At 46.4% G+C, this 57,671-nt stretch carries 57 protein-coding genes (1 of these 57 only partly in view); 4 read left to right on the top strand and 53 right to left on the bottom strand.

The window, feature by feature from the left end; genetic code table 11:
• Positions 1–99 precede the first annotated feature (99 nt).
• Both HMPREF9441_RS18495 and HMPREF9441_RS16430 read left to right on the top strand, forming a co-directional pair.
• Entirely contained in the window at positions 100–252 is a 153-nt protein-coding gene (locus HMPREF9441_RS18495; RefSeq protein WP_157244592.1) for a hypothetical protein, read from the top strand.
• Positions 253–380: 128 nt separating this feature from the next.
• Positions 381–1,499, top strand: coding sequence for a 6-bladed beta-propeller (locus tag HMPREF9441_RS16430; RefSeq protein WP_244949820.1), 1,119 nt, complete (start codon positions 381–383; stop codon positions 1,497–1,499).
• Here the strand turns inward: HMPREF9441_RS16430 and HMPREF9441_RS16435 are convergent.
• The 11 genes from HMPREF9441_RS16435 to HMPREF9441_RS16485 all read right to left on the bottom strand — a co-directional run bounded on the left by HMPREF9441_RS16435 (position 1,481) and on the right by HMPREF9441_RS16485 (position 22,045).
• Complete coding sequence (locus HMPREF9441_RS16435) at positions 1,481–2,143, bottom strand: Abi family protein (RefSeq protein ID WP_244949821.1); 663 nt, start codon at positions 2,141–2,143, stop codon at positions 1,481–1,483. The two genes, HMPREF9441_RS16430 and HMPREF9441_RS16435, sit on opposite strands and share 19 nt — an antisense overlap.
• Positions 2,144–2,308: 165 nt before the next feature.
• A complete protein-coding gene (locus HMPREF9441_RS16440; RefSeq protein ID WP_244949822.1) occupies positions 2,309–3,130 on the bottom strand; it encodes a tetratricopeptide repeat protein in 822 nt (273 codons plus the stop codon).
• A 235-nt stretch (positions 3,131–3,365) separates the two neighbouring features.
• On the bottom strand, positions 3,366–4,427 hold the full coding sequence (gene leuB, locus HMPREF9441_RS16445; RefSeq protein ID WP_008623074.1) for a 3-isopropylmalate dehydrogenase: 1,062 nt from the start codon (positions 4,425–4,427) through the stop codon (positions 3,366–3,368).
• Positions 4,428–4,458: 31 nt separating this feature from the next.
• On the bottom strand, positions 4,459–6,015 hold the full coding sequence (locus tag HMPREF9441_RS16450; protein WP_008623075.1) for an alpha-isopropylmalate synthase regulatory domain-containing protein: 1,557 nt from the start codon (positions 6,013–6,015) through the stop codon (positions 4,459–4,461).
• Between the two features lie 5 nt (positions 6,016–6,020).
• Positions 6,021–6,617 carry a 3-isopropylmalate dehydratase small subunit gene (gene leuD, locus HMPREF9441_RS16455; RefSeq protein ID WP_008623076.1) on the bottom strand — a complete coding sequence of 199 codons (597 nt, stop codon included), beginning with the start codon at positions 6,615–6,617 and terminating at the stop codon, positions 6,021–6,023.
• A gap of 7 nt (positions 6,618–6,624) precedes the next feature.
• A complete protein-coding gene (gene leuC / locus HMPREF9441_RS16460; RefSeq protein WP_008623077.1) occupies positions 6,625–8,022 on the bottom strand; it encodes a 3-isopropylmalate dehydratase large subunit in 1,398 nt (465 codons plus the stop codon).
• Positions 8,023–8,037: 15 nt separating this feature from the next.
• Positions 8,038–9,540 carry a 2-isopropylmalate synthase gene (locus HMPREF9441_RS16465; RefSeq protein WP_008623078.1) on the bottom strand — a complete coding sequence of 501 codons (1,503 nt, stop codon included), beginning with the start codon at positions 9,538–9,540 and terminating at the stop codon, positions 8,038–8,040.
• A 471-nt stretch (positions 9,541–10,011) separates the two neighbouring features.
• The gene (locus HMPREF9441_RS16470) at positions 10,012–12,588 is read right to left on the bottom strand and encodes a glycosyl hydrolase 115 family protein (RefSeq protein ID WP_410517976.1); all 2,577 of its coding nucleotides are present in this window, start codon (positions 12,586–12,588) and stop codon (positions 10,012–10,014) included.
• A gap of 806 nt (positions 12,589–13,394) precedes the next feature.
• The gene (locus tag HMPREF9441_RS16475) at positions 13,395–18,827 is read right to left on the bottom strand and encodes an alginate lyase family protein (protein ID WP_008623083.1); all 5,433 of its coding nucleotides are present in this window, start codon (positions 18,825–18,827) and stop codon (positions 13,395–13,397) included.
• Between the two features lie 93 nt (positions 18,828–18,920).
• On the bottom strand, positions 18,921–19,100 hold the full coding sequence (locus tag HMPREF9441_RS16480) for a hypothetical protein (RefSeq protein WP_008623084.1): 180 nt from the start codon (positions 19,098–19,100) through the stop codon (positions 18,921–18,923).
• A gap of 29 nt (positions 19,101–19,129) precedes the next feature.
• On the bottom strand, positions 19,130–22,045 hold the full coding sequence (locus tag HMPREF9441_RS16485) for a LamG-like jellyroll fold domain-containing protein (protein ID WP_008623085.1): 2,916 nt from the start codon (positions 22,043–22,045) through the stop codon (positions 19,130–19,132).
• Between the two features lie 288 nt (positions 22,046–22,333).
• Between HMPREF9441_RS16485 and HMPREF9441_RS16490 the strand changes: the two genes are divergently transcribed.
• Together HMPREF9441_RS16490 and HMPREF9441_RS16495 are read left to right on the top strand one after the other, a co-directional pair.
• Positions 22,334–22,858, top strand: coding sequence for a septal ring lytic transglycosylase RlpA family protein (locus tag HMPREF9441_RS16490; protein ID WP_008623086.1), 525 nt, complete (start codon positions 22,334–22,336; stop codon positions 22,856–22,858).
• Positions 22,859–22,879: 21 nt separating this feature from the next.
• A complete protein-coding gene (locus HMPREF9441_RS16495; RefSeq protein ID WP_008623087.1) occupies positions 22,880–24,166 on the top strand; it encodes an O-acetylhomoserine aminocarboxypropyltransferase/cysteine synthase family protein in 1,287 nt (428 codons plus the stop codon).
• Between the two features lie 125 nt (positions 24,167–24,291).
• Here HMPREF9441_RS16495 and HMPREF9441_RS16500 read toward each other — a convergent pair whose 3' ends face one another.
• The 42 genes from HMPREF9441_RS16500 to rpoC form a co-directional block, all read right to left on the bottom strand.
• A complete protein-coding gene (locus tag HMPREF9441_RS16500) occupies positions 24,292–25,356 on the bottom strand; it encodes a TlpA family protein disulfide reductase (RefSeq protein WP_244949823.1) in 1,065 nt (354 codons plus the stop codon).
• A gap of 47 nt (positions 25,357–25,403) precedes the next feature.
• Entirely contained in the window at positions 25,404–25,772 is a 369-nt protein-coding gene (locus HMPREF9441_RS16505) for a hypothetical protein (RefSeq protein ID WP_008623089.1), read from the bottom strand.
• The gene (locus HMPREF9441_RS16510) at positions 25,772–27,733 is read right to left on the bottom strand and encodes a TlpA family protein disulfide reductase (protein WP_244949824.1); all 1,962 of its coding nucleotides are present in this window, start codon (positions 27,731–27,733) and stop codon (positions 25,772–25,774) included. The genes HMPREF9441_RS16505 and HMPREF9441_RS16510 overlap by 1 nt, the downstream gene beginning before the upstream one ends.
• Before the next feature lie 38 nt (positions 27,734–27,771).
• Positions 27,772–31,023, bottom strand: a complete 3,252-nt coding sequence (locus tag HMPREF9441_RS16515) for a DUF6055 domain-containing protein (protein WP_008623091.1) — start codon at positions 31,021–31,023, stop codon at positions 27,772–27,774.
• Positions 31,024–31,390: 367 nt separating this feature from the next.
• Entirely contained in the window at positions 31,391–31,885 is a 495-nt protein-coding gene (rplQ, locus tag HMPREF9441_RS16520) for a 50S ribosomal protein L17 (RefSeq protein WP_009392353.1), read from the bottom strand.
• A 6-nt stretch (positions 31,886–31,891) separates the two neighbouring features.
• Complete coding sequence (locus tag HMPREF9441_RS16525) at positions 31,892–32,884, bottom strand: DNA-directed RNA polymerase subunit alpha (protein ID WP_008623093.1); 993 nt, start codon at positions 32,882–32,884, stop codon at positions 31,892–31,894.
• Between the two features lie 11 nt (positions 32,885–32,895).
• Positions 32,896–33,501, bottom strand: a complete 606-nt coding sequence (gene rpsD / locus HMPREF9441_RS16530) for a 30S ribosomal protein S4 (RefSeq protein ID WP_008623094.1) — start codon at positions 33,499–33,501, stop codon at positions 32,896–32,898.
• Between the two features lie 123 nt (positions 33,502–33,624).
• Positions 33,625–34,014 (bottom strand): 30S ribosomal protein S11, encoded by a 390-nt coding sequence (gene rpsK, locus HMPREF9441_RS16535; protein WP_008623097.1) that lies wholly within the window; start codon positions 34,012–34,014, stop codon positions 33,625–33,627.
• 9 nt (positions 34,015–34,023) lie between these two features.
• Positions 34,024–34,404, bottom strand: a complete 381-nt coding sequence (rpsM, locus tag HMPREF9441_RS16540) for a 30S ribosomal protein S13 (RefSeq protein ID WP_008623099.1) — start codon at positions 34,402–34,404, stop codon at positions 34,024–34,026.
• Between the two features lie 32 nt (positions 34,405–34,436).
• A complete protein-coding gene (gene ykgO / locus HMPREF9441_RS18140) occupies positions 34,437–34,553 on the bottom strand; it encodes a type B 50S ribosomal protein L36 (protein ID WP_008623101.1) in 117 nt (38 codons plus the stop codon).
• 12 nt (positions 34,554–34,565) lie between these two features.
• Positions 34,566–34,784: a translation initiation factor IF-1 gene (gene infA, locus HMPREF9441_RS16545; protein ID WP_008623102.1), complete on the bottom strand. Its 219-nt coding sequence runs from the start codon at positions 34,782–34,784 to the stop codon at positions 34,566–34,568.
• Positions 34,785–34,786: 2 nt separating this feature from the next.
• On the bottom strand, positions 34,787–35,581 hold the full coding sequence (gene map / locus HMPREF9441_RS16550) for a type I methionyl aminopeptidase (RefSeq protein WP_008623104.1): 795 nt from the start codon (positions 35,579–35,581) through the stop codon (positions 34,787–34,789).
• 12 nt (positions 35,582–35,593) lie between these two features.
• The gene (gene secY / locus HMPREF9441_RS16555; RefSeq protein ID WP_008623106.1) at positions 35,594–36,937 is read right to left on the bottom strand and encodes a preprotein translocase subunit SecY; all 1,344 of its coding nucleotides are present in this window, start codon (positions 36,935–36,937) and stop codon (positions 35,594–35,596) included.
• A 4-nt stretch (positions 36,938–36,941) separates the two neighbouring features.
• On the bottom strand, positions 36,942–37,388 hold the full coding sequence (rplO, locus tag HMPREF9441_RS16560) for a 50S ribosomal protein L15 (protein ID WP_008623108.1): 447 nt from the start codon (positions 37,386–37,388) through the stop codon (positions 36,942–36,944).
• Positions 37,389–37,413: 25 nt separating this feature from the next.
• Positions 37,414–37,590: a 50S ribosomal protein L30 gene (gene rpmD / locus HMPREF9441_RS16565; RefSeq protein ID WP_008623109.1), complete on the bottom strand. Its 177-nt coding sequence runs from the start codon at positions 37,588–37,590 to the stop codon at positions 37,414–37,416.
• A gap of 10 nt (positions 37,591–37,600) precedes the next feature.
• The gene (gene rpsE / locus HMPREF9441_RS16570) at positions 37,601–38,113 is read right to left on the bottom strand and encodes a 30S ribosomal protein S5 (RefSeq protein WP_008623110.1); all 513 of its coding nucleotides are present in this window, start codon (positions 38,111–38,113) and stop codon (positions 37,601–37,603) included.
• Between the two features lie 6 nt (positions 38,114–38,119).
• Entirely contained in the window at positions 38,120–38,461 is a 342-nt protein-coding gene (gene rplR / locus HMPREF9441_RS16575; protein WP_008623112.1) for a 50S ribosomal protein L18, read from the bottom strand.
• Positions 38,462–38,479: 18 nt separating this feature from the next.
• On the bottom strand, positions 38,480–39,052 hold the full coding sequence (rplF, locus tag HMPREF9441_RS16580; RefSeq protein WP_008623114.1) for a 50S ribosomal protein L6: 573 nt from the start codon (positions 39,050–39,052) through the stop codon (positions 38,480–38,482).
• A gap of 14 nt (positions 39,053–39,066) precedes the next feature.
• Positions 39,067–39,462, bottom strand: a complete 396-nt coding sequence (gene rpsH / locus HMPREF9441_RS16585; protein ID WP_008623116.1) for a 30S ribosomal protein S8 — start codon at positions 39,460–39,462, stop codon at positions 39,067–39,069.
• Positions 39,463–39,514: 52 nt separating this feature from the next.
• On the bottom strand, positions 39,515–39,814 hold the full coding sequence (gene rpsN, locus HMPREF9441_RS16590; RefSeq protein WP_008623118.1) for a 30S ribosomal protein S14: 300 nt from the start codon (positions 39,812–39,814) through the stop codon (positions 39,515–39,517).
• A gap of 6 nt (positions 39,815–39,820) precedes the next feature.
• The gene (gene rplE, locus HMPREF9441_RS16595) at positions 39,821–40,378 is read right to left on the bottom strand and encodes a 50S ribosomal protein L5 (RefSeq protein ID WP_008623120.1); all 558 of its coding nucleotides are present in this window, start codon (positions 40,376–40,378) and stop codon (positions 39,821–39,823) included.
• Complete coding sequence (gene rplX, locus HMPREF9441_RS16600; protein WP_008623121.1) at positions 40,378–40,698, bottom strand: 50S ribosomal protein L24; 321 nt, start codon at positions 40,696–40,698, stop codon at positions 40,378–40,380. The genes rplE and rplX overlap by 1 nt, the downstream gene beginning before the upstream one ends.
• A 17-nt stretch (positions 40,699–40,715) precedes the next feature.
• A complete protein-coding gene (gene rplN, locus HMPREF9441_RS16605; RefSeq protein ID WP_008623122.1) occupies positions 40,716–41,081 on the bottom strand; it encodes a 50S ribosomal protein L14 in 366 nt (121 codons plus the stop codon).
• A 2-nt stretch (positions 41,082–41,083) separates the two neighbouring features.
• The gene (gene rpsQ / locus HMPREF9441_RS16610; protein WP_008628166.1) at positions 41,084–41,341 is read right to left on the bottom strand and encodes a 30S ribosomal protein S17; all 258 of its coding nucleotides are present in this window, start codon (positions 41,339–41,341) and stop codon (positions 41,084–41,086) included.
• A gap of 11 nt (positions 41,342–41,352) precedes the next feature.
• Entirely contained in the window at positions 41,353–41,547 is a 195-nt protein-coding gene (rpmC, locus tag HMPREF9441_RS16615; RefSeq protein WP_008623124.1) for a 50S ribosomal protein L29, read from the bottom strand.
• Positions 41,548–41,549: 2 nt separating this feature from the next.
• A complete protein-coding gene (gene rplP / locus HMPREF9441_RS16620; RefSeq protein ID WP_008623125.1) occupies positions 41,550–41,975 on the bottom strand; it encodes a 50S ribosomal protein L16 in 426 nt (141 codons plus the stop codon).
• Positions 41,976–41,993: 18 nt separating this feature from the next.
• A complete protein-coding gene (gene rpsC, locus HMPREF9441_RS16625; protein ID WP_008623126.1) occupies positions 41,994–42,716 on the bottom strand; it encodes a 30S ribosomal protein S3 in 723 nt (240 codons plus the stop codon).
• An 11-nt stretch (positions 42,717–42,727) separates the two neighbouring features.
• Positions 42,728–43,126, bottom strand: a complete 399-nt coding sequence (gene rplV, locus HMPREF9441_RS16630; protein ID WP_008623129.1) for a 50S ribosomal protein L22 — start codon at positions 43,124–43,126, stop codon at positions 42,728–42,730.
• A 38-nt stretch (positions 43,127–43,164) separates the two neighbouring features.
• Positions 43,165–43,434, bottom strand: coding sequence for a 30S ribosomal protein S19 (gene rpsS, locus HMPREF9441_RS16635; RefSeq protein ID WP_008623131.1), 270 nt, complete (start codon positions 43,432–43,434; stop codon positions 43,165–43,167).
• Positions 43,435–43,454: 20 nt separating this feature from the next.
• The gene (rplB, locus tag HMPREF9441_RS16640; protein WP_008623133.1) at positions 43,455–44,282 is read right to left on the bottom strand and encodes a 50S ribosomal protein L2; all 828 of its coding nucleotides are present in this window, start codon (positions 44,280–44,282) and stop codon (positions 43,455–43,457) included.
• A 7-nt stretch (positions 44,283–44,289) separates the two neighbouring features.
• On the bottom strand, positions 44,290–44,580 hold the full coding sequence (gene rplW, locus HMPREF9441_RS16645; RefSeq protein WP_008623135.1) for a 50S ribosomal protein L23: 291 nt from the start codon (positions 44,578–44,580) through the stop codon (positions 44,290–44,292).
• A 16-nt stretch (positions 44,581–44,596) separates the two neighbouring features.
• Complete coding sequence (gene rplD, locus HMPREF9441_RS16650; RefSeq protein WP_008623141.1) at positions 44,597–45,226, bottom strand: 50S ribosomal protein L4; 630 nt, start codon at positions 45,224–45,226, stop codon at positions 44,597–44,599.
• Positions 45,226–45,843, bottom strand: coding sequence for a 50S ribosomal protein L3 (gene rplC / locus HMPREF9441_RS16655; protein ID WP_008623143.1), 618 nt, complete (start codon positions 45,841–45,843; stop codon positions 45,226–45,228). The genes rplD and rplC overlap by 1 nt, the downstream gene beginning before the upstream one ends.
• A 21-nt stretch (positions 45,844–45,864) precedes the next feature.
• Positions 45,865–46,170, bottom strand: a complete 306-nt coding sequence (gene rpsJ, locus HMPREF9441_RS16660; protein WP_008623145.1) for a 30S ribosomal protein S10 — start codon at positions 46,168–46,170, stop codon at positions 45,865–45,867.
• 94 nt (positions 46,171–46,264) lie between these two features.
• A complete protein-coding gene (gene fusA / locus HMPREF9441_RS16665) occupies positions 46,265–48,382 on the bottom strand; it encodes an elongation factor G (protein WP_008623147.1) in 2,118 nt (705 codons plus the stop codon).
• 21 nt (positions 48,383–48,403) lie between these two features.
• The gene (gene rpsG, locus HMPREF9441_RS16670) at positions 48,404–48,880 is read right to left on the bottom strand and encodes a 30S ribosomal protein S7 (protein WP_008623148.1); all 477 of its coding nucleotides are present in this window, start codon (positions 48,878–48,880) and stop codon (positions 48,404–48,406) included.
• Positions 48,881–49,005: 125 nt separating this feature from the next.
• A complete protein-coding gene (rpsL, locus tag HMPREF9441_RS16675; protein WP_008623150.1) occupies positions 49,006–49,389 on the bottom strand; it encodes a 30S ribosomal protein S12 in 384 nt (127 codons plus the stop codon).
• A 231-nt stretch (positions 49,390–49,620) separates the two neighbouring features.
• Positions 49,621–49,944 carry a DUF3467 domain-containing protein gene (locus HMPREF9441_RS16680; RefSeq protein ID WP_008623152.1) on the bottom strand — a complete coding sequence of 108 codons (324 nt, stop codon included), beginning with the start codon at positions 49,942–49,944 and terminating at the stop codon, positions 49,621–49,623.
• A gap of 1,121 nt (positions 49,945–51,065) precedes the next feature.
• Positions 51,066–53,057, bottom strand: a complete 1,992-nt coding sequence (locus HMPREF9441_RS16695) for a hypothetical protein (RefSeq protein ID WP_009392360.1) — start codon at positions 53,055–53,057, stop codon at positions 51,066–51,068.
• Positions 53,054–54,112 (bottom strand): hypothetical protein, encoded by a 1,059-nt coding sequence (locus tag HMPREF9441_RS16700; RefSeq protein WP_008623161.1) that lies wholly within the window; start codon positions 54,110–54,112, stop codon positions 53,054–53,056. Before HMPREF9441_RS16700 ends, HMPREF9441_RS16695 begins: the two co-directional genes overlap by 4 nt.
• Positions 54,109–55,851: a hypothetical protein gene (locus tag HMPREF9441_RS16705; RefSeq protein ID WP_244949825.1), complete on the bottom strand. Its 1,743-nt coding sequence runs from the start codon at positions 55,849–55,851 to the stop codon at positions 54,109–54,111. The genes HMPREF9441_RS16700 and HMPREF9441_RS16705 overlap by 4 nt, the downstream gene beginning before the upstream one ends.
• A gap of 257 nt (positions 55,852–56,108) precedes the next feature.
• On the bottom strand, positions 56,109–57,671 hold the 3' end of the coding sequence (gene rpoC, locus HMPREF9441_RS16710; protein ID WP_008623167.1) for a DNA-directed RNA polymerase subunit beta'. 2,715 nt of this gene lie beyond the right edge of the window; only the last 1,563 of its 4,278 coding nucleotides appear in the window; the start codon falls outside the window, past its right edge; its stop codon occupies positions 56,109–56,111.

Raw genomic sequence — 57,671 nt, forward strand, 5'->3', positions numbered from 1 at the left:
AACGAAATGAAAATATGCTGAAACGGGCGGTTTTTCCTCTATTTGAAGGACTGACACTGTCAAAATCCGAAAAGCCGTATGTCAGGCAAACAGCCCCTTATGCTTACACACGTTCCGGACATCTGCGCCGAACCGGCTTTCCGTCCGTTCAGAAAGGCAGCCGCATACGTGGAACAAGCGGTCAAAACGTCACGGGGTATCTTTCGCAAGATTCGCGTATTTCCATCAGTGTCCGCCCACGGGCAGAAATAACGCATTCTCGCAAGGGGTACTTTGACATTCTGACAAAAATGGGATCTTAGCCTGGATTTAAGAACCGTTTGCTTCTTGCATCGGAAAAATCCATTAAATTTGCAATATTCAAAAAATACATTCAACCCATGAAAAAACAGAACAGCATTATTTTTTGCCTGCTCATGGCCTTTCTTACGGCCTGCACCCCAAGTAAAAAAGAACCGGAATTGGACTTCGCACAGACCTTGCACTTCTCGGAAAACAAGTGCCACTTCATAGCCGAAGAGGTGGACTCAGTAAGCTACCTCCCCCTGCAATCCACCGCAAAATCGGTATTAAGCTCCATAGACAAAATGTATTTCAGGAACGGCCTGATTTATATCGCTGACATACGGAACCGTAAAATCGTGGTTTTCAAGACGGACGGAACGGTGGCTTTCGTCATCGACCGCTTCGGGCATGGCGAAGGGGAATATCAGGACTTCGGGTGTTTCACGGTGGATAAAGACTACATTTACGTGATAGACAATACCCGCCGCGCGGTTCTCCTTTACGAAAGCCGTACCGGGGCTTACAAAGACCGGAAGCCCTTGACCGTCACGGCATGGGACGTCGAGGCGACGGCCAACGGAGAGTTCCTGTTGGCATTCGTCCCGATGAAGGGAGGCCGGTTGAAAGAGGAGCAGCAGCCTTACCACATCTTTATCGCCGACAAGGATTTCCGCATCCGGAAAGGACTGTTGGAATACGACGAAACGTACAGTGCCCCACTGGGACAGCCGACATTTTTCACCACAGACGAAAACCACATTTATTTCTCTTCACTGTGGTTCGACGGCGTGACCGTTTTCGACATAGACAATCCCGAGAAATACACCCATATAGCCATAGAGTTTGAAAACAAGTTGACGGCAGAAGAACGTGCCGACCACGACCGCTTCATCCTCAGCACGGCCAATTATCTGGTAGCCACACCGGTGTTCGTCCAAGGGTACATCGCTTTCCTCATCACTGGCCCGGAATATTCCGAACCTTACTTGTACGACTGCCGGAAAAACGTATTCTGCCGCAACAACCCGGACGACTGCCACAACGCTTTCTTAGGAGCCATTGCCAGCCACGACGGGATGTTCGTAAGCTCCATTTCCGATTACGACTCTTATGCGGAATTGGTGGAATGCGGCTTCCGGAAAGCTGGACAAGCCATAGAGGAAGCCTTAAAAGAGGGCGATACGGTGCTTATCCTTTACCACATGAGACCTTGACGGGCATGGTGTGCTATGCAATTACGCAACACAGACAAGCTTTTTATCCAACTTTCAAGATATAAATGCTGGGGTAAACCAAATTCTCTTGCAATCTGCTTCTTAAGGTTGTTATCTGCCAAATTGCAATATAGCTTTGAGAGCGTTCCGAAAGATGACACTTCCAAAGTTTTCCACGCAGGTGGATAGGGTGGGTTATCGTACTTGGCAAAATGTTCAATCAAAAAATCTTCTTTTGAGCGTTGCAGTTCTTCCTCTATATTGGAGAGGCATTTAGAAAAGATTGTTGTGTTGGAGAACAATGATTTATCAGCAAACCAAAATGCACCACAGTTTGATGATACTATTTGGATAACTTTAGTGCGGAGAGCTATCTCAATGCTTTGTATCGCTGAAAAAATGAGGGTACGCAATTCTTTGTCAAAATTATACAAGGTTACTACGTTCTCAAACTTACTTTTAGGCTTAAATACATGGTTCACTTTATCGCTTTCCATAGGTTTCCAATAATTAGCCAAACGAAAATAACTAATGATTTTCAAGCATTCAACTGCCGCTTGCTCATCATCAAACAGAAGTCCCCTGTTTTTCAACATTTCCATTTGGTCGACAATACTTATGGGCTGCTTAGTATATGTTTCCATAGGTGTATAAAAAATAAGTTCCGCCCTGGTACGCATTGTAAAGAGGCGTGGCGGAAATTGTTATTGCAAAGATAATGTTTTTTCTGCCGTACTGCAAACATTTCGATGTTTTTCTATAAAAACAAAAAATTAGTACCTTTGCGATGAAACGAAATAAAGCAAAACTCATCGCAGTTCGTGCCGCATGGAAGCCACATCTTCGGGATTAGCCCCTAACTCCATGGCTTTGTCCAAATCGGCACGGGCTTCTTTCTTCCGCTTCGTCTCGATATAGAGCGCGGCACGGTTGAGCAAATAATCGATATTCTTCGGTTCCAAAGAAATCGCTTTCGTGAAATCCGCCTCGGCCGCTTCGTATTGCTTGCGCGTCTGTTCCAAACCGGCACGGACAGCATACAGGATGGCATGGTCCGGCGCGGCGGCCACCATGGCATTGATCTGCTCCATGGCCTCCCGCGGACGGTTGTCTTTCTCATTCAACAGTACCAGACCGATACGAGCCTCTTCGTGTGCCGGATTCAGTTTGAGCAAAGCCTCGTAATCCGTACGCGCTTTCTTGTAGAGCCGTTGCTCGGTATAGATATACGCACGCATGAAAAGCGCTTCCTGCTCGTCAGCCTTCCAGTCCAGCACGTCGCTATAATCCACCAAAGCCTTCTCCTTGTTGCCCAACTGCATGTAGAGCTTGGCCCGGGCCATGCGCAACGGCAGGACATGGGGAGCCACGTTCAGTCCCATGGTGTAACTCTCCAAGGCTTTTTCCAACTTGCCGCGATGCTCCTGCATACGGCCTATCTGGTAGTATATCATTGCATTGGAACGTTGGGCAGGCTCCACACGCATCGCATCACGGAAAAGCTTTTCCGCCATCTCCGTACTGTCCATGGACATCGCATCCAAGGCTTTCCGTACATATTCCTTATATGACTGCGCCTGTGCAGCTACCGCCACCAGCCATAAACTCGCTATGAATATCCATTTTTTCATCTTGCCCTCCTTTTTTGGTCCATAAAGAATCGTTACGTGCAATCAAGGTGCATTCCTTACGCAAATATAGGTATTAAAAAAGATTCCGCCTCATATTTGCCGAGAAATAGACCAAAAAACAGTCACTTCTCATAAGAAAAAGGACTGCCGACATGCCATTTTCCGGCATATCGACAGTCCTTCTTTGTTCGTAACATTCAGAGAATCCGGCCTATCGTGGCCGAAACCTCCGGTATCAGGCTTTCTTGATGTAATCCACAATCCACTGCCCGACTTCCGTCGTTCCGTAACGCTCCCCGCCTTCTACCTGAATTTCCGGCGTACGTACATTGGCATCCAAAGAAGCATTCACAGCCTTGCGTATCAATGCGCCTTCGTCCTTCAAATCAAAGTACTCGAACAGCATGGCCACGGAAAGAATCTGGGCCAAAGGATTGGCTATGTTCTGCCCCTTGGCTTGCGGCCAAGAACCATGAATAGGTTCAAACACAGGCGTATGCTCACCCGTAGAAGCCGACGGCAACAAGCCCATGGAACCGGTGATACAAGAGCCTTCGTCGGTCAGGATGTCGCCGAAAGTATTCTCCGTCACCATTACATCAAAGAAACGCGGGTCTTGAATCATACGCATGGCGGCATTGTCCACAAACATATAATCGGTCTCCACTTCAGGATACTGCGGAGCCATCTCCTTGGCTACCTGACGCCACAATCGGCTCGATGCCAACACATTGGCTTTGTCTACCACCGTCAGGTGCTTGCGGCGGCGCATCGCATATTCGTAAGCCACGCGGAGGATACGTTCGATTTCCGGACGTGTATAAGCGTTCGTATCGTATGCCTTGTCATCATCTTGGTACTTCTCTCCGAAATACATGCCGCCGGTCAGTTCGCGGATACAAATGAAGTCTGCACCGCGCACTAACTCGTCCTTCAATGGCGACTTGTGAATCAAACAATCAAAAGTCTCCACCGGACGGATATTGGCAAACAAACCTAACTTCTTGCGCATGGCCAGAAGTCCTTGTTCGGGGCGTACCTTGGCCGTGGGGTCATTGTCAAACTTAGGGTCTCCCACGGCTGAAAACAACACGGCATCGGCATCCATGCAGACTTTAAACGTTTCTTCGGGGAACGGGTCGCCCACTTTGTCGATGGCTTCCGCGCCGCAAAGTGCATATTGATAACTTGCATGATGGCCGAACTTCTCGCATACGGCATTCATCACTGCGACTCCTTGTTCCGAAATCTCGGGGCCTATGCCGTCGCCCGGCAATACGGCAATCTTTAAATCCATAATATTCAGTTTATATTCGTTATTTCAATCATCAAACATGACTCTCCAAGTCCTTATAATCTTCCTCGATGAGGTTCAGCAACTTCACCGTGGCCTTGATGGCGGCTTCCGTCTGGTCGGCATCCAAGCCGCGCGTACGATATACCTTCCCGTTCCAGTTCCACGTAATGACGGCCTGCACCAAAGCATCCGTCCGACCACCCGGCGGAATACTCACACTGTAATTGGCCAGCCACGGGAACTTCCGCGAAAGGCGGTTCTTATAAATATGGCGGGCAGCCCGCATGAATGCGTCGAACTGGCCGTCACCGGAAGCATTCTCTTCGTACGCCTCCCCGTTGATTTCCAACTTTACTTGTGCCATCGGTTTCAGGCCGTACGCCGTGGTGACCATATAACTCAACAGACGGACATGCTCCTCCACGGTATCATGCTTCAGCACATCGGACACGATATAAGGCAAGTCCTCCTGCGTCACCAACTCTTTCTTATCGCCCAACTCAATGATACGTTCCGTCACTTTGCGGGTCTGCTCGGGCGACAATTCCAAACCCAATTCCTCCAAGTTCTTGAGGATATTGGCCTTCCCGCTGTTTTTGCCCAAGGCATACTCCCGCTTACGGCCGAAACGCTCGGGCAAAAGGTCGTTGCAATAAAGGTTGGCCTTGTTGTCTCCGTCGGCATGCACGCCGGCCACCTGCGTAAACACACTCTCGCCCGTAATCGGACGGTTGGGCGGAATAGGGATGCCGGAATAGCTTTCCACCATCCGGCTCACTTCGTTCAACCGGCTTTCGTCGATATCTGTCTGTGCATTGAACTGGTCTTTCAATATCGCCTGCACACTGGCCAACGGGGCATTCCCTGCCCGTTCGCCCAAGCCGTTGACCGAGGTATGGATACCCCGGCAACCGCCCAACACGGCAGCCAGCACGTTGGAAATGGCCAAGTCGTAATCGTTATGGGCATGGAAGTCGAAGTGCAAGCCCGGATAGCGTTTCACCATCTTGCGGATGTAACCCAACAAATCCAAAGGATTCAGGATGCCCAACGTATCCGGCAACATGAAACGCCGGATTTTCGTATCTTTCAAGGCATCCATCAATGCAAAGACATAGTCCGGCGAATGCTTCATGCCATTGCTCCAGTCTTCCAGATAGACGTTTACGGCAATGCCCAGTTCTTCGGCATAATCCAAAGAACGACGGATGTCGGCCACGTGCTGCTCCAACGTTTTCTTCAACTGGTTCGTACAATGGTTTTCCGAACCCTTACACAACAAATTGATGTTTTTACACCCGCAAGCATGAATCCAATCCAAAGAAGCGTGTCCGTCTACAAACCCCAAAACTTCCACCCGGTGGAGCCGCCCGGTCTGGCGCGCCCACTGGCAAATGCTACGCACCGCATCCACTTCCCCTTCGGAAACCCGGGCCGAAGCCACCTCTATGCGGTCCACGTTCAGGTCTTGCAACAGCGCACGGGCTATCATCAACTTTTCATGTGGCACAAAACTTACGCCACTGGTTTGTTCCCCGTCGCGCAAGGTCGTGTCCATGATTTCTATCTTCACAGGATTCGCTTTCATCCTTATCAGGCGTTACGACGCTCCCAATCCTCTATCTTTCCTTTGTTTTCCAACAGGAAGTCGATGTCGTCGAGCGCATTCATCAAACAATATTTCTTGTATCCGTTGATTTCGAACTTCTCACTGCGCCCCGTGGCTTTATTGGTCACCGTCTGGTTCGGCAAATCCACCTCTACCTGCATCTTCGGGTCGGCTTCGATGGAAGCAAACAATTCGGCCAGAAAATCCTCGCTGACCACCACAGGCAACACAAAGTTGTTCAATTCGTTGTTCTTGTGGATGTCGGCAAAGAAACTGCTGATAACGACCCGGAAACCGTAACCGGCTATCGCCCAAGCCGCATGTTCGCGACTGGAACCGCTACCGAAGTTCTTCCCGGCCACAAGAATCTCTCCCCCGTAAGTAGGGTTATTCAATACAAAATCCTTGTTCACCGTCCCATCGGCATTGTAACGCCAGTCGCGGAACAGGTTTTCGCCGAAAAAGCTCTCTTCTCTTGTCGTGGCTTTCAAGAAGCGTGCCGGAATAATCTGGTCGGTATCCACATTCTCCAAAGGAAGAGGCACACATGTACTTGTTATGATATTGAATTTCTGTTTCATAGCTCTATTACATTAATGTTCGCGGATCGGTTATCACTCCTGTCACGGCTGCGGCTGCGGCCACCAACGGACTGGCCAACACCGTACGCGCACCGGGACCTTGACGTCCTTCAAAATTACGGTTGGAAGTAGACACGGACAATTTCCCTGCCGGAATCTTGTCATCGTTCATAGCCAAACAGGCTGAACAGCCGGGCTGACGGAGCGCAAAGCCTGCTTCCTCAAACACCTTGTCCAAACCTTCGGCCTTAATCTGGTCGGCCACCATCCATGAACCGGGCACCAACCACGCTACCACATGGTCTGCCTTCTTACGTCCTTTCACAATGGAAGCAAAAGCGCGGAAATCCTCGATGCGCCCGTTGGTACATGCCCCGAGGAATACATAATCCACCGGTTTGCCCAACAGCTTCTCGCCCGGTTGGAAACCCATATAGTCCAAGGACTTCAGGTATGACACCCGCCCGGCTTCAGGCACCGTGTCTATCGCCGGTACACTTTCCGTAATGCCGATGCCCATACCCGGATTCGTCCCGTATGTGATACGGGGTTCAATGTCCGCCGCATTGAAGGTCAGTTCTTTGTCAAACACGGCATCTTCCCCACTCTTCAAGGTCTTCCAGTAGGCCACGGCTTTGTCCCAAGCTTCGCCCTTCGGAGCATATTCGCGCCCTTTGATGTACTCGAAAGTCACCTCGTCCGGAGCAATGAAGCCGCCACGGGCACCCATTTCAATAGAAAGGTTACACAGCGTCAAACGTCCTTCCATGGACAAATTACGCACTACGGAACCAGCATATTCCACAAAATAACCGGTAGCCCCCGAAGTCGTCAACTGCGACATCAGATAAAGCGCCACGTCTTTGGCTGTCACTCCCTTCCCCAATTCGCCTTCCACATTAATGCGCATGGATTTGGGCTTTTGCTGCAAGATGCACTGGGATGCCATCACCATCTCCACTTCAGACGTTCCGATGCCGAAAGCCACGGCTCCCATGGCTCCATGTGTAGACGTGTGGGAATCGCCGCACACAATCGTCATGCCGGGCAACGAGAGGCCGCGCTCCGGCCCCACCACATGGATGATACCGTTCTTCGGGTTCATCATGCCGAAGTGGGTCAAACCGAAATCGGCCGCATTCTTGGCCAACGTGTCCACCTGTGTCTTGCTGACAGGATCCTCTATCGGCTTATCTTGGTCGTGCGTCGGAGTATTATGGTCCGGCATACAATAAATATGGTCGGGACGGAAACATTTCAAGCCTCGGGCACGCATGCCGGCGAAAGCCTGCGGACTGGTCACCTCATGACAGTAAAGCCTGTCGATGTACAGTTGTTGCGGCCCGTCTTCCACGTACTGTACGACGTGTTTATCCCAAATTTTGTCAAACAGAGTATTTGCCATTGTCGTCTTGGATATTTATTTTTTAAATTTGTTGATACAATCAATATAAGCTTCCACGGAAGCCGTCACGATATCGGTATTGGCTCCGAATCCGTAATACACATGTCCATCGTATTCCACTTGCATGTGCACCTTGCCCACATCGTCCGACCCTTTGCTGATGGCCTGTATGGTGAATTCTTTCAGCACCATCTGACGTTTGATGATGTTCTTCAATGCCGATATGGCGGCATCCACAGGACCATTTCCGCTGGCCGAGGCTTCGAACTTCTCACCGGCGATGTCCAATCCGATACAAGCCACAGACTTGACACCCATTCCCGTAGTGACTTGCAAATAGTCGAGTTTCACGGCATGGGCGGCAGCACGGTCGGCACCGGCCAACATCAGGATATCGTCGTCGTTCACTTCTTTCTTCTTGTCGGCCAACTTCAGGAATTCCTGATAAGTCACGTCGAGACGTTCGCCCTCCATTTCCACGCCCAACACGCTCAAACGGTGTTTCAAAGCCGCCCGTCCGCTACGTGCGGTCAAAACGATGGCATTGTCATCAATACCCACATCCTTGGGATCCATGATTTCGTAGGTCTGCACATTCTTCAGTACACCGTCCTGATGGATTCCGCTGGAATGGGCGAAGGCATTACGTCCCACGATGGCCTTGTTGGGCTGTACCGGCATGTTCATCAAGCTGGACACCAAACGGCTCGTAGGATATATCTTTTGCGTATTGATATTGGTATCGATGCCGATTCCTTTATGGCATTTAAGAATCATGGCCACTTCTTCGAGAGAGGTATTCCCCGCACGCTCACCGATACCGTTAATGGTGACTTCCGCCTGGCGGGCACCGTTCATGATTCCCGCAATCGTATTGGCAGTAGCCATGCCCAGGTCATTATGGCAATGTGTGGACAAGATAGCCTTGCCGGCCGAAAGACCGTCCACATGTTCCATCAGATATTTGATTTTGGCCCCGAACTCCTGAGGCAAGCAATATCCCGTCGTGTCGGGAATGTTCACCACCGTCGCACCGGCCTTTACCACGGCATCCACCACACGGGCCAGATATTCATTGTCCGTACGCCCTGCATCCTCGGCATAGAACTCCACGTCCTCCACATAACGTTTGGCATACTTCACGGCAGCCACGGCACGCTCGATGATTTCCTCACGGTTGGAATTGAACTTATATTTAATATGGGAATCCGAAGTCCCTATGCCGGTATGTATCCGCTTGTGTTTGGCAGCCTGCAGAGCCTCGGCTGCCACATCGATATCTTTCTGCACCGCACGGGTCAACGCGCAAATCGTAGGCCATGTCACTGCCTTTGAAATTTCTATCACCGAATTGAAATCACCGGGACTGGATACCGGGAAACCGGCCTCTATCACGTCCACTCCAAGTGCCTCCAACTGGCGTGCCACCTGAATTTTCTCCACCGTGTTCAACTGGCAGCCGGGAACTTGTTCCCCGTCGCGTAAGGTCGTATCAAAAATAAATAATCTGTCGCTCATATCTTTTCGTTTTATAATCTACTAAAAAAGAAGCCTTTCTCACCGGGAAGTGGGAAAGGCCTTGTATATTTTGCACACTACAACTACGCACAGACCACACTTCCCACTACAAAACGCAGTCGAATATCCAACATGGCCAATAATGTAATCGTCGTGCTCATCGCTTCTTCCTTTTTTATTATTCGACTGCAAAGATAAAAGGATTTATCGACCCAAACAAATAAATTAAAAGAAAAATCGACATTAAACTGTGATATTATCATTTCGCGAAGAGCTAAAACCAATAGTCTTCACCCATAACCCATCAATATTACCGGACTTGTTCCGGTTTATTTTGCAAAAAATACATTTTTGCCCCAAAAGAATACCTGAAACGAACGTCCTTAAAATAAAGAAACTTCAAACAGACTCGATAATAACATATACGGAAGGATACCCCCAAACGGTAATCCTTCCGTATATGCCATGCCTTTACCGGTGTAAAACCCTCTTGCACGGCGATTCATCCATAAAGAGGTAACTCTTCTGATATCCGCCGCAATCCACTACGATCTTTTCAAACACGATTCCCGGATCTAAAGGTTTAAGGGTAAGCAACTGCATCCCGTCCGTAGATGGAGGCACGGTAAGCTTCACGGTCTTCTCTACCACGCGGCGGGCCACCGTCGGATAAAACACGCTGTATACGTTCTCCGACTCTTCATTCAAATCGGCATTGAAATTGACCACCGTCTCTTTTCCCCCATCAAAACCGACGGTATATTCGTGGCCTTTCACATCATGAAAAGCCAGCGTGGACTTGACTACTACATGTACGTTGACTTCCGACACATTTTCCGGAAGAGCCATCTTGTAAGTCAGCGACGCGCCTTCCACGCCCCCAGTGTAAGGCATCAATGCCACACCGCTCAACGTACGTCCCAAATAAGGAATGACCTTCCAATCGGCTGATGCCGAAGGATTTGCCTCGAAATAATGCTCGGCCTCCATAGACACCACGCCATACTTGCCCGTAAAGACATAGCCTCCCTTTTGTCGTTCGGGATTCTCTATCCGGAATACTTCCGGCATGATATTGGCACGGAAGTTATCATTCCATGAGGTATATCCGATATGTTTCTGCGCCATCATGTTTTTCCATTTTCCCCCGGACATCACATTATTGTAGTCATCGCATAACAAAGAGTCAAACTTAAATGTCTGCACCACCTTATCCGCCCAAAAGTTAGCTTGCGGATTGTTCTCCTTATATAACTTATGGTTCATAGCCTGCGCATAATACATCTCATAAAGATTAGCCATGGCTTGCACCGGGAAAAGAATCAACTGCTTGTAAGCATCATGATACTCCTGCGGCAAAGACAGATATTGGCGAAGCGCATCGGCCTCCAACTTACGGTATTCATCGGCCACCTGTTTCCACTCGCCGGTTTCTATATTATAAGTATGGCGGTCCAACATTTCCGGAGTCACACGCCCATTGTATTTGCTATAAAGGTTGAGAATACGCGCAGCTTCATCAGCCTGTTCTTCTCCAAACTGTCGGGCACAAAAACCACGCGGATGCTCCAGCAGGTTATCTGCCGTATACCGTTTCGGATTCCAAGCCATATCCAAAAACAAAGTAACGGGATACTCCATGGGTTTCAAATCACCCACATTAAGAATCCATAATTTATCCACACCGTAATCATACGTCAACTGCAACTGCTCCCACATGTTCTGTATGGGAGTCACATTCAACCATTTTGAATTTCTCGGCGCACCGACATAATCCACATGATAATACATGCCCCAGCCTCCGGAACGTTTGCGTTCTTCCGCATTGGGCAGACGACGTACATTTCCCCAATTATCATCACAAAGCAACATGATTACATCATCCGGTACGCGCAACCCCATATCATAAAAGCGTTGTACCTCTTTATATATGGCCCACACCTGAGGCCGCTCATCGGCGGGCTTGCCAGTCACGTCCTTTATGATTCTACGCTGGTTCTTGATTACTTTCTTGAGCAAATTCATATTGTATTCGTCACGGTTGACATACTCATGGTCTGCACCTTCTTTTCCGCCCATCGGTGCATCACCGTCGCCACGCATGCCGATGGTAATCAAGTCTTCGGTATCTTTCACTCGTTCTATTCCTTCACGGAAAAAACGATCGAGCACTTTTTGATTGGTCGCATAATCCCATACTCCGTACTGTTTCCGTTTGCGCGCCCACTCCTGATGGTTACGCGCCATCGGTTCATGATGGGAAGTTCCCATTATAATTCCCATAGCATGAGCCGTCTTGCTGTTTTCGGGATCATCCGCATAAAAGCTCCAAGCCCACATGGCCGGCCACATGAAGTTTCCTCGCAAGCGAAGAATCAACTCGAAAACGCGGGCATAAAAACGGTGGTCTCCATAATTGGTTCCATAGGTATGCTTTACCCATCCCGTAAGACAAGGAGCTTCATCGTTCAGAAATATACCCCGGTATTTTACGGCCGGTTCACCGGCAGTGTATTCACCACGCCGAATATACAAGTCCTTACGTTGAACCACGGGCACATCCGCCCAATCATACCAGGGGGACACCCCTATCTGTTCTGAAAGCTCATATATGCCATAAATCGTTCCCCGCTTATCACTACCGATAACGACCCATGCCTCGTCTACTCCATCAAAAGGACGAGAAACTGCTTTCATCAAGTATTTCTCACGTTTACCTTTCAATGAGGTGATATCTATTTTCTTTGCCTTTACGAGTTCCTTGATAAATCGGCTCTCCAAAGAACCGGCCACGATCAAACGCGGCCCCCTCACGGAGTGGAGAAGTTCGGCTTGCCTTCCCGTCACTTTACGAAAATCATCTTGTAAGTTTTTCGCAGCAATGACAATCCCGACGTCATCTTTTTCATCCAACAATATTGGAGTAGCCTTACCGCCCTCAATCAACGTAAAACAATCAGCGGCAGGCTGCTCAAAAGTAATCCCTTTGTTGTCGATAGCCCAAGCTGAACCTATCAGCCCACTCACCACCAATAATACCATTAACATTCTTCTTTTCCGCATAACCATAAAATCTTATTTGTTTTCAATCATATTGCAATCTTTCCCGCAAAAAATTCATTGCAAAGAAACAAACAAAAAACAGAAACCTCATAAAATAAGTATTGCGAATATTTTAGCGTATGTAACATCCATCACTTTTTCCTTCAAAAAACAATTCCATATACTAAGGTTACAATGAATATACATTCTTCACTTACATAGAACCGGATAATGGAATAAATGTCTGAATATAAGACAAGAACAGGATATATCGGTAGCTCTGGAAAAAAGGAAGGAATGTAACATCAGGTTACAAATTCAAAAACAAAATCAGATTATACTAAAAAAACAATACAGTATTCATTCAAACCATCATATAACCATTCTCTTTAAACAGAGATAGTAAATGCTTATCATCTCATTCCGTTCAGTAAAATCCCCGAATCATGTTTCCTCTTTCATCTATCCCGAGAACGTACTAATATACAAAAAGCCCCTGAAGGATGGAGAAAGTTCACCTTTCAGCAACCCTTCAGCCGTCTTTCAGCCAGACTGCAAGCATACTCCTGAACGATATTCTCCACTCCCCGTAATACGCACTCTATCCCGTCAAACAACGGGCCAACAGCCCAGATAGTGGAAAAATACGAAGAAAAAATAAAAAAGAGTCATGGTTCCTCAAAACCGAGGTTAACATGACTCTTCTATATCTTCAGTTATAACATATAACCTTCTCCGGTTTTCATTTCAGTTTGGACATAACCGATTCTTATTCAAATCAAGAAAGAGTCCCCCAAAAAAACGAAAAACTTTCACTTCACACACTTCTTACCGTCCACGACATACACTCCGGAAGGCAACCCCTGTAAGGCAGCATTCTGCTTCACCGCAGACCTGACAAGCTTTCCGTCTGTAGTGTAGACATTGACCTTTGCATCCTCATCTGCTCCTTTCACCAGCCGTACCCCCGTCTGTTCACCATCTATATAAAGATTCAAACGCTTCGGAAAAACTCCCTCCAGATCCAAATAGCCCCGGAAAGCTTTAATTTCCGTTCCCGTTTCGGCTTTTAAAAATACGTTCGGTTCATAAGCATATACATTATCTCCGTAGGGTACCACCTTCTGGAAAGTTCCCTGTAAACGAGCCGTAACAGCTCCATCTGAAACAACTGTTGCACCAGACGAAACGGCATCTGCATCTATTGTCACTTTCTCATAAGTTTGCACAGAGACCGTCTGAGCCACCTTTACCAGATAAGGCACTCCCGCTACCATGTCGCGCACATTCCCAAAATTCAAGTTACAATCCTCTCCGGCCAATTCCACGCTTTCCAATGCCTTCACCTCTTCAAAATACTTTCGAACCTGAGCCGAAGACAAATCGAACGGTAAGCAAACCATATTCCACAGCCCTGGCAACAAGTTCTGCCGTACTGTCACCGTGCCATACGTCCCATCCCGCACGTCAAAACGGCTATCGTCCTCACTCAACTCCGATACGTCACTGCCATAATACATCAGCTTCACATCTGCCAAACCAACCCAATTTGCCGTATTGCCGACACCGCCCACCAGGCCTATTTCAGCCGTACGAGAAGAGACCGCACCTTTCACCGAGAAATAATCCAGCACCGCAGATGTCACGTCAGTCTGCTGCCCGTTCAAATACAGAGCCACATTCATGTCTGCCACATCGGCACTGCTCAATTCCACCTTTCGGAATGCCGCAGCCGTCAATTCATAGTTTCCATTCGGGAGCGAACCCACCGTCTGGTAAATGGGGCGTTTCCCATCCTTCAGTTCATTACCCGGACCAATCCAGTTTTCATAGAACACACCACCTCCGTATTCCCCGTTCTGTGCAGTATTGACCAAGGAACGGAAGTTCACCGTCCCGTCGTTCAACCAGCCGCCGTCCGCATTGCAAGCGGCATTATTCACCTTGAACGTCATGTCAAAAGCGATGCCGTTCAGCGGTTCCGCATCTATCACGTACCTCTGGCGTGCGGACTCTAAATTCTCGCACGCTTTCTGCACAGCCGACACATCTACGGCTTTCTCAGCCTCTGTTGCGGCAGACACAATATTGTTCTTGAAAATCGTAAGCGAAGAACTCAATTTAGGAACAGAATTCCCGGCAATCTCCTCTGCCACCATTTTCCGGTTCCGATATACTTCATAAGCCACCATGACACTGCGGGCATTCTCTATTTCCTTCATCAAGCCAGACAACGCCCGCCCCAGAGAATCCACTGTAATGGAAGATACGTCTACTGCCACAGCCTCATCCAACAACGTTTCTACAACTTGCGGCAAAAGTTCGCGGTCGAGTGAGCGAGCCACAGCCACCTGTGCCTCCCACGTTTGTCGCAAGTCATCATCTCCTACGCCCAGATATTCCAATACGAAATCATTCATCACACACCACATTCCGGCATTATCGCATACTGCGCCCACGGTCAACTGCCCATCACCCACAAAAACATCTGTGTAAATACGCGAAACGGTTGCACCGGCATTCAAGTCCTCTGCATTCTGCCCCAGATGCAATGACGTATTCGCCCCATCGGCCCGCGTCTTATCCACACTATACACCGAAACCGGTAAACCACCGGTAGTCTTCACATACAACCGGAAGTGCTTATTGGATGTGCCCAAATCGCTTCGCGCCTGCATACTCACCCGGTAGTTTCCTAACGGGAGCCCTGTCAACAATTGATGACAATCAAAAGTGGTATGCCAGAACTCCATCACTCCCTGACTGAACTTAGGATAGTTCGCATCCGATACCGTAAGCGTCCACCCGGTCGTATTTCCAATGTCAAAACCAGCATTTTGTATCCGCGCCGTCAAATCGACCGGATGTGCAACAGACGCATTATCCAAACGGTATTGCTCCATCGCATCCAGCAAGGCATGATAAGCCGCCATACGTTCACGTGCCTCAGCGGACACCAATAATACACGCGCCTCATCGACCGCCTTTTTCAGAGCACCGCCCTTGTCTTCACCATACGTCAACGTATCTGAAGCCGCCACCGCTTCTTCAAGCAACATGTACGGACTTTGATACTCCAAAGCCACGTCGGCAAACGACACCCACTGACATGCATTATTCAAACCGGACTCCACTCCCACCGTCAAATCTTGGTCGAGTACATCCGTCGCCACTTCCGTCTCACGTAAAACCTTAACCGACGTCACCGGAGACCTGTCGTCATTGGCAAACAATTCTATTACCCCTCCGTCGGCTCCTTTCTGTGCAACCGCCTTGAAGACATAGCGCCCAACAGGTAATCCGGATGCAGACGCATAAATCAAACGCTGTCCGGCCAAGAAATTGCCCGTACAATAACGTTCTATCATGTTCTCTCCCGTAGCATCCCCACGCTGCGCATCCGACCCTTCTATGGCAAACACACGATAATTACCACCTTCAGCATCGGTCATCCAATGCGTACGGCTATCAAACATCACGTCGGTTCCCGAAGGCAACAGACGCCCTCCGTCCGGCAAAACCGAACTGACATCCACAGCTTTGCCCGCATGGGGTAAATAGGCCTTCCAAGCCTTATCCAAATTCTCATAAGCCCTGAAAACCTCATCGGCCGAACCCGCTACAGCAAAAAGTTCCAATGCTTCTTTCAACGAGGCATCGTCCACTCCCTCCGTCTCTACAAACTTCTTATACCTCTCGTACGCATCCTTGTAGTCCTCATAATGTACCTGCAACAGGTGTATCTCTCCCAACACGCGTTGATAACGCACGGCCGTCTCTATCCCATCCGAAGCCGATTCTTTCAATCCGACCAACTGCTGCCAAAGCTCAGATGTCACCTCATCCTCCCGAATGGCATCCGCCTCTTTTCGCATGGCAGACAAATCAACTGACAAATCCGTCTCCCCAAGGTAAAGCAAACTAAAGTTATCCATGGCAAACCAATTCATGCCATTCGCCGAATAAGCATAATTCTGATCGGTCATATTCTTGGCTCCGAAAGTTACCTTGCCCTCTTCGCCGACATAGAACTCTACCGTAAAACGTCCGGCCTCCCCATCCAGTGAAGCCACCGGCGTATTTACCCCGCCGGCATACAAATACACGTCTTTTACATAATTACGGGCAGCCTCTCCGCTCTTGCCTTGTTGCGTGGCAATGACAGATGCCCCCAATTCATATTTACCCGGCTTCAAACCTTCAAGGGTCTGAAATATGTTAAAACGTTCCTGTCCCCAACAAGTCCGACCATCCTCCGAAGCCGTACGTTTACGTTCGATATAAGGCTGGCTTAACCCCGAAACTGACGACACACCCTTTTGAAAACCTTCCACGTCCGTCATCCACAGTTCAGGTTTCTCACAATCAGGGTCCGGCAAAGAATGAGTCAACTCATTTGCATTGGGAATAATATGGAAGGATTTCTCTATTACGACTCCCGACTGGTTAGTCAAACGGAATATCAACTCATGTTCCTGGTCGTCCTCTAAAGTATATGTATAGGAACCTCCCGTGGCCAACTGCCTGCCGTTCTCATCATACCATATTTCACTTTCTATGTAGTTCCAGTTCGCATAAGAAGTGCTCACGGTCAGCGAACGCCCTTTTCCCATCAAGACTTCACTGCCTTCCACCACCTGACCGTTATATACGGCCGTTGAGGACAACGTTCCTTTAATCCCCTCACCGCGTACGGACACGGAAAACATTTGTGTACTCTCTATTCCATGGGTATTCGTGTACGTAAGACGATATATTCCGGAATGTTCAGCCGTGACCTGCCGTTGCTGTCCGGCCGCTCCGTCATCCCATGTCCATTTTCCCGTATTGCTCTCCCCCTCGGGTAAAGTAGCCGACAAGGTCAATACAGCTCCCGGTTCCACATCTCGGATTTCCGCATATTTTCGGGTTTCCGTCTTTCCGGCTATCACAGGAAAAAGAATTGTAGGCGTTTGTTCCGCAGTAACCGGCCGGTCACTGTACATCAAGTCGCCAAATCCCGTATGGTCATACCCTCCGCTATTGTTCCCATACGAACCACCGCCACGCTCCATTCCGATAATCCCTTTCATCGTCCGGCAAAAGTTCATCGGGATTCCCATCCGGTTCTCGTAATGATTGATAAACAACTGCCAAATAGGACGCCATTGCCCGCGTCCGGTAGCATTCAATCCCCCCATCCACCAATTCTGTTTATAAGGCAGGTCGTCCGTGCCACTATTGTATGCAGCCACGTATTCCGCTGCACCGGCTACCATCGCCGCACCGGCCTGGCCTGGTATCAGCGTATTCGTCAAATTGCAAAAAGCATTGTCTCCCTGATTGTAAGCCGACTCAAAAGCGTACGACAACAAGCCCAACGCCGCCATGGCATGCCCTTGATCGCGCCCGCTCTCTTGCATTTGGTTCAAATAACCTAACGGTCCACGCTCGTCTTTATGGAACCAAGGTATCAGTCCCCAACCATAGCCGCACAAACCCTGTCCGAACGCATCGGGATGAAGGGCCGTCACGCAAAGCGACTCATTGCCCGGTCCTTCTTTCAACCAATACATACCGTAATTATATATGTCCGGTAAGTCGCATAATACCCCCAAAGAAACACAGAAAAGCGCATTTCCCAATCCCCAGTTACTATGGTAATGATACCAGTTTTGTTCGCGCTCTACCGTATCATGCCGACGTTCCAAAAAATCTTGTGCCGTAGTAAACCATACATCTATCATGTATTGCTTAAACAATTCAAAATCTTCTTCCGGCCATTTCTTATAATCGCGCATGATTTCGGCAGCATTGATAAACTGGTAACCGATAAATCCGGGAATCAACGAAATATTCGTATTGCCGGCAAGTCCTTTGTTATAGATACGGTAAGCATTCAATACGTCTATGGCCACGTCGCCATAGCCCTCATCTCCCGTAATCTTCCATAACAATGCACATTGATAAGCCCGCGCCGCATTACGGTAAGCATTCATATAATTCTCCTGACCGGATATTCCACGTGAAATATACTCGTTCACGCCCCAGTTATGTCCGTGGTCTCCATTTACGGGAGGAGCCGTACGCAAGGCTTCCAAAGCCTCCAAAGCATGCTCATCTCCTGCGGCCAAGCGGGCACGCACGGCCTCAAAGTCCTCCTCCGAGTGTAGCAGGCCAGGGTGGCGGAAAGCCGCCTCTTGGGCATATAACGTGCCTGCCACGAGAGCTACACTAAATAAACACAATAATAATCTTCGTTTCATGACAATAAAACTTTTCTATCCATATATTTAAAAAAAAAGAATGCCGCCCTTTCCCCAAAAAGGATACGGCATCCCCTCTATTTCATAAAGGACTTACCAAATATCCCATCCTCCGTTTTTATTCGAATACGCCTCGATGATATCATGATCAGAAGCGTTACCGCCATAACCGATATTCACGTCACCACCTGCATTCACACTGCAAGCCATCATATCCGAGACTTCCATCTTTACCATCTCCATACGAGGAGACTCATACATTTTCTTTTCCATTGTTTATTGTTTTTATAAGTTTATACCTTTTATTTGATTACTTTCTTTCCGCCTATGATGTAGATGCCGCATTCCAAGCCACTGAGAGCTTCAGCCTTCTTCACACCGGCCTTCACCTTCACGCCACTCAGAGTAAACACATCAACCATCTTTCCGCCATCTTCCGCCGTATTGTCCAACACTTCACCGACACTAGTCACCGCTCCGTCTATATCGATGAGCAAGCGGTTGACACCGGCAACCGGAGATTCCGAATCCACATTGATATAGGCACGGAAGCCTTTCAGGCTTACCTTATCTGTTTGGTCGGCCAGATAGAACATATCATCCTTGATAAAGTATGCTCCTTGCGGTACTGTGGTGGCATCGTAGTTTCCGGTCATCGAAACAAGATTCATCGGAAAAGCTTCCGGCTGCTTTGCACTGACCATCACACCATCAGCTTTGATTTCCGTCACGGCTTCTTCCGGCTTCACCAAATAAGGCACACCGGCTTCCACGGCATCCACTTTGTCGAAATCCAACGTAATGCCCTCTCCCGAGGCTTGCATTCCACTCAACCGCCTTACCTCGCCCAGTTTATTGGCCTCAACCTGTTCAGCAGTCAGGGCAAAAGGCACACAGAAAGTGTTCCACTTTTCGGCCACCAACTTGCGCTGAAGGGTCACATCAGCATACATGTCAGCTTTCACGTCATAAGCCCCAGTCTCATCCAGAGCCAAAGCCTCGGCCCTGGGAGCTACTTTATAGAGTTTCATGTCGTTACAGCCTATCCAGTTGGCCAGATTGCCCTCTTCCGTCTTCACGCCCAAACGCACTTCCCCTTCCGTACTCTGACAGAAAGAGACCTCATGATAAGCCAATGTTGTAGACTTCATCTCATCTCCTCGTTTCTCCCCAGCATATAAAGCCGCCTTGGCTTCACCCGTACCCGGCACATTATTCACCGGCCCCGCAAAGGTAGCCAGACGCATGGTATAAAATCCTGAAGACAAGTTTACCGTTTGATATATAGCCCATAAGCCATCCGGTAATACGCCATCGGCATAACACTCAAAGAAAGCATCACTACTCGTTTCACCGGTTTGAGCTATATTATGCTGTGCACGAATCCCCCAACCTGCTACATGCGCATCATCACCACTCCATCCTTCTACTGCGCTCCAACTATTGAAACCTGAAACATCCGGATTCTTCAACATAAACGTCATATCGAACTGCTGTTCCCCCATAGGGGTAGCCGATTGCACAAAAGCCCGCCGGACATTCTCCAAAGCATCATAAGCCGTCCTTAGTTCCTCCTCCGTGTCACATGACGCTTTCTCTGCGTCCGCAATAGCGGCTGCAAATGCACTCTCGATTTCATCCGAAGCCTCTGAATTCTGTTTATACTCCTTACAAATCTCAACCAATGCAGCAATAGGACAGTCCGTCATATAACAATGACATACCTCATAAACCTGTTTCAAAGCCAGATATGCTTCTGCCCAACCGTCCACAGTCTGTTCCGGCTCTTTCGCCAAAGCCTCCGCCCTACGTTCTTTAAACGTTTCTGGCAAACCGGACACATCCATAGCCTGAACTTTTTCTTTCATATCATCGTACAACTCTTTCACCTCAATCATTCCGCTTCCGACTTTTTCCAACCGGAAATTATCAAAGAACAAATAGCAATTTTTATAAGGAGAAAAAAGATTTACACCAACCTTTAATTTCCCATCAAGAACCAAAACATTGTTAATATAAGTTCGCCCATTTTCTTTGTCCTCATCCCAAATTTTAGCAACCTCTTCGTACTTTGCATTTCCATTGTCTGTCCATCCCATGACCTCACGCAATCCTGCCTCTTTTCTTCCTGTTACACCGTTAACATAAAAATTCACACGGCCACCAATTCCGGCTTGTCCTTGAACGGAAACATTATACACCCCATTAGGCAATTCTACTTCTTGCCAAAAATCCACTACAGAACCATTAGCTTCCCAATATGGCATTCCCTTATCTATACGATTCGGTTCAGCATTTCTCTCCCATCCTTTTAACGCATCGTCAGTATCGTTGAAATCCGGATTTACCATTTTTGAAGTCAAATCTTCTATTTCAGATACCAAACCAGCTTTTTGGCTATTATAGATGTTTTCAACTTCTTCTGCCGTCAACGCCTTGTCATACAGCCCAAGCTTATCAGCCTTGCCCTCAAACGTTCCCGTAAACGTACCTTTTCCCACATAGAAATGAGTGAAATGGTTGGAAATGTTCTCCAATATGCCCTGATATAAAGTAGAAGGGTCAGCACTCGAATTAGAAGGACCATATTCTACCTTCTTCCCATCCACATAGAACGTACAACCGTCCTTTGCAAACACCATTGTGATCATGGCAAACCGACCCGCAGGAATGGCATTGGACAAAGAGCCACCAGGACTACCATTAAAGTCAATCCACGGCCCACCAATCTTAGCCATGTTATACACCATATAAGTATTGGCCTGAAAGCCTAACATTCCACTCTTATTTTGATCCTCATAACCGTCTGCTCCCAATCCAAATCCCCAAATGGAATTGTCTGCGGTTCCGGTACGATACACCCACAAAGAAATTGTGGCACCGTTGGCAAGTGTCTTACCTTTAAAAGGATTTGCGATTTGCACATACCCCATATTTTGAGTATCGGATGCCGTAAAGTCCAAACATTGCTCCGTTGCACTGGCCATTGAGAATTCCGGCTTTGTCCCATTGCCAAAGTTTTTCAGTTCATAACTGTCTTCCGTTCCAGACTGAAAATCATAAAAGACCAAAGGTTCGGGTAGTTCAGTCCCTTCGTCCATAGACATAGCCCTAGAATCCTCTACTCCATTGACACCCCGCACATCAACCCATGTTACCTGTGCGGTACCAGCCATGGCACTCATCAGTGCCGCCGTAAATAGTAATTTACTTTTCATTTTTTGTTTTTTAATGATTTACATTTAGGTTAATATCACATTTTTCATTTATATAGGATTACGAACAAGCCTCCCTAAAAGCACAAAGAACACATCCATTTATACTTTCTTTACACTATAGTTCAATACACCTCCGTATTCAAATCTATTAAAAGCAAAAAACCGTTCATAAAACACAATAAAACAAAGATTTATTTGGGAAAACGGACAAAAAGCCTTATTTTGCAGAAATTTTCAGTCTGTAGCCTATGGGGGAAAATAGGCAGACTCACGAAAACGAGGAAGCGTATGGCATTAAAAAATATCTTTGCGTGCTGTTTTTGCTTGGTATGTGGAGTAACGACTGTTCCGGCTCAAAAGCAACTAACCGGAAAAGCCACTTATTATTCCGACAAGTTACATGGAAGAAAAATGAGCAACGGCGAGAGATACCACCGTGACAGTATGACTTGTGCACACAAGAAGTACCCTTTCGGTACCCTGCTGAAAGTACGCAACCCGCTAAATGGAAAAGAAGTGGTGGTGAGAGTAACCGACCGTGGGCCTTTCTCAAAACGTTATGTCATCGACCTGTCCAAGGCGGCAGCACGTGAGTTAGGATTCATCCGGAAAGGTTTTTGCCAAGTGGAAATCACGCGGATACATCCCAACCGTATCCCATTCAGACCGGAAGATGCCGAGGAAATTCCGGAGCTACACTTAGAATATCAGGATATAGTGACCTACCCTATACCGATATGGCAACAGGATACGCTACAGAATAAGAAGCCGCAACCGACAAGAATCAAGAAACTTAAAATCGACAAGAAATAGAATTCAATTTGTAGACACAAAATGGAAAAGAAACTCAGAAGAGAGTCTGTTTGCGTACAGGCCGGATGGACGCCCAAGAAAGGCGAACCGCGCGTTTTACCTATTTATCAAAGTACTACTTTTAAATATGACAACAGCGAACAAATGGCTCGTTTGTTCGACTTGGAAGACACGGGATATTTCTATACCCGATTGCAAAACCCCACAAACGATGCCGTAGCAGCCAAGATTGCCGAACTGGAAGGAGGCGTAGGCGCCATGCTGACGTCTTCAGGACAAGCGGCCAATTTCTATGCCGTATTCAATATCTGTCAGGCAGGCGACCACTTCGTCACCTCTAACACTATTTATGGAGGCACATACAACCTGTTCGGAGTCACCATGAAAAAGTTAGGCATCGAATGCACGTTTGTAGATCCGGAATGGGACGACAAACGTATCGAAGCCGCTTTCCGTCCGAACACGAAATGTTTTTTCGGCGAAACCATTTCGAATCCGGGCGGCCACGTGTTCGACATAGAACGCTTCGCCCGGATGGCCCACAAACACGGTGTGCCCTTGATTGTGGACAACACTTTTGCCACACCAATCAACTGCCGCCCGTTTGAATGGGGAGCAGACATCGTCACCCACTCCACCACTAAATATATGGACGGACACGCCACATCGGTAGGCGGTGCCATAGTGGACAGCGGCAACTTCGATTGGAACGCCCATGCCGACAAGTTCCCGGGACTTTGCCAACCGGACGAAAGCTACCACGGGTTGACTTATGCCGACGCTTTCGGCAAGATGGCTTACATCACCAAAGCCACGGCGCAACTCATGCGAGACTTAGGTTCCATCCAAAGCCCCCAAAACGCATTCTTGCTCAATCTCGGCCTTGAAACCTTGCATCTGCGTATGCGGCAGCACTGCGCCAACGCACAAGCCGTAGCAGAGTACCTGGAGCAAAACGAACGTGTGGCTTGGGTGAACTACTGCGGACTGAAAAGCAACAAATATTATGAGTTAGGACAAAAATACTTGCCGAACGGGTCTTGCGGTGTCATCGCATTCGGCCTGAAAGGCACAAAAGAAGATGCCATCCGGTTCATGGACAGCTTGAAGATGATTTGCATCGTGACGCATGTGGCCGACGCCCGCACATGCGTATTGCATCCGGCCAGCCATACGCACCGCCAGCTCTCCGACGAACAGTTGCGCGAAGCCGGAGTGGCACCTGACCTGATTCGCCTGTCAGTCGGTATAGAAAATGTAGAAGACATCATTGAAGACATCCAACAGGCGTTGGACGCATCGAAATAAGTGCCGGTAGCCATGGCTTCGGTTTCCACCACGCCCCACGGCCATCCCCTATTATGCCCAACCTCCCCCGGAAAACGCTGACAAATACGTTTCCGGGGGAGGCTGTTTTCAACGGACACGGTTTCTCAATGCCCCGATTTACCATCCAACTTCTTCCGCAAGATTTCGCGCACCTCGTCAGCCGAAGCCCCGACGGTCAACAGGGTACCGTCGCTGTCGACAAGGAAAGTGCCTCCACCGGAGTTTCCTATACCGTGTAAAGCCCATACATTGTTGGCATCTTCCACCTCGGCATAGCAAGCCCAAGGGTAGCCGTCCTTACGCACCGCCTGCTCCATGTCGCTCCGGCGCTTCTCGCGGGCTATGCCCACCACCATGAAGCCTTTATCCTTGAACTCCTCATAAACGGGAATCATGGATTTGGAATTCGCGCGGCACGGCCCGCACCACGAAGCCCATAAGTCTACAAGGGCAATCTTGCCGCGTATCAGGCCGGACATACGCAAAGGACGGCCGTCGCTACCCGTAATCTCATAATCGGGATAAGGCTGCCCTTCGGCCAATGTCCGGCATTGGCGCAAAGCGTTCACGACGGCATGGTAAGGATGTTCCGGCAAATAACCGGCATAGACGGAATCATAAACCGCCCACAATGCCTGCTTCAGGCTGTCCGGATGATCGGTATCATCCAACTCGAAACGCAAAAAAGACAAGCCGGATACCGAAGGCTTGCGCGCCGCCTCGCGGAGCCGCCACGACTTTTCTTCGGCACGGCAGGCGGCAAGGCTGTCCTGCAAAGCCATCATCCGAGGCGAATAAAGTCTGCGGGACTTTTCCAGACTGTCCCGTTGCTTATAAATTTTGTTCGCCTCTTCCTGCGTCTCCGCCGTCCTCAGGCGTTCATACAAATCCTTGCCTGCCGGAGTGAAATAATCATCCTCACTTTCAAGGGTATCCACACGGGCGTTGTACAGTTCGTACTTGGGACTGAATATGCTTTCGGCGCGTTGGTCCACATCCTGCATCAGCCGGTTCTCCGTCCCGTCGGTCTCCACTTTCGGCCTTCCCTCCTCCGGAATGGTAATATGCAGGGTGGCATTCTCACTCAAGAACTTTGCCCAGTAAAAAAGCCCTTCCATCCAGTCGTGCCACAAATAAAGTTGCCAAGCCTCTATACAGTCAGTATACAAATCATATTCAAACTTCCCGTTATGCACCGGGATGGAAATGAAAGGCTTTACCCGCGCATCAACCCGTAACAGTGCAACACGAGGCGGCTCGCCTCTGTCGTTTTTTCCACCGTCCCCGTCAGGCGGCAATGCAGCTTGCCCTCACGCTCCTCCTTCAGGTTCACGCCCTTGATGAACCAACCGTCTTTCCCTCCTTCCATGAAGTCGAACGAAGTATCACGGCCATCCAACGGCGGAAAGACCAAACGGAAACTCACATTACCGGAATCGGGCATATACACGCGCTGCCCCAACGCCAACCCCTCGCAACGCCGCAAGGGATAGTCTCGCCCCGTCACAGCACCGTGCAAATGCAGGACGGAATCCAGTTGTATCCAATACTGCTTACGGTTGTAAGCCTCCATATATCTTTCCATCAATGTTCCAACTGTTGCTTCAAGTTCTCCAAATGCAAACGGAACTGCTCTTCCGACGCATAGCGCAAACCGCTCCGCACCACATTCCCCATGCGGTCGAGCGTCTCGTAATGCGGAATCCCCAAGAAATTGAACAGCTCCATCAGGCGGTTGAAATCGTCGCGGCTCACCTGCACCACATCTTCTCCGGACAGGTGTTCGTCCACATACTTCCGGTAGTTCTCTTCCGGTCCTTCCCCTTCGGTGCTGATAAACAGGAAATCCACATCGGAATGGTTGCGCAATGCCTCGCGCATCGGCTTGGAACGCTCGATGCCCGAACGGCAAGGCCCACAAAACATCCCCCAAAAGTCTATCAGGACATATTTGCCCCGGTACTTCTCCGTGAGGCGGCGCAACAGGTTCCCGCCTTCCGTATCGGGCAGGGCGTAAGTAAGCGTGTTGCGGCGACGTGCCTGTTCGAGCAACCGCTCGGCCTGGACACGCAACACCTCACGGTTCATATATGCCAAGCGGTTTTGGTAAATGCTGTCGTACATGGACGGTGCTTCACTATAATGGCGTCCTAAATCGGAAGACAAGGCACGCAGCACCACCAAACGTCCGAGTAGCGACGGCTCGTCCGCCCCCAATATCGCAGTGTCCACGGCCATCATGGCTGCATCCTCTTTGGCCACGCTGTCCGGTTCCATGGAACCAACCAATACAGCAGGGTTGCGCATGACCGAAGAAAACTCATAACGGTTCAGGAATATATCCAAGTCACGAAGCACCCAAACGGACACATCGTTGCAAGGCATCTCGCGCAGGAAACGATAGTTGGCAGGGTCACGATACGGTGCCATTTTCTTATTTATTTCCTCTTGAGTCATCTTCCAATCGATGGAAAAATGTTGGTTCATCTCGTAATCGAACACTGCCATACCATGCGCCAACCGCGTCTGGCACTCCGCCAAGTGACACTCCCACGGCGTATAACCGAAACGCCAAGCCACGTAGTCCACCGCCCGTAACCGCTCGCGCATCCGCCTCATGGCGTTTTCCGTGAAATCTTTAAAACCGAGCGAATCCGAAACAGCGGAAAACTCGTCATACGGGTAAGCACAAAGCTCCGAAACCCCGTGCTCCAAAGAACGCTTCCACCCAAACGGGCCGGAAGGCGCAGAAGCGCAGGACACCGAACCATTCGCCTGAATGACCATCTCCGTGGTCTGCCCCGGCACGGCATAGAAGTTCAACCACTCGCGGAAATCCTTGCCTTCTATCGACAGTGCGCCCTCCACGGGATACCAAGCCCAAAAACGGAACTCGAACGTGCCGTCCTCACGGATATCCACCACGAGGGGAACGCGCTCGCCGGTGGTCGGCTCACAACGGTCATACAACATGGTGGAATAGCCTTGGCTGCGCGAATACCCCTCGATGCGGCCACGGACACAGGCCGTGTCCGCCGTGAAAAACTGCCGCTCCAACTCGGGTGTCATCACGAACGGATCCCGTTCCTCGGGCACCTGCGGGGCCTTCCCCTCTTCGTGCACGCCGTAGATATTAAACGCCCCTCGCATATTCCCCTCGATAAAATCAAAGAAACGGGTTTTCCGGGGCATAGGCTCAAACAACACCTTGAACTCGCCTTCACCGCTTGGAGGAGTCACAAAATGTTCCCCCAGCACAATGCCCTCGCCCCGCAAGGCTTTATACTTCCGATTGTCATCACCCAGAAGCCAAGCATCCTTGGACACTTGAATCCACCAGCCCGGCTTGTATCGCTCATGGAAACTGATAATCGTAGCAGTATCGGTAAACTCGACTTTCGTAATACGGATAGTGGAAGTGGTACTGCCCACCCAAGCCGGACGGGAGAACGTCCGCGCTTTCCGAGCCGCCGCCTCCGGGGAGGCGCAGCACAGCACGGCCAAAAGCAGCCATGCCCATAACGTTGTCTTGTACGTTGTTTTCATTTCGGTATTCATCGTTTAAGTATTTCCTTTTTACGTCTTTATCTTACCACGACTTTCTTCGTCACCAAGTTGCGCCCGTCGGCCGACAACACTTGGACGATATAGAAACCGGGAGACAAGGGAGTCTCTACCACCGACGCCCCACACGGAAAGTCTGCCACGCAGACACCGGAGAGCGCAGCGACACGTACCTCTGCCGCCACAGGCGACGGCTCCACGCGCAACGTGCGTCCGGACACCGACACAATAGGCACGGACGCGTCCGTCGCCACTTCGCCTATCCCCGTCTCGTCCGGAAGGTTGGCCGACCCGTAACGGTTCGTATTGCCAAACTTTACCTGATAGGGCCACTGTTCGTCGTTCGCGTCGTTGTCGTCCCACACTTGCCGCCAATATTTCTTCGGGCCTCCGCTCACCACAAAGTAAAGCCGTTTGCAGTCCACCGGACAATCGAAGAATATCGTATCCTTCGGGGTGCCGTACACAGACTTTCCCATGTCGCCATACACCCGGCTGCCATCTTTAAGCAACGCTACAAAGCCATAACGCCACTCTGCGTAGGTCGCATTCTTCACGCGATAGCCCTCCTGACGGTTCAGGCCTTCAAAACAAGCGGAAACCGTGGAACCGACCCTTTTGGGCAAATTCAGCCAGATGATGTTGTGCCCCGTATTCTCAGGAGCCGCAGAAGGACTGATGCGCCAATAATTGTCGGCCACCTTGAGCATGGCAGGCAAGGGACGGCTGTCCACTTTGGCTGCACCGTACTCTTCCAAGGCCGGAATGTCCCAAGTGGCGAAACGGGCTGCACAGTCGTACATTTCGTCATTGAACTCGCTGTCCGTGATTCCCGTGAGGCGCATATAGGCCTCGACGGCATCCTCCGGGTTCCGGCTCTGGTTCCAAAGCCGCCCCATGAAGTCCATCCCGTGCTTGTAACACCAGTAATCTTGTATGAAATAATTGTTGTAACGCGGCGATTCGTGCAGGATATGCTTGTGTACGTTTTGCAGGTAGCCGTCGAACCATTCGTTGTTGAACTGGTCGGCCGGCATGATTTTATAGGCCTGCCATTGTGCGCACTGCTCCCAAAATGCACATCCCTTACCCCCTCCGGGTTCATACATCCAGCCGTTCCGGTTGCCGTTGTCGCAATGCACTTGGTATTGGAAACAGTGGCCTATCTCGTGGTAAAGCGTCTGCCAGTTGCGCGACGGGGCAGCCCAAGGCGTAAGGGTGAGCAAACCGATCAGGTCGTCCACGCCTGAACCGGAAGCTTCCCATCCTTCAGGTTCATAACGCAAGCGGATGACCATCTTATAGGTATCGGTCTTCGACCTGCCACGACGGATGAACTTCAGCGAATCGGTATAAAAATCGAAAGCGATTTCGGCATTCCTCAGCACCTCGTCTATGTCTATCGTATGGTTGCCGCACGTAAACACGGAAGGGTTCTCACCGTAACCTTTTTCCCAAAACAGAATCCAATTCTTCGATTGGCGCGTACGCCCGATATAATAAGCATTGTCCGGGTCATTGACATCTCCCATCAACCACTGAGCCGTATAGACTTTCTTGTCTACCGTCTGCGTGACATCCTGCAAAGCCTGTGCGGCCGAGCGGATTTGCTCCTCGGTCTGTTCAGTATTCTCCCAAACCTCCTGTGCAGCTTGAATGGCCGTCTCCATCTTTCCCCGCTTTTCCTCGTCTTCTTCATACCAGTCCTTCACTTGTCCGGCATAGCGGAGCGCGTCGGCCAAAACATCATAGACGGCCGCCGAGGCCTCGATAGCCGTCACGGCTTCGTCCAAGGCGGCTTTCGCTTCCGCCATGGCTTTTTCATCCGGATTCTCCGCCGCCGAGGCTTTTTCGGCTGCTTCTATGGCTGCTTCCACCGCCTGGCGGACCGCAGACTGGATATGTTTCGCCTGCAATTCCTCACGGACATCATCGGCATAACGCGACAAATAAGCCGCATAATCATCCGGGGTGTTCGCGCCGAGATAATACAGGCGGATGTTGTCGAGACAAATCCAGTTGCCTGTGGCGTTTTCAGCCTTGAACCCGATGGTGACTTGCCCGTCCACCACCGTAAAATAGAGGTCTTTGTGGGCCTTCATCGTATCCACCGGCATGTCATAAATCCCGGCATATAAGGTAACGCCCGTTTGCTTCTCTCCGGCATTCACCGTACTGTTCGCGCCGTTCTGCTGGATATTGCCCACGGCGGCACGCAGGCGGTACTTCCCGTCGGGAATGCCTTCCAACGTCTGCCGGATACCGACATCCGGCACTCTGGACCCGATGTTCACCCAACGCTCCAAATAAGTAGTACCGGATTTGCCCGGAAAACTCGTATTGGTCTGCGTGAGCATCCCATCGTTTTCCCAACCGGTCGTACCGTCCTCGAAATTGGGATTCACGATGCGCGAAGTCATGGTCAGCGGATGCTCCGGCGATGCGTTTTTATATTGGTAAGTCTGCGTAGCCTCCGTCAACCGTTGTGTCAAGGCCAAAATATCCGTAACTGCGACATGCTCGTCTTCATAGACCGTCTGCGCTTCGTCTATCGCAGCTTTCAATTCTTCGGCATACACACCCGAACCGTCGCCGTAAGCTGCCCGCGCCGCCGAAAGGGCAGTTTCCAAACCGCCCTTGTCCATGTCGTCGCAGAGCAATTTCACGTAGTCCACCAAAATCTTGGCATGGTTGGCCGACCCTACCCCCTCGTTGGCCGCAAAACCGATGCGTATCTTTCCGGTGGTTTGCGCCGTAAGCGTAAAAATGAGCTCGTCCGTTTTCCACGACTTCACGGGGAAATTTTTCACGTCGGAAACCGTAGCGGTTCCGTTATCCGGCAGCCAGGCCAACAGGCTGTTTCCGGCACCGGACGTGCCCACGTTATAATAGGCCGAAGACAAACGGTAAGTTCCCTTTGGAAGGGTCACACTTTGGGAATACACAAGCTGCATGCCCCAACCCGTCGTCAATCCGAGCGCACCGCCTTCCGAGCCTTCGTACCCTGAAGCCGGCAGCGCGGAACTGTTGTTGAACGTCACCTCCGGATTATAAGCAAACGTGCCGGCCACGGTATAAGTGGCCATGGTTTCATTCGTCCAACCGTAAACTTCGTTTATGACATCCCCGGAAACATTGCCCGTTTGCCGGGCATCGTAGTTGAATTTCGTATCAAAACCGTGGTTTTCCAAGAAGTAAGCGGATATATCCACTTGTGCCCAACCGTGCAGACTCGACGCAAGACACAAACACATGAATAAGTTTCTTTTCATATTATTAGGTATAATGTTTAGTGCCGTAAAGGTACATATTTTAAGCTAATAGCACAAAATCTCAAAAGAAAAAGTTATATCCTAAACGACTCTCAGGCAAATGAAAAATCGTTCTCAGGCAATTGATTTTTCGTTCGCCTGAGAATGATTTTCCGTTCTCAGGCGAATGATTTCAGACACGTAAGAAGCTGATAAACAGAAATATCAAGAAATACAATTTCTTTACAACAACACATTTCCTCTTACGCCCTTTCCTATCTGCAAGAAAAACGGACGACAAAATATCCCTCACGTACAGATTAAAAGAGCAGGCATGAAAAAAGCCGCCCGGAGTTCCGGACGGCTTTTTCTCTTATAGCAAATTAAATTATTCGGCGCTTGCAGGTGTTTCTGTTGCAGTTTCTGCTGCCGGTGCTTCGGCCGCAGGAGCCTCTTCAGCCTTGGCCGCAGACTTCTTGGAACGACGCGTACGAGTCTTCTTCGTAGCTTGCTTAGCCATGTTCTCATCATAGTCCACCAATTCGATGAAACACATCGCTGCGTTGTCACCCTGACGGAAACCGGTCTTGATGATACGGGTATAACCACCCGGACGGTCAGCCACTTTCACAGAGATTTCCTTGAACAACTCTGTTACGGCATACTTGTTCTGCAAATAGCTGAAAACGACACGACGAGAATTAGTAGTATCGTCCTTAGACTTTGTAATCAACGGCTCCACGTATTTCTTCAAAGCCTTGGCCTTTGCAAGAGTCGTAGTGATTCTTTTGTGCATGATCAGAGAGATGGCCATATTGGCTAACATCGCTTGTCTGTGGGATGCAGTACGACTCAAATGATTGAATTTTTTATTATGTCTCATTGTTTATTAATCTTTATCTAATTTATACTTAGAAATATCAGTTCCAAACGACAGATTCAGACTCTCTAGCAAATCATCAAGCTCAGTGAGCGATTTCTTACCGAAGTTTCTGAACTTCAACAAGTCGGTCTTGTTAAACTGTACCAAGTCGCCCAACGTTTCCACATCTGCGGCTTTCAGACAGTTCAAGGCACGGACAGAAAGATCCATGTCTACCAACTTGGTCTTCAGAAGTTGACGCATGTGCAACACCTCTTCATCAAACTCTTCATTGCCCTCACCATCGGAATTCTCCAATGTAATCTTCTCGTCAGAGAACAACATGAAGTGATAAATCAGAATTTTTGCAGCCTCTTTCAGGGCGTCCTTCGGGTGAATGGAACCATCAGTAGAAATTTCAAGAACGAGTTTCTCGTAGTCAGTCTTCTGCTCTACACGATAGTTTTCAACAGCGTACTTAACATTTCTAATCGGAGTGTAAATTGAATCGATTGGAATCACATTCACATCAGTACAGAAGATACGGTTCTCATCGGCTGGAACGTACCCCCGACCTTTGTTAATGGACAACTCAATCTGCATCGTTGCTTTGGCATCTAAATGGCAAATAACTAATTCAGGGTTTAACACTTCAAATCCAGTCAGATACTTGTTAATATCTCCGGCCTTGAATTCAGTCGTATTCTCTACCGTGATACTCACTTTCTCATTCTCGAATTCTTCTACTATCTTCTTGAACCGTACTTGCTTGAGGTTCAAGATAATGTTGGTAACATCTTCTTTTACTCCGGGAACTGAAGCAAACTCGTGCTCTACCCCCGCAATACGCATGGTATTGATAGCATATCCCTCAAGGGATGAAAGAAGAATACGGCGCAAAGCATTACCAACAGTAATACCGAAACCGGGTTCCAACGGACGAAATTCGAACTTGCCGTATTTGTCATCCGCCTCCAACATTAATACTTTATCAGGTTTTTGAAATGCTAATATCGCCATTATCTTAATTATTATTTAGAGTACAACTCAACGATCAACTGCTCCTTAATGTTCTCTGGAATGTCTGCACGTTCCGGCTTGTGGAGTAACTTGCCGGACTTGGTATTCTCATCCCACTCTATCCAAGGATATTTGCTATGGTTGAAACCAGCCAAAGCGTTGGCAATAACTTCCAAAGACTTAGATTTCTCGCGAACACCGATAATCTGACCAGGCTTAACAGCGTATGAAGGGATATTCACCACTTCACCGTCTACGATGATGTGCTTATGTCCCACCAACTGACGGGCTGCCGCACGAGTAGGAGCAATTCCCAAACGATAAACGACATTGTCCAAACGACACTCTAAGTTCTGCAAAAGAATCTCACCGGTAATACCGCTTGTACGGGCAGCCTTCTCAAACATATTACGGAACTGTTTCTCCAAAACACCGTAAGTATATTTAGCCTTCTGCTTTTCAGCTAACATGACACCATACTCAGAAGTTTTCTTTCTTCTGTTGTTTCCATGTTGACCGGGAGGGAAGTTTCTTTTTGACAACACCTTGTCCGGTCCGAATATAGCCTCACCGAAACGACGAGCAATTCTTGATTTTGGTCCAGTATATCTAGCCATTTTAAGTTCTAATTTTTAAAGGTTCTTGCAGGAATCCCAAGTCATTGCAGCCGCGACTACAGAAAGGAAATGAAGCCCTTGAAAATCGTTGGAATCCCTACTGTTATTATGGGTTATCTCTTATTAAACTCTTCTTCTCTTAGGAGGACGACAACCGTTGTGTGGCAATGGAGTAACATCAATAATCTCCGTCACCTCAATACCTGCACCATGTATGGTACGAATAGCAGACTCACGTCCGTTACCCGGCCCTTTCACATAAGCCTTTACCTTTCTCAAGCCAAGATCGAATGCAACCTTCGCACAATCCTGGGCAGCCATCTGAGCTGCATAGGGAGTGTTCTTCTTCGAACCGCGGAATCCCATCTTACCGGCAGAGGACCATGAAATCACCTGACCCTCACTGTTTGCTAAAGACACAATGATATTGTTGAATGAGCTATGAACATGCAACTGTCCCATAGCATCAACTTTCACATTTCTTTTCTTAGCTGCGACTGTTTTTTTTGCCATATCTAATTATTATTTAGTAGCTTTTTTCTTGTTTGCAACTGTCTTCTTCTTGCCCTTACGCGTACGAGCATTGTTCTTCGTGCTCTGACCGCGAACCGGCAAACCTAAACGGTGGCGAACACCACGATAACAACCGATATCCATCAGTCGCTTGATGTTCAACTGAATTTCAGAACGAAGATCACCTTCTACTTTGTATTCAGCACCAATCACGGCACGTATATTACCAGCCTGCTCATCAGTCCAGTCTTTTACCTTAATGTCTTTGTCGACACCGGCTTTTGCAAGGATTTTTGCTGAACTACTACGACCTATACCATAAATATAAGTCAAAGCAATTTCACCTCTCTTATTCTGAGGCAAATCTACACCTACAATTCTTATTGCCATATACTTATTTTATTTCTTTTTGCTATAAAATATTAGCCCTGACGCATTTTAAACTTAGGGTTCTTTTTGTTAATAACATACAAACGTCCTTTGCGACGTACAATCTTGCACTCCGGAGTACGTTTTTTTAAAGATGCTCTTGTTTTCATATTTTTGCTTTTTTATTTATATCTAAATACAATGCGACCTTTAGAAAGATCATAAGGACTCATCTCCACCCGAACCTTATCCCCAGGCAGAATCTTTATATAATGCATTCTCATTTTCCCGGAAATATGAGCCGTAATCTCATGCCCATTCTCCAACTCTACTCTAAACATTGCGTTAGAAAGAGCTTCTATAATCACACCATCTTGCTCAATTGCTGACTGTTTCGCCATACTTAATATAATTTTCCTTCTATTCTTTCTATTCCTTCAAACGAAGATAAAATATCAGCCTTCCCGTGATGAATGGCTATCGTATGCTCGAAATGTGCCGCACACTTGCCATCACAAGTTTTGATTGTCCAACGGTCTGGCATCATCCCTATTTTGGGAGATCCTAAAGTGATCATGGGCTCGATAGCAATGCACAAACCATTCTTGATTAACGTGCCATTACCTCTTCTGCCGTAATTGGGAACTGCCGGTTCTTCATGCATCTCTTTCCCGATACCATGCCCGACAAACTCTCTGACCACTCCATAGCCATTGGATTCACAATGATTTTGCACGGCACAACCGATATCACCGATTCTCTTTCCGGCCAAAGCTGCCTCGATTCCCAAATAAAGAGATTCTTTCGTTACTTTCAGAAGTCTCTTGACTTCTTCGGAAACTTCCCCTACACAAAAGGTATAACAAGAATCACCATTATATCCGTCCAACAAAGTACCACAATCGACAGAGACAATGTCTCCCTCTTCAAGCGGCCTGTCATTCGGGACACCATGCACCACCTCGTCATTGACAGATGTGCAAATTGATGCCGGAAACGGTCCTCCATAAGGGTTTGGAAAACCCTTAAAGGTAGGCATCGCCCCATGATCCCTAATGAACTCCTCGGCCAAGGCATCCAACTGTTTTGTTGTTACCCCAGGGCGGATATTCTTAGCAATCTCGGTCAACGTGTCAGCCACTAACAGGTTAGCAGCCCGCATCAACTCTATTTCATCCTCTGTCTTAAGAAATATCATATCAGATAAAACTTAATAAGCAGACATACCTGAACGACCGTGAATTCGCCCCGAACTCAACAAGCCATCATAGTGTCTCATCAACAAATGGCTTTCTATCTGCTGCAAAGTATCCAAAACCACACCTACCAAAATAAGCAGGGAGGTTCCTCCGAAAAACTGTGCAAACTCCGCCTTCACATTCAACAATCCGGCAAACGCAGGCATACAAGCTATGATTGCCAAGGCCAACGAACCCGGCAAAGTGATACGCGACATAATCTGGTCTATGTATTCGGCCGTAGCCTTACCCGGCTTAATACCAGGAATAAAACCATTATTACGCTTCATATCCTCCGCCATCTGCGTAGGATTCAACGTGATGGCAGTATAGAAATATGTAAATGCAATGATTAGCAAAGCAAAAATCACATTATACAATACACTCGTATGGTCTACCATCATTTGCATAAACGGAGTAGCCTGGTCAACAGACGTGAAACCAATCAGCGTAATAGGGATGAACATCAAAGCCTGAGCAAAGATTATCGGCATCACATTCGCAGCAAAAAGCTTCAAAGGAATGTACTGACGGGCTCCACCGAATTGCTGGCCACCGACTACACGCTTAGCATATTGCACCGGAATCTTTCTCGTACCTTGCACCAACAATATTGCTGCGCAAACGACAAATAGAAGTATCACTACCTCTACGATGAACATCAAAAGACCACCACCACTCAAATTATTCAAACGTGCAACGAACTCCTGACCAAATGCCTCCGGCAGACGGGCAATAATACCAATCATGATGATTAATGACACGCCATTACCAATACCCTTGTCTGTAATACGCTCACCTAACCAGAGAATAAACATACTACCGGCTGCCAGAATAATCGTCGAAGTGATCATGAAAGTAGTCCAACTAATAGCAGGACTCAATGCTCCGGCAGACTGCATCTTCAGGTTTGTCAAATATGCAGGAGCTTGCACTAACAGGATAAGTATGGTCAAATAACGCGTGTACTGGTTCATCTTACGCCGGCCGCTCTCACCTTCACGCTGCATCTTCTGAAAAGCGGGAACCGCAATGCCTAACAACTGTATCACAATGGACGCAGAAATATAAGGCATGATTCCCAACGCAAAAATAGATGCGTTAGAAAATGCACCTCCAGAGAACATATTCAGCAAAGACATCAATCCAGCTTCCGTCTGCGTACGCAACGCTGTCAGTTGAGATGGGTCAATTCCCGGCAGGACCACAAACGACCCCAAACGATAGATTGCAATAAACAGAATGGTGATGAGGATCCTTTGTCTAAGATCCTCAATCATCCATATGTTCTTAAAGGTTTCTATTAACTTCTTCATCGAATCAAAGTTTTGTAGCGTTACCACCGGCAGCCTTGATAGCTGCTTCTGCACTCTTAGAGAATGCGTTCGCTTCTACATCAACTTTAGAAGTAAGCTGACCATTACCCAAAATCTTAACCAACTGCTTGGCAGAAGCCAAACCGGCAGCTACGATATCAGCCAAAGTGATTTTCTCCAAATTCTTAGCAGTAGCCAAAGCCTGGATAGCATCAAGGTTTACAGCCTTATACTCCACTCTATTGATGTTCTTGAAACCGAATTTCGGCAAGCGACGTTGCAAAGGCATCTGACCACCTTCGAAACCGATCTTCTTCTTATAACCAGATCTAGCCTTCGCACCCTTGTGACCGCGGGTTGAAGTGCCACCTAAACCGGAACCGGCACCACGCCCTACTCTTTTACGAGTCTTAACCGAACCACAAGCTGGTTTTAAAGTATTTAATTTCATTTCGTATCAGTTTAATAGTAAATAATTAATCTACGACGATTACCAGATGGTGCAATTTCTGAACCATACCGCGAGTTGAGGGAGTGTCTTCTACTTCAACTACCTGATTGATTTTTCTCAATCCCAAAGTATCAAGTGTTCTTTTCTGGTCTTTCGGAGCACCAATTCTACTTTTGATTTGCTTCACTTTTATAGTTGCCATAAAAACCTCCTTATCCTCTAAATACTTTATCCAAATTCACACCACGGTTCTGTGCAATCATCTTGGCATCACGCATTTCAGCCAAGGCCAAAATCGTAGCTTTCACCAAATTGTGAGGATTAGACGACCCCTTAGACTTAGCCAGACAGTCCGTTATACCCACGCTCTCGCACACTGCACGCATGGCACCACCTGCTACCACACCCGTTCCGGTTGATGCAGGCTTGATGAATACTTCAGCACCACCGAACTTTGCTTCCTGCTCGTGAGGCACAGTACCATTCAAAACGGGAACTTTCACCAGATTCTTCTTGGCTGCTTCCACGCCTTTGGCAATAGCTGCTGTTACTTCTCCAGCCTTACCAAGTCCCCAACCAATGATACCATTACCATTACCAACTACAACAATGGCAGCGAAAGTAAACGTTCTACCACCCTTGGTTACCTTGGTAACACGATTGATAGCAACCAATCTGTCTTTTAATTCGATATCACTGCTTATCTTTACTCTATTAATTGCCATAATCCTTTAAAATTTAAGTCCACCGTTACGTGCAGCGTCTGCAACTTCTTTCACTCTACCGTGATACAAGTAACCGTTACGATCGAAAACAACAGTAGTAATACCTGCTTCCAAAGCCTTTTTAGCAATCAACTCCCCTACTTTTGCAGCTTGTTCTTTCTTCGGCATCGTTTCCATACCCAAAGAAGAAGCCGCTACCAAAGTAGTTCCGGTCGTATCGTTAATTATCTGAACATAGATTTGCTTGTTACTTCTAAACACTGACATACGCGGACGTTCAGTAGTACCTGAAATCTTATTGCGTACTCTATACTTGATTTTGATTCGTCTTTCTAATTTCGTTATCATAATCTTACTGTTTTAAAATTACTTAGCACCAGCTGACTTACCAGACTTTCTACGAATCTGCTCGCCAACGAACAAAACACCTTTTCCTTTATATGGTTCAGGCATACGGAAAGAACGAATTTTAGCACAAACTTGTCCCAACAATTGCTTGTCGCAAGACTCCAATATGATAAGAGGATTCTGATTTCTCTCAGATTTTGTCTCTACTTTGATTTCTTTCGGCAACTGAAGGAAGATATTGTGCGTGTACCCCAATGCAAACTCAATCAAGTTGCCCTGATTGCTGGCACGGAAACCCACACCCACAAGTTCCAACTTCTTCACATAACCTTCTGAAACACCTACAACCATATTATGAACCAAAGAACGATACAAACCGTGGAAAGCTTGCTTCTGCTTCATTTCCACAGAATCATTCTGCTCATCAATGGTAAAAACAATCTCAGAATCAACAATCTCAACTTTGATTGAAGGATGTACAGCCTGACTCATCTCTCCTTTCGGTCCCTTTACAGAAACCACATTCTCATCATTCACAGATACTGTAACGCCTGCAGGAATGCTAATCGGTAATTTTCCTATTCTAGACATATTATATCCTCCAATTAATATACATAACAAAGTACTTCACCACCAATCTTCAGGTCAGAAGCTTCCTTGTCAGTCATTACACCTTTAGATGTAGATATGATAGCAATACCCAATCCGTTAATTACTCTCGGCATATCCTTATAACCGGTATACTTACGCATACCCGGTGTAGATACACGGATCAACTTCTTAATTGCGTTGACCTTGTTCACTGAATCATACTTCAGTGCTACCTTGATTGTACCTTGAGGACCATCTTCAACGAACTTATAGTTCAAGATATAGCCCTTCTCAAAAAGGATCTTGGTGATTTCCTTTTTCAAATTCGACGCAGGAACTTCAACCACTCTGTGTTTAGCTTGAATGGCGTTTCTCAAACGCGTCAAATAATCTGCTATTGGATCTGTCATTTTATATAAGAATTAATTAATCGGGACTCTCCCGACAATATTAAATAATAAATTACCAGCTTGACTTTTTTACGCCCGGAATCAAACCACTTGAAGCCATCTCGCGGAATTGGATACGTGATATTCCGAATTGACGCATATAACCTTTCGGACGTCCCGTCAACTTACAACGGTTGTGCAAACGAATAGGATTTGCATTCTTCGGAATCCGCTGCAACTTCTGAGCTGCCTCAAAAGCTTCAACGGGATCACCTGTATTCACGATTTTCTTCAAAGCGGCACGCTTCTCGGCATACTTAGCTACCATCTTGGCTCTCTTAACTTCACGAGCCTTCATTGATTCTTTTGCCATATTGTATTAATCGTTTTTAGCATTTTTAAAAGGCAGACCAAACTCTTTGAGCAAGGCATAACCTTCTTCGTCAGTCTTAGCAGTAGTTACGAACGTAATGTTCATACCAAGAATTCTATCAATCGAATCGATATTGATTTCCGGGAAGATAATCTGTTCCTGAACACCCAAAGTATAGTTTCCACGACCGTCAAACTTGCTTTCGATACCTTTGAAGTCACGGATACGAGGCAAAGCCACACGAATCAACTTCTCCAAGAACTCATACATTCTTTCACGACGCAATGTCACCATTACACCGATTGGCATCTTTTTACGCAATTTGAAGTTTGCAACGTCTTTCTTTGAAACAGTAGCCACTGCTTTCTGGCCTGTGATAGCCGAAATTTCATTAATAGCCACATCAATGATTTTCTTATCGGCAGTAGCCATACCCAATCCCTGATTGATCACAATCTTCTTGAGTACCGGAATCTGCATAGCAGAAGTATAATTGAACTGTTTCATCAAAGCAGGAGCAATACGCTCTGCATATTCTTTTTTAAGGCTCGCAGTATTTCCCATTACTTAATCTCCTCTCCTGATTTTTTAGCATAACGAACCAACTTTCCGTCAGCATTTAATTTTCTACCAATACGCGTCGGTTTGCCAGTCTTCGGGTCCACAACGTTCAAGTTTGAAATATGAATAGGAGCCTCTTGCTTTACAATACCTCCCTGAGGATTCTTTGCGCTCGGCTTCTGGCTCTTAGAAACCATATTCAGACCTTCTACGATGGCACGGCGTTTATCCACAAACACCTTCAACACCTTACCAGTCCGGCCTTTGTCTTCACCGGCATTTACGTAAACTGTATCGCCTTTTTTAATATGTAACTTACTCATTACTTTATTTCTTAAAATTAAAGTACTTCAGGTGCCAAAGAAACGACTTTCATGTTTGCAGCACGCAACTCACGGGCAACCGGGCCGAAAATACGACTTCCTCTCAATTCACCAGCGTTATTCAGAAGAACGCAGGCATTATCATCAAAACGGATATACGAACCGTCAGCACGACGGATCTCCTTTTTAGTACGTACAATCAAAGCCTTTGATACTGCACCTTTTTTAATATCACTTGACGGAATGACGCTCTTGACAGAGACAACAATCACATCACCTACAGAAGCATAACGTCTTCTCGTTCCGCCTAAAACGCGGATACAAAGAGCTTCACGAGCACCGCTATTATCTGCAACAACTAATCTAGATTCTGCTTGTATCATAATTACTTAGCTCTTTCTACGATTTCTACAACTCTCCAAGTCTTCGTCTTGCTCAAAGGACGAGTCTCCATAATCAACACAGTATCACCAACGTGACAGTCATTCTTCTCGTCATGAGCATGGTATTTCTTCGTCTTGGAAACGAACTTACCATAAATCGGGTGTTTCTCTTTAAACTTAGCAGCTACAACAATGGTCTTATCCATTTTGTCGCTGATTACAACACCTGTTCTTGTCTTTCTTAAATTTCTAGCTTCCATGTGGACCATTATTATTTGTTAAGTTCTCTCTGACGCAATACGGTCTTCATACGGGCAATATTACGACGTGCAGCCTTAATCTGTGCAGGATTCTCCAACGGAGAGACAGAATGGTTTAACAGCATCTGAGTGTAATTCGCTTCTTCTGTCTGAATACGCTCAGCCAATTCATTGGTCGCTAATTCTCTAATTTCTGCAATCTTCATAATCAAGCGTTTTTATCGTAATCACGTCTAACAATAAACTTAGTTGTAACCGGAAGTTTCTGCGCAGCAAGACGCAAAGCCTCCTTTGCAATCTCATAAGAGACACCTTCCACCTCAAAAATAATACGTCCCGGAGTAATAGGGAATACATATCCCACGGGGTCACCCTTTCCTTTACCCATACGTACATCAGCCGGCTTCTTCGTTACAGGCTTATCAGGGAAGATACGAATCCAAATCTGACCTTCACGCTGCATGTAACGGGTCACAGCAATACGGGCAGCCTCTATCTGACGACCGGTAATCCAGTGTGTTTCGAGAGACTTAATACCGAACGTTCCGAAAGCCAATTGGTTACCGCGCTGAGCATTACCTTTGCAACGGCCCTTCTGCGGTCTTCTATATTTTGTTCTTTTCGGTTGTAACATAATTCCTAAAATTCAAATTTAACGATTAATGTTCTTCTTCTTACGGAAGTTCTTGCCACCGTTGCCACCACGGCTATTCTCTTTCGTCTGAGCAAAATTCGGAGCCAAATCACGTTTGCCATACACCTCACCGCGGCAGATCCATACCTTAATGCCCAACAAACCGACTTTCGTCAAGGCTTCAGCCTGGCAATAATCTATATCCGCACGGAAGGTGTGCAACGGAGTACGTCCTTCCTTATACATCTCAGAACGCGCCATTTCAGCACCATTCAGACGGCCTGATATCAATATTTTGATACCCTCAGCACCACTTCTCATCGTATTGGCAATAGCCATTTTGATAGCACGACGATAAGCAATCTTACCTTCTACCTGACGGGCGATGTTATTAGCCACAATCACAGCATCAAGTTCGGGCTTCTTAATCTCGAAGATATTGATTTGGATATCCTTATCCGTAATCTTCTTCAACTCCTCCTTCAACTTGTCAACTTCCTGGCCACCTTTACCAATGATCAATCCCGGACGCGCAGTACAAACTGTAATCGTCACGAGTTTCAGCGTACGTTCAATAACGATTCTAGATACGCTAGCCTGAGCCAAACGAGCGTTCAAGTACTTACGAATCTTGCTGTCCTCCAACAAAGAATCACCAAAGTCCTTGCCACCGTACCAGTTAGAATCCCAACCTCTAATAATACCTAATCGGTTGCTTATCGGATTTACTTTCTGTCCCATACCACTTTTAATTAATCATTAGTTTTAGTGCCTACGAACAAAGTCACGTGATTTGAACGTTTGCGAATTCTATAACCTCTACCTTGTGGAGCCGGTCTCATTCTCTTTAACGTAGCGCCACCGTCAACATAAATCTTTGTCACGAACAATTCACCGTCTTCGGCCTTACGTTCGTTCTTTTGTTCCCAGTTTGCAATAGCAGAGCGCAATAACTTCTCTACATCGGCAGAAGCAGCCTTTGAAGAGAACTTCAAAGTACCAAGTGCTCTGTTCACCTCCATGCCGCGAATCATATCCACCACATATCTCATCTTGCGCGGAGAGGAAGGCACATTCTGCAACTTAGCAAAATACTGGGTTTTGAGGGCTTCTTTTCTTTTTTCAGCCGCAATTTTCTTTCTTGCTCCCATTTATATAATTACTTTATTATTTCAAATAATCAACCTGCTTACTTCTTCTTGTTACCAGCATGGCCACCGAACTTACGCGTAGGGGCAAACTCACCCAACTTGTGTCCAACCATATTCTCAGTAACGTAAACAGGAATAAACTTATTTCCGTTGTGAACTGCAATTGTATGACCTACAAAATCAGGAGATATCATTGAAGCTCTGGCCCAAGTCTTTACCACGCTCTTCTTACCGCTCTCATTCATTGCGAGAACTTTCTTTTCGAGCTTTACTTCGATGTATGGACCTTTTTTTAATGAACGACTCATAATTTACTCAGATTTACTTGTTACTTCTTATTACATCTTTCGATAATATACTTGTTGGACTGCTTTTTCGGAGCTCTTGTCTTCAAGCCCTTAGCATACAATCCCTTGCGTGAACGCGGGTGTCCTCCGGACTGACGGCCTTCACCACCACCCATCGGGTGATCAACCGGGTTCATAACCACACCACGGTTATGAGGACGGCGACCCAACCAACGAGAGCGTCCGGCTTTACCAGAACTTTCCAACGCATGATCTGAGTTACCTACGCTACCGACAGTAGCCTTACAAGCACTAAGAATCTGACGAGTCTCACCTGAAGGCAACTTGATGACACAATAACGTCCCTCACGAGAAGTCAACTGTGCAAAATTACCGGCAGAGCGAACGAGCAAGGCACCTTGACCGGGACGCAATTCGATATTGTGAATTACGGTACCGACCGGGATGTTCTCCAAAGGAAGTGCATTACCAATCTCAGGCGCTGCATCCTTTCCAGACATCAACGTGCTGCCTACTTGCAAGCCGTTAGGAGCAATAATATAACGTTTTTCACCATCTGCGTAAAACAACAAAGCAATACGAGCCGAACGGTTCGGATCGTATTCAATCGTCTTCACTACAGCTGGAACACCATCTTTCTCTCTCTTGAAATCAATCAAACGGAACTTTCTCTTGTGACCGCCGCCCAAATAGCGCATTGTCATCTTACCGACATTGTTACGACCACCTGTTGAACGTTTGCCATATACAAGAGACTTTTCTGGTACCGATGCAGTAATCTCTTCAAAAGTACCAATAATCTTGTGTCTCTGCCCTGGTGTTGTGGGCTTAAATTTACGTACTGCCATCTTTTATTTAAATATTGCTGTAAAAATCAATAGTTTCGCCTTCCTTCAAAGTCACAATTGCCTTTTTGTAAGCATTCGTACGACCCTGAATAAGACCAGACTTGGTGTAACGGCTCTTGGATTTACCTGCATATCTACAAGTATTCACCGCTACTACAGTAACATTGTACAAAGCTTCGACTTCTTTCCTAATTTCTAATTTATTAGCCTCAGGACGAACAATGAAGCCGAATTTATTCTGCTTCTCTGTAATTGCGGTCATCTTCTCAGTGACCAACGGTTTAATAATATATCCCATAATGGTTCTCTATTCCTTATTTGGTTAAGATTTCGTCGACAACTTTAAGCGAGTTTTCAGTCACAACCATAACGTCTGCGTTCAATACCTTATAAGTATTCAGCGCAGCCGCAGTCATAACATTAACACGTTCGATGTTACGAGCTGACAAATATACGTTTTTATTTGCACCCGGTAAAACGAACAAGGCTTTCTTGCCATCAACTTTAAGATTATTTATAATTTCTACAAATTGCTTAGTCTTCGGAGCTTCCATAGTAAAGTCCTCAACCACCACAATTGCATTCTCTTTCGCCTTGTAAGACAGAGCCGACTTACGAGCCAAAACCTTAACCTTCTTATTCAATTTGAAACCGTAATCACGAGGCTTAGGACCGAATACACGACCACCACCTACCAATACGGGAGAGTTGATATCACCGCGACGGGCACCGCCACCACCTTTCTGGCGACCTAACTTACGGGTAGAACCGCTCACTTCACTTCTTTCCTTCGACTTAGCCGTACCCTGACGCTGGTTAGCCAAATACTGCTTTACGTCAAGATAAATCACATGGTCATTAGGCTCGATATTGAAGATAGAATCATTCAGAAGAACTTTTCTTCCGGTATCTTCACCCTTGATATTTAATACACTAACTTCCATTACTTTTCAATTATTACGATTGAACCTTTGTAACCGGGCACCGAACCTTTAATAAGGAGCAGATTGTGTTCCGGAATTACTTTTAATACTTGCAAATTTTGTGCAGTTACACGCTCGTTACCCATTTGACCGCCCATACGCAAGCCTTTGAAAACTTTAGCGGGATAAGAACAAGCACCGATAGAACCGGGCTTACGGGCACGGTTGTGCTGACCATGAGTAGTCTGACCTACACCACCGAAACCATGACGCTTAACTACACCCTGGAAGCCTTTACCTTTTGAAGTTCCGATTACATCTACGTAAACGGTTCCTTCAAACATGTCTACCGTAACGGTGTCACCTAAATTCAACTCTTGTTCGAAACCTGTGAACTCGGCCAAGTGTCTCTTGGGAGTAGTACCTGCCTTCTTGAAGTGTCCCATAAGAGGAGCTGTCGTATTCTTCTCCTTAGCTTCCTGGAAACCAAGCTGAACAGCAGCATAACCGTCTTTTTCCACACTCTTAATCTGAGTTACTACACAAGGACCAGCTTCGATAACAGTGCATGGAACATTCTTACCATCGGCACTGAATACGGATGTCATTCCGATTTTCTTTCCTAATAATCCTGGCATTTCAGTTAATTTTTAATAGTACTAAACTTTAATTTCTACTTCTACACCGCTTGGCAATTCAAGCTTCATCAACGCATCCACAGTCTTAGCAGTAGAACTGTAGATATCAATCAATCTCTTGTAAGAAGACAACTCGAACTGTTCACGAGACTTCTTATTAACGAAAGTCGAACGGTTCACCGTAAAAATACGCTTGTGCGTAGGGAGAGGTATCGGACCGCTCACAATCGCACCTGTCACTTTCACTGTCTTCACAATCTTCTCAGCCGACTTGTCTACCAAGTTGTGGTCGTAAGATTTCAGTTTAATTCTGATTTTCTGACTCATTGTTTTATTAATTTGATGATTAATGAAAAGGAAAGAAGGTATACCGATTAAGAGTCATTCGCTAACCGGCACCTTCCATCCAGTTTATTGTTTTTTATACCAAATCGGTACGTCCTTTGATTTCCTCAAGTACTGCCTTAGCGATAGAACTTGACACAGGAGCATGGTGGTCATACGTCATAGAAGACGTAGCCCGGCCGGAAGTGATCGTACGCAAAGCAGTCACGTAACCGAACATTTCTGCCAACGGTACCATTGCCTTCACGATACGGGCACCACTACGGCTGGTATCCATACCTTCAACCTGACCACGACGCTTGTTCAAGTCACCAATCACATCACCCATATTTTCTTCCGGAGTCACAACCTCCAGTTTCATAATAGGCTCCATCAATACGGGCTTAGCCTGAGCACAAGCACTCTTATAAGCCTGTAATGCACAGATTTCGAAAGACAACTGGTCTGAGTCAACCGGGTGGAACGAACCATCGAGCAATTCTACTTTCAAGCTGTCCATCGGGAAACCACCCAAAATACCATTCTTCATCGCACTCTCGAAACCTTTCTGTACGGAAGGAATGAATTCCTTAGGAATATTACCGCCAGTCACCTTGTTCTCGAACTGCAAGCCGCCTTCTTTGTAGTCCTCATCTACCGGACCTACGTTTACGATAATATCGGCAAACTTACCACGACCTCCGGACTGTTTCTTGTACACCTCACGCAAGTTGACTGTCTTAGTGATAGCCTCCTTGTAATTCACCTGAGGTTTACCTTGGTTACACTCTACCTTAAACTCACGTTTCAAACGGTCGATAATAATATCCAAATGCAACTCACCCATACCGGAAATTACCGTCTGGCCAGTCTGCTCGTCAGTCTTCACAGTGAATGTAGGATCTTCTTCGGCCAACTTTGCCAAACCGTTAGACAGCTTGTCCAAGTCTTTCTGCGTTTTCGGCTCTACCGCAATACCGATAACCGGATCCGGGAAGTCCATAGACTCCAATACGATAGGAGCATCCTCATCGCACAAAGTATCACCCGTACGGATATCCTTGAAACCGACACCGGCACCGATATCACCGGCACCGATAACTTCAACCGGATTCTGATGATTTGAATGCATCTGGAACAAACGTGAAACACGCTCTTTCTTACCGGAACGAGAATTATAAATATATGAACCGGCCTCTACCTTACCCGAATAAACACGGATAAATGTCAGACGGCCTACATACGGGTCGGTGGCAATCTTAAACGCCAAAGCCGAAGTCTTTTCCTCGTCCGACGGCTTGCGATCTTCTTCAGCACCTGTATCCGGATTTGTACCTACAACATTCGGCGTATCCAACGGGGAAGGCAAGAAAGCACAAACATAATCCAACAACGTCTGTACGCCCTTGTTCTTGAACGAAGAACCGCAAAGCATAGGAGTCACTTCCATCGCTACGGTTGCGGCACGCAAAGCCCGGAGAATTTCCTCTTCGGTAATTGTGGAAGGATCGTCGAAGTACTTGTTCATCAGCTCATCGTCGAACTCAGCCACTTTCTCCAACATCTTATCTCTCCACTCTTCTGCTTCAGCCTGCAAGTCTGCGGGGATTTCCTCTACGGAGTAATCCGCTCCCATCGTCTCGTCGTGCCACAAGATAGCCTTCATCTTAATCAAATCGACTACCCCTTTGAAGTTTTCCTCCGCACCGATAGGAATCACAACCGGACAAGGATTAGCACCCAAAACGTCCTTCATCTGGCGTACAACCTCAAAGAAGTCAGCACCAGAACGGTCCATCTTGTTGACATACCCCATACGCGGTACATTATACTTGTCAGCCTGACGCCATACCGTTTCAGACTGCGGTTCAACACCACCTACAGCACAGTATGCAGCCACGGCACCATCCAACACACGCAACGAACGTTCTACCTCTGCAGTAAAGTCCACGTGTCCCGGAGTATCGATCAAGTTAATTTTATAGGTTTGACCATTCCATTTCCAACGAGTTGTCGTAGCAGCCGAAGTAATAGTAATACCGCGCTCCTGCTCCTGAGCCATCCAGTCCATCGTAGCAGCACCATCGTGCACCTCTCCGATCTTATGCGTAAGACCGGTATAGAAAAGAATACGCTCTGAAGTCGTTGTCTTACCGGCATCAATATGAGCCATGATACCGATATTACGGGTCAAATGTAAATCTTGCTTTGCCATTGTTAGCTACTTTAATAAAAATTAGAATCTAAAGTGTGCGAATGCACGGTTAGCCTCGGCCATACGGTGCATATCTTCCTTACGCTTGAAAGCACCACCCTGTTCATTGTAAGCATCCATGATTTCTGCGGCCAATTTGTCTGCCATGGTCTTTCCGCCACGCTTACGGGCAAAAAGAATCAAATTCTTCATTGAAACAGACTCCTTACGCTCAGGACGGATTTCCGTCGGCACCTGGAATGTAGCACCACCGACACGGCGAGACTTCACCTCCACCTGCGGAGTCACATTATCCAAAGCGGCTTTCCAAATCTCCAATGCACTTTTCTCTTCGTTGGCCATTTTAGCCTTCACGGTTTCAAGTGCTGCATAGAAAATCTCATACGAGAGATTCTTCTTGCCATCATACATCAAATGGTTTACAAACTTAGAAACTTTAACATCGTTAAAGACAGGATCCGGAAGGATCACACGTTTTTTTGGTTTTGCTTTTCTCATTTCAAAAAGTTTTTTCAGTTTGGCTGTACTTCGATAATCTTCAACCCTCCCTCCGGAGCATTTACTCAACCTTTAGCTCAACAAACCAAAACTAATAAATAATAGATTCTTTACAATCAAATGATTTACTTCTTACCAGCTTTAGGACGCTTTGCACCATACTTGGAACGACGCTGCGTGCGGTTAGCCACACCGGCCGTATCCAAAGTACCACGTACGATGTGGTAACGAACACCCGGGAGGTCTCTCACACGACCGCCACGTACCAATACGATAGAGTGTTCCTGCAAGTTATGACCTTCACCCGGAATGTAAGAGTTCACTTCCTTCATGTTAGTCAAACGCACACGAGCGACCTTACGCATCGCTGAATTAGGTTTCTTCGGTGTGGTAGTGTACACACGGACACAAACACCGCGACGCTGAGGACAGTTGTCCAACGCCGGTGATTTGCTCTTTTCTACCAACACTGTTCTACCTTTTCTTACCAATTGTTGAATAGTAGGCATTGTCTTTGTTTTTTAAATTATATATATTGTTATTTATATGATGCAAATTCGTAAAAGTCCACATTAAGGGCTTTCAGGCCGCAAAGTTACGAATTTTATTCCAATACACAATGTGTTTTCCTCTTATTTAAAGGTTAGCCCCCATACAAAGCCTCCTACGGCATAGTATTTTAACTTATTTTTCACCGAAAAAGTGTTTTTTACGGATTCAAGGCAAAAAAAGAAGGAGGACTAAGCCTCCCCTTTATTGATTTTGAACGGAGCCACCGTACGAGGTCCGCCCTGATGCATATCTATTTCTCCGAAGTTGTGTTCGTACTTATTAATATTGTCCTGCAAGGCATAAAGCAAACGTTTGGCATGCTCCGGAGCCATGACGATACGGGATTTCACATTAGCTTTAGGCAATCCCGGCATCATGCACACGAAGTCTATAATCACCTCGGACGTGGAGTGCGCAATCATGGCCAAGTTTGCGTATGTTCCCTGAGCTACTTCCGGACTAATCTCTATTTGCAGCATACCTTCCTGCTGCGGTTTTTCTTCATTACTCATAATCGTTAGAATTTATATTTCATATACCTATTTATATATAGGCACAAATATAGGCATTTTCTCCCGTAACGACAATATGCGGACTAAAAAAGCCATGCCAATTCTCCAACTGCCATATCAAGGCCATCGTGTTTTGCCCCATATATCCCATTGTACAGAAAGCCCGTAATACTATCACTTCCCCCAAAGCATTCTCGGGAGCCTTTTCACCTGACAAAATAAAAGCTAAAAGTACGTTTTCTTATGCTACAAGCAAGTAAAAGGGAACAATACGACAAATATTAAAAAACCAGTAGCAATCATTTAGAGAGGTTTTCATGAATAAATATCCAAAAATACACTGAACAAACGAATATTTCACGCATATATGCAAATCGTTCACAGCCAAACGAAAAATCATTCGGCTGAAAGCGAAAAATCATCTGGCGCAGAATGAGGAAAAGCAGTGTGGGAAAAAGCCCAAAAACGTCCCAAAAATGGGAAAAGATGGACTGAGAACGGCCTGCCAAGAGCCAGAACGGACGTTTCGACATACATTTGGCAACTATCAAAAAGCTCCCGGAAACGCCCTTGCGCTTTACCGGAACGATACACCATGCGCCCAAGCCGACCGGCCTTCCGGCAAAAAGGCAACCTAAGCCCCCATTCCCTTGCAAACAGGAAACCGCAAAACCGATGAGAATCGTTTATTTTCCTCCATGGCCCCACTCGTCCCCAAATGGACGATTCTCACGGGGAGAAACTTACTTTTTGACATTCTGGCGTATCTCTCCCCCGGTGGCTCCCTACACTCATTCATAAGAAATACATCGCCTTTCCGGCATGATACCTTTCATCGACACATAAAACTCGCAGCATGTAGAATTGTTGTAATACTCAACGACATCACTGCCTGAATGTCATACTTCGAAAAAAACATCTGAAAAAGGAGTTATAAAACTGCTTACCCTTCGGTGCACTCCCTCTCATCCCGAATACAATAATATCTTATATAGGCAATCGGAGCAAATCATAACCAAAACATATCTGCAACAAGAGCTGTAATCTGAAAAAATACAGCTCTCGTTGTTATAATATGAAATTCATACGAGCTTCACTAAATGGCGGACAAATACAATTATTTATTGCCTCTGGAATTTTGCAGAATATTTCTGTCCTCTAATATCATAATAGTTCAAGACGTATGTACCCTTCCTCAAAGAACCGATTTGTATAATGGGAGACGGACTCTCTACTTTTCCTTTCAATAAGGGACGAAGCATGTAACCGTCTAAAGGCAGTATCTCATACGAAACTAACAAATGCTTGGACTTACTGCGACTACGTGTATCCTTAATCTGGATTTCATCTCGGAACATCTGCACCTCAAAATTCGATTCTGTAGGTTCCAACGGAGCTATCTCTAATGTCTCACTTCTTACACTACCGTTCTTGTTATAAGCTATGATGGTAAATTTCGAATAAAATTCCTTATCTACCGTTGCCACAAAATATCCTTTTTTGAAGTCATTGACCTCAAATACGCTCGGTACACGGTCGCCTTCATCCAATTGTTCCACAAGGATACGCTCTGTACCTTCCAAGTTCTTTATTCCTATTTTGATGTCTCTCATGTATTCATTGGCTGATACATGGGTGGACACAGCAGGCATAATGCCAGAAAACTTCAGTTCCGTACGTTGTGGCAGGTAGTCCAACACATAATAACGTGTTTTCATTAAGCGAAGCTCCTTATAGCCGTTCCCAACATGAATAATATTTAAATTGCATCGGTTAATTCTACACCGTAAATACCCGTCACAAGTACGTGCATAGTCATTGGCGTCATCATTTATATTTAATTTGTCTAATTCTATTTTTAGATCTGTGGGTATAGGAGGTATAATCTGACTTATTATATCCCACGTACCGTCTTTTTTCAGCAGAGCAACACTAACCCCTTCGCGTGTCAAAAATCCTCCCGGACGATAATTATGGTCGTATGGCTCGCAATAATCATTTATACTAAATGATGTCATATTATACGGGATGTTCACACTTTCCGCAATAGTAGAAGTTCCATTTTGTTCTTGTAATGTATTTATAGCATCAGTCAAATCCAACACCCCATTGTATTCAATTAGATTGCTTGTAGAAGCAGGCACCGAACTATTTTGGTTTACCCCATCTCCTGTTGGATAGTCGGACATGTTCCAATCCAAAAAATTTTCTAATAGATCAGAATAATCGTCCGAGATATCACGTATTACACTACCCTTTCCAAAGTTGTAAGACAATAGCTCTGTTATTTTATAATTAGATTTTGCCACAAACGTATTTAATGAAATTCCGTTTTGCCACACCGGAGGAGCATATAACAACATGTTATTTCCTAAATGAATTTGTCCTTGAGTCGCATCCTTATACGCATCAAATGGGTCAGATGATAAATGCCTATTTACCGCTTGCTCAAAAGGAGTACATCTACTTTCATCCACTGTAAGCGTCTTGTTCACGACGTTGGCCGGAAACTTCCAATAAAAGCCTAACCCTCTGGCAATATCCCGTAGAGCTACAGTTACAAAATCATATTTATTTACCGGAGTAGAATACAATGAAAACGAGAACTCATCTAACATGTCCTCATTATAAGTGATTTCAAAATCAGGTTTGGTGAAAAATGCACTATCCACGTCATAAATGAAACGCTCCTGATATCCTCTCATGTACTCAGAAAACACTACATATTTCACCTGTGTGGGAAGGCAAGTGTACAAATGTCCATATTGGTCTTCCCATTGATACGAGCCTATTTCCATTTTAGATAATGGTTTCTGCCCTCCAGAAGCTCGGATATTTCCAATTTTTGCCGTTATGTCAAAGGGCAATGAAGTAGGTAGTTGTTCTTCCCATATTTTACAGGCGTACTCAAAAGCACCTTTCATCTCATTCGTCCAGTTGCCTTCATACTTTACCCGGAACACGGTTCCACCGGATATTTCACGTACCACTGGTAAGTCTAAACACTTCTCTATGTACTCATCAAAACCATAGGAATACACTTCGTCCAAGTTTTGGCCGTACGCCATCCATCCTGCTGACAGGCAGGAACACAAAACAATAAATCTTTTCATTGCTTCTGAATTTTAGTTGTTATTACTTTGTTTTCCGTGGTTCGGCAAGATACTACATAACATCCTTTGACCAAATCGGATAGTTCCATGTCTTCGCCTCCACTTTGTTTTTTTACTAATATTCCTCCATGTGTATAGACAGAAAGTTCTTGCACCTGCGAACGGTCACCTTCTATTCCCACACAATGGTTTCTAAACACGATACGGATTTGCCTTGTATCATGTGAGATGGTAAAAATAGCGGATGCTTCTTTTTCCAACTCTGCCAAGCGAGATAAAATGCCTAGGTCTTGGATATAATTGGTGGAGCAAAGGGTATCGCAGGCTACTACGCCATACTTGTTAAATACGTTAATGCAATAAAACTGCCCCCAATCAACCAAATTTGTTTTCACACTCCATTCACCGTCACTGACTTTAACTGCGGCCTCCCACATACTATGAAAATATGATTGGGTTGATGGAAATTCAAAATAAAAGGGATCTCCCGTTATAATATAGCACCCGTCACTTCTTTCTGGACGGAAAGAGATGCTAAATTCGGCATTGGGAAAGAAATCATCATATTCCCAATCATATTTGGTATACGTGAATGTTGCTCCAATGATCTTAGCACGTGAGGGCAACAAATTAAAATGAACATTCATACTGTCCACTTTCTCTTGTTCATTCCATAAATAAACCATACCCTTAAAATAAACAGAAGAATCCCCGTCCTCCCCGTAAAAATTATAAGCATAACGCCAATTGATTAACTCAGGATATATGCTAAACGTTTTTGCGCTTTCTTCAGAATGTAAAGCCTCTACTAAAACTGGAGACTCATCCGGAAATATAAGATGTTCTTCCCGGTGCACCTTATAAAGTGCGAAACTCCAATCATACTTTTGTTCATTGCCATCAACATGGAAAGTACATGTATCCCCATCCAAAAAAGCATATCCGTCCGTAACCTTACGTCCGTCTTGCAAGGTAATAATAGAAGAAATTTTCTGAGGCATGTTTTGCTGCAAAAGGCAACAAAGCATGATTATTAATATCATGGTACGTTTCATGGTTTCAAATATTTGGTGGTTTTAACACATCCTTTCTCTGTATAGAACTTAAGAATGTACAATCCCCTTTCTTGCATCCGAAGTTCATTCAGTTGGAGAATATTTCTTATATACCTTCCATGGTCATCGTATACTTCTATATAAGCATATTTGTTTTGTATCTCAGGTTGATTTAATGAAGTCCTCGTCCTTGCGTATTCCACAAATGGAGGCAATTCTATTGTGTATAACTCTTTCCCGTATTTATTTTCAGCCTCAATATCAATCCAAGCATAATTAAACGATATGATATTGGGGATAAAGACATGTGCCATAAATGGCTCATACACAAATCTTCGTCGCACCTCTGGATTATACTCTTCTTCTGTACAAACATATAACATCTCTGCCCCCGAATACTCCACATTAAAAACTAAATTATAATAGTCTAACAAGGTACTACTTTCTTTTTTAATGATGTTCACAGCTCTGATCTGAGGTTTTAATCCCAACGACAAGTAAAATACATCTTCCACCTTTTTCCCATCAAGCAAACCTGTGAACATGATTTTTCCGGGAATATCCCCATCCACATTGACCAAATATTTACTTTCATCGTCCACAGCCCCGATTTGAAAAGACAGTGTATTTACAGCCTGGGAGATGATTGTATCTTTCCCGTTAGGCAGAGACAAGGTATAACACCATTGCGCTTCCGAGATTATTCCTCCAGACGTTTTTTTGAGAGAAAAACTGTGCCCCTCATAGGCAGAAGCCATACCCGTATCGTCTATTCCCTGCCCCACAATTTCTACAGTTTTGGGAGTATCCAATCCCCATCCTATAGCATTTAAAAGTTCCACTGTGGTAGCATCAACAGTAAATGGCTTGGTTCCCGTTTTCAAATCATAGTGCATTAGTGATTCCGAATTATCCAAGTAAATCAATGATTTGTAGATTTCAAACTTTTCCGGAGCATACAATTTGTGCCTGTCATCCTGCTTTAATGCATACAAGTACGTTCCTTGTTCTGGCTGGACAAATGCTGTCAATTCTGGATTCTCCCGATTTCCTATATTAGAGATATCTTTCAGGTACTTCCCTTGGGATGAAAAGATGAATTCATCAAAGATAGAACAGCCTTCATTTTCGCTAAACGCAATTATATCTTTTCCGCGTATGGTTTTCTGGGTCACACTTGACCCGAATCCTAATGAGACAGCGATAGCACGCATCAATGCGTAGGTCATGCTTCGTGTGGATGCATTGATACTTGTATTGTAACTGCAATCCCAAGGTTTACGTTTGTTGATATAAATCAAAGCATCTACAGGAGTGTTTTCATCATTCATTTCCTTATCGTACAGTTGAGCATACAAACTTTTCGGGTAGTATACATTTTCTTCCGGATAATAAATCACTTCTACCCGCATATCATCATCTGTATCCAAATCTTCATAAAACACCTTGATTTTAATTGGAAACTTGTTGTTCAAGTAAGGTTGCCAAAGTGTAGCCGCAACATTAGCGCAGATTTTTACAGAATCCGGTATACTGGCATCCTTTATATCTATGTCTATCACACCTCTTTGACTGCTACTCAAACGTTTTTCCTTGGACGGTATGGTTTGAGCAATCGAAGCAGATTCGTTTGCCCTGAATTTTTCAGCAAAAATTAAAGTTTCAAAATCCTGTGGCCATGCCTCCGTTGAAAAAAGGAGCATTAAACAACCAAACATCATTTTTAAGACATTGTTCATAACACTATAATTTAGTTTAATATTCGACATGGTAAAGATATGTATTTTTCAGTATACTGCAAAATATTTTCAAAAATATACAATATTACTCGCTTTTTATTAAAACAGACATTTGGGATAATATAGATGATTCCGACTTACTACCTTATACCTTAAAGAACTATTTGGTTTCGAATCCACCTTATCGAAAACAAGAAAAAGCCGCTCCGGAAATTCCGGAACGGCTTTTTCTTACTACTGGCTAAAAGCAGTCTATTTTACTCATCCAAATCAAGGATAGACTTACGATTGGCCATCAGGCGGTCGTACTCCTCCTTGCAGCCTACGACAATCTTGCCGAACTCACGAAGTCCCGTACCTGCCGGTATCAGATGACCACAGATGACGTTCTCCTTCATACCTTCGAGTTTATCGGTCTTTCCATTGATGGCCGCGTCATTCAGCACCTTCGTCGTTTCCTGGAAGGAAGCTGCCGACATGAAGCTCGAAGTCTGTAATGCCGCACGGGTAATACCTTGCAGAATCTGGATTGAGGTGGCCGGCATGGCGTCACGTACCTGCACCAACTTCAAATCCTTACGTTTCAACGTAGAATTCTCGTCACGCAACTTACGGGCCGTCACAATCATACCTTTTTGCATCGTTTCCGAGTCACCGGCATCCACCACGACTTTCTTGCCCCAAATGCGGTCGTTCTCTTCCGCGAAATCGAGCTTGTCCACAATCTGCTGCTCCAAGAATCGAGTGTCGCCCGGTTCGTCAATCTGCACCTTACGCATCATCTGACGGACAATCACCTCAAAGTGCTTGTCGTTAATCTTCACACCTTGCAAACGGTACACGTCCTGTATCTCGTTCACGATATATTCCTGCACCGCCGTAGGACCTTTAATGGCCAAAATGTCGGCTGGCGTAGTGGCACCGTCTGATAGTGGAGTTCCGGCACGTACGTAGTCGTTCTCTTGTACCAGAATCTGCTTGGACAACGGTACGAGATACTTCTTCACTTCACCCAACTTGGAAGTGACGATAATCTCACGGTTACCGCGTTTCAGTTTACCCATCGTGATCTCACCGTCGATTTCCGAAACGACAGCGGGATTAGACGGATTACGCGCTTCGAACAACTCGGTCACACGCGGAAGACCTCCCGTGATGTCGCCGGCTTTACCTACGGCACGCGGAATCTTCACCAATACGTCTCCGGCTTTGACAATCTGCTTATCCTCAATAGCCAAGTGTCCGCCGATGGGGAAGTTATACGTACGAATCAGCTCTCCGTTCTCGTCCAAGATATGAGCCGAAGGAACCTTCGTCCTGTCTTTTGACTCTATGATGATCATCTCGCGCAGACCCGTCGTCTCATCGGCTTCCACACGATAAGTCACACCTTCTATCACGTCTTCAAACTGAATCTTACCCGGAGTTTCCGTCACGATAACCGCGTTAAACGGATCCCACTTGGCTATCAGCTTGCCTTTCTCTACTTTATCTCCTTCGTTCACATACAAAGTAGAACCGTAAGGCACATTTTGCGTGAAGAGGACAATATCGGTATTCACGTCGACGAAGCGGACCTCGGCCAAACGTCCTACCACCATCTTGGCTGCATTTCCGGTCTCATCGGTAATATCTACCGTACGCAACTCTTCGAACTCTACCTTCGAATCGTACTTCGCGACGATAGATGCATTGGCTGCCGCATTCGAAGCCACACCACCGGCATGGAACGTACGCAACGTCAACTGTGTACCCGGCTCACCGATGGACTGGGCGGCAATCACGCCGACCGCCTCGCCTTTCTGTACCATCCGGCTCGT

Origin of the sequence: Paraprevotella clara YIT 11840 (assembly GCF_000233955.1) — a bacterium.
Lineage (GTDB): Bacteria > Bacteroidota > Bacteroidia > Bacteroidales > Bacteroidaceae > Paraprevotella > Paraprevotella clara.

Excerpts from the sequence above, each read along its gene's own strand:
- HMPREF9441_RS18495 (WP_157244592.1), top strand. The coding sequence starts at position 100 with ATGCTTACACACGTTCCGGACATCTGCGCCGAACCGGCTTTCCGTCCG.
- HMPREF9441_RS16430 (WP_244949820.1), top strand. The coding sequence starts at position 381 with ATGAAAAAACAGAACAGCATTATTTTTTGCCTGCTCATGGCCTTTCTT.
- HMPREF9441_RS16435 (WP_244949821.1), bottom strand. The coding sequence starts at position 2,143 with ATGGAAACATATACTAAGCAGCCCATAAGTATTGTCGACCAAATGGAA.
- HMPREF9441_RS16440 (WP_244949822.1), bottom strand. The coding sequence starts at position 3,130 with ATGAAAAAATGGATATTCATAGCGAGTTTATGGCTGGTGGCGGTAGCT.
- leuB (WP_008623074.1), bottom strand. The coding sequence starts at position 4,427 with ATGGATTTAAAGATTGCCGTATTGCCGGGCGACGGCATAGGCCCCGAG.
- HMPREF9441_RS16450 (WP_008623075.1), bottom strand. The coding sequence starts at position 6,015 with ATGAAAGCGAATCCTGTGAAGATAGAAATCATGGACACGACCTTGCGC.
- leuD (WP_008623076.1), bottom strand. The coding sequence starts at position 6,617 with ATGAAACAGAAATTCAATATCATAACAAGTACATGTGTGCCTCTTCCT.
- leuC (WP_008623077.1), bottom strand. The coding sequence starts at position 8,022 with ATGGCAAATACTCTGTTTGACAAAATTTGGGATAAACACGTCGTACAG.
- HMPREF9441_RS16465 (WP_008623078.1), bottom strand. The coding sequence starts at position 9,540 with ATGAGCGACAGATTATTTATTTTTGATACGACCTTACGCGACGGGGAA.
- HMPREF9441_RS16470 (WP_410517976.1), bottom strand. The coding sequence starts at position 12,588 with ATGTTAATGGTATTATTGGTGGTGAGTGGGCTGATAGGTTCAGCTTGG.
- HMPREF9441_RS16475 (WP_008623083.1), bottom strand. The coding sequence starts at position 18,827 with ATGAAACGAAGATTATTATTGTGTTTATTTAGTGTAGCTCTCGTGGCA.
- HMPREF9441_RS16480 (WP_008623084.1), bottom strand. The coding sequence starts at position 19,100 with ATGGAAAAGAAAATGTATGAGTCTCCTCGTATGGAGATGGTAAAGATG.
- HMPREF9441_RS16485 (WP_008623085.1), bottom strand. The coding sequence starts at position 22,045 with ATGAAAAGTAAATTACTATTTACGGCGGCACTGATGAGTGCCATGGCT.
- HMPREF9441_RS16490 (WP_008623086.1), top strand. The coding sequence starts at position 22,334 with ATGGCATTAAAAAATATCTTTGCGTGCTGTTTTTGCTTGGTATGTGGA.
- HMPREF9441_RS16495 (WP_008623087.1), top strand. The coding sequence starts at position 22,880 with ATGGAAAAGAAACTCAGAAGAGAGTCTGTTTGCGTACAGGCCGGATGG.
- HMPREF9441_RS16505 (WP_008623089.1), bottom strand. The coding sequence starts at position 25,772 with ATGGAAAGATATATGGAGGCTTACAACCGTAAGCAGTATTGGATACAA.
- HMPREF9441_RS16510 (WP_244949824.1), bottom strand. The coding sequence starts at position 27,733 with ATGAAAACAACGTACAAGACAACGTTATGGGCATGGCTGCTTTTGGCC.
- HMPREF9441_RS16515 (WP_008623091.1), bottom strand. The coding sequence starts at position 31,023 with ATGAAAAGAAACTTATTCATGTGTTTGTGTCTTGCGTCGAGTCTGCAC.
- rplQ (WP_009392353.1), bottom strand. The coding sequence starts at position 31,885 with ATGAGACATAATAAAAAATTCAATCATTTGAGTCGTACTGCATCCCAC.
- HMPREF9441_RS16525 (WP_008623093.1), bottom strand. The coding sequence starts at position 32,884 with ATGGCGATATTAGCATTTCAAAAACCTGATAAAGTATTAATGTTGGAG.
- rpsD (WP_008623094.1), bottom strand. The coding sequence starts at position 33,501 with ATGGCTAGATATACTGGACCAAAATCAAGAATTGCTCGTCGTTTCGGT.
- rpsK (WP_008623097.1), bottom strand. The coding sequence starts at position 34,014 with ATGGCAAAAAAAACAGTCGCAGCTAAGAAAAGAAATGTGAAAGTTGAT.
- rpsM (WP_008623099.1), bottom strand. The coding sequence starts at position 34,404 with ATGGCAATAAGAATTGTAGGTGTAGATTTGCCTCAGAATAAGAGAGGT.
- ykgO (WP_008623101.1), bottom strand. The coding sequence starts at position 34,553 with ATGAAAACAAGAGCATCTTTAAAAAAACGTACTCCGGAGTGCAAGATT.
- infA (WP_008623102.1), bottom strand. The coding sequence starts at position 34,784 with ATGGCGAAACAGTCAGCAATTGAGCAAGATGGTGTGATTATAGAAGCT.
- map (WP_008623104.1), bottom strand. The coding sequence starts at position 35,581 with ATGATATTTCTTAAGACAGAGGATGAAATAGAGTTGATGCGGGCTGCT.
- secY (WP_008623106.1), bottom strand. The coding sequence starts at position 36,937 with ATGAAGAAGTTAATAGAAACCTTTAAGAACATATGGATGATTGAGGAT.
- rplO (WP_008623108.1), bottom strand. The coding sequence starts at position 37,388 with ATGAAATTAAATACTTTAAAACCAGCTTGTGGTTCGGTTAAGACTCGT.
- rpmD (WP_008623109.1), bottom strand. The coding sequence starts at position 37,590 with ATGGCAACTATAAAAGTGAAGCAAATCAAAAGTAGAATTGGTGCTCCG.
- rpsE (WP_008623110.1), bottom strand. The coding sequence starts at position 38,113 with ATGGCAATTAATAGAGTAAAGATAAGCAGTGATATCGAATTAAAAGAC.
- rplR (WP_008623112.1), bottom strand. The coding sequence starts at position 38,461 with ATGATAACGAAATTAGAAAGACGAATCAAAATCAAGTATAGAGTACGC.
- rplF (WP_008623114.1), bottom strand. The coding sequence starts at position 39,052 with ATGTCTAGAATAGGAAAATTACCGATTAGCATTCCTGCAGGCGTTACA.
- rpsH (WP_008623116.1), bottom strand. The coding sequence starts at position 39,462 with ATGACAGATCCAATAGCAGATTATTTGACGCGTTTGAGAAACGCCATT.
- rpsN (WP_008623118.1), bottom strand. The coding sequence starts at position 39,814 with ATGGCAAAAGAATCAATGAAGGCTCGTGAAGTTAAGAGAGCCAAGATG.
- rplE (WP_008623120.1), bottom strand. The coding sequence starts at position 40,378 with ATGGGAAATACTGCGAGCCTTAAAAAAGAATATGCAGAGCGTATTGCT.
- rplX (WP_008623121.1), bottom strand. The coding sequence starts at position 40,698 with ATGAGTAAGTTACATATTAAAAAAGGCGATACAGTTTACGTAAATGCC.
- rplN (WP_008623122.1), bottom strand. The coding sequence starts at position 41,081 with ATGATACAAGCAGAATCTAGATTAGTTGTTGCAGATAATAGCGGTGCT.
- rpsQ (WP_008628166.1), bottom strand. The coding sequence starts at position 41,341 with ATGGAAGCTAGAAATTTAAGAAAGACAAGAACAGGTGTTGTAATCAGC.
- rpmC (WP_008623124.1), bottom strand. The coding sequence starts at position 41,547 with ATGAAGATTGCAGAAATTAGAGAATTAGCGACCAATGAATTGGCTGAG.
- rplP (WP_008623125.1), bottom strand. The coding sequence starts at position 41,975 with ATGTTACAACCGAAAAGAACAAAATATAGAAGACCGCAGAAGGGCCGT.
- rpsC (WP_008623126.1), bottom strand. The coding sequence starts at position 42,716 with ATGGGACAGAAAGTAAATCCGATAAGCAACCGATTAGGTATTATTAGA.
- rplV (WP_008623129.1), bottom strand. The coding sequence starts at position 43,126 with ATGGGAGCAAGAAAGAAAATTGCGGCTGAAAAAAGAAAAGAAGCCCTC.
- rpsS (WP_008623131.1), bottom strand. The coding sequence starts at position 43,434 with ATGAGTCGTTCATTAAAAAAAGGTCCATACATCGAAGTAAAGCTCGAA.
- rplB (WP_008623133.1), bottom strand. The coding sequence starts at position 44,282 with ATGGCAGTACGTAAATTTAAGCCCACAACACCAGGGCAGAGACACAAG.
- rplW (WP_008623135.1), bottom strand. The coding sequence starts at position 44,580 with ATGGGATATATTATTAAACCGTTGGTCACTGAGAAGATGACCGCAATT.
- rplD (WP_008623141.1), bottom strand. The coding sequence starts at position 45,226 with ATGGAAGTTAGTGTATTAAATATCAAGGGTGAAGATACCGGAAGAAAA.
- rplC (WP_008623143.1), bottom strand. The coding sequence starts at position 45,843 with ATGCCAGGATTATTAGGAAAGAAAATCGGAATGACATCCGTATTCAGT.
- rpsJ (WP_008623145.1), bottom strand. The coding sequence starts at position 46,170 with ATGAGTCAGAAAATCAGAATTAAACTGAAATCTTACGACCACAACTTG.
- fusA (WP_008623147.1), bottom strand. The coding sequence starts at position 48,382 with ATGGCAAAGCAAGATTTACATTTGACCCGTAATATCGGTATCATGGCT.
- rpsG (WP_008623148.1), bottom strand. The coding sequence starts at position 48,880 with ATGAGAAAAGCAAAACCAAAAAAACGTGTGATCCTTCCGGATCCTGTC.
- rpsL (WP_008623150.1), bottom strand. The coding sequence starts at position 49,389 with ATGCCTACTATTCAACAATTGGTAAGAAAAGGTAGAACAGTGTTGGTA.
- HMPREF9441_RS16680 (WP_008623152.1), bottom strand. The coding sequence starts at position 49,944 with ATGAGTAATGAAGAAAAACCGCAGCAGGAAGGTATGCTGCAAATAGAG.
- HMPREF9441_RS16695 (WP_009392360.1), bottom strand. The coding sequence starts at position 53,057 with ATGAAAAGATTTATTGTTTTGTGTTCCTGCCTGTCAGCAGGATGGATG.
- HMPREF9441_RS16700 (WP_008623161.1), bottom strand. The coding sequence starts at position 54,112 with ATGAAACGTACCATGATATTAATAATCATGCTTTGTTGCCTTTTGCAG.
- HMPREF9441_RS16705 (WP_244949825.1), bottom strand. The coding sequence starts at position 55,851 with ATGAACAATGTCTTAAAAATGATGTTTGGTTGTTTAATGCTCCTTTTT.